This window comes from Rhodothermales bacterium (assembly GCA_041391505.1).
Classification (GTDB): domain Bacteria; phylum Bacteroidota; class Rhodothermia; order Rhodothermales; family JAHQVL01; genus JAWKNW01.
Genome location: JAWKNW010000037.1, coordinates 1 through 41,830, shown reverse-complemented (window position 1 = coordinate 41,830; position 41,830 = coordinate 1). Strand labels below are relative to the sequence as shown.

General features: G+C 64.4%; 43 protein-coding genes. 19 read left to right on the top strand and 24 right to left on the bottom strand.

Going from position 1 to position 41,830, the window contains the following annotated elements; translation table 11 throughout:
• From R2834_22730 to R2834_22705, 6 genes are all read right to left on the bottom strand, one after another.
• Window positions 1-849 (bottom strand): hypothetical protein (locus R2834_22730; protein ID MEZ4703161.1); only part of this gene is annotated, 849 nt, incomplete at its 3' end.
• Between the two features lie 14 nt (window positions 850-863).
• Entirely contained in the window at window positions 864-2,288 is a 1,425-nt protein-coding gene (locus R2834_22725; protein ID MEZ4703160.1) for a hypothetical protein, read from the bottom strand.
• 26 nt (window positions 2,289-2,314) lie between these two features.
• Window positions 2,315-3,058 (bottom strand): hypothetical protein, encoded by a 744-nt coding sequence (locus tag R2834_22720; GenBank protein ID MEZ4703159.1) that lies wholly within the window; start codon window positions 3,056-3,058, stop codon window positions 2,315-2,317.
• A 117-nt stretch (window positions 3,059-3,175) separates the two neighbouring features.
• Complete coding sequence (locus R2834_22715) at window positions 3,176-4,831, bottom strand: sulfatase (protein MEZ4703158.1); 1,656 nt, start codon at window positions 4,829-4,831, stop codon at window positions 3,176-3,178.
• 655 nt (window positions 4,832-5,486) lie between these two features.
• Window positions 5,487-6,005, bottom strand: coding sequence for a GyrI-like domain-containing protein (locus R2834_22710; protein ID MEZ4703157.1), 519 nt, complete (start codon window positions 6,003-6,005; stop codon window positions 5,487-5,489).
• Between the two features lie 139 nt (window positions 6,006-6,144).
• Window positions 6,145-6,888 carry a hypothetical protein gene (locus tag R2834_22705; protein ID MEZ4703156.1) on the bottom strand — a complete coding sequence of 248 codons (744 nt, stop codon included), beginning with the start codon at window positions 6,886-6,888 and terminating at the stop codon, window positions 6,145-6,147.
• 109 nt (window positions 6,889-6,997) lie between these two features.
• Here R2834_22705 and R2834_22700 point away from each other — a divergent pair, with 109 nt between their 5' ends.
• Window positions 6,998-7,129: a hypothetical protein gene (locus R2834_22700; GenBank protein ID MEZ4703155.1), complete on the top strand. Its 132-nt coding sequence runs from the start codon at window positions 6,998-7,000 to the stop codon at window positions 7,127-7,129.
• Window positions 7,130-7,148: 19 nt separating this feature from the next.
• On the top strand, window positions 7,149-7,685 hold the full coding sequence (locus R2834_22695) for a hypothetical protein (protein MEZ4703154.1): 537 nt from the start codon (window positions 7,149-7,151) through the stop codon (window positions 7,683-7,685).
• A 46-nt stretch (window positions 7,686-7,731) separates the two neighbouring features.
• Here R2834_22695 and R2834_22690 read toward each other — a convergent pair whose 3' ends face one another.
• Window positions 7,732-9,096: a M28 family peptidase gene (locus R2834_22690; protein ID MEZ4703153.1), complete on the bottom strand. Its 1,365-nt coding sequence runs from the start codon at window positions 9,094-9,096 to the stop codon at window positions 7,732-7,734.
• Between the two features lie 105 nt (window positions 9,097-9,201).
• Here R2834_22690 and R2834_22685 point away from each other — a divergent pair, with 105 nt between their 5' ends.
• On the top strand, window positions 9,202-9,633 hold the full coding sequence (locus R2834_22685) for an SRPBCC domain-containing protein (GenBank protein ID MEZ4703152.1): 432 nt from the start codon (window positions 9,202-9,204) through the stop codon (window positions 9,631-9,633).
• On the opposite strand, the gene R2834_22680 is transcribed toward R2834_22685, so the two are convergent.
• Complete coding sequence (locus R2834_22680; protein ID MEZ4703151.1) at window positions 9,630-10,328, bottom strand: TMEM175 family protein; 699 nt, start codon at window positions 10,326-10,328, stop codon at window positions 9,630-9,632. The two genes, R2834_22685 and R2834_22680, sit on opposite strands and share 4 nt — an antisense overlap.
• Before the next feature lie 159 nt (window positions 10,329-10,487).
• Window positions 10,488-10,946, bottom strand: coding sequence for a hypothetical protein (locus R2834_22675; protein MEZ4703150.1), 459 nt, complete (start codon window positions 10,944-10,946; stop codon window positions 10,488-10,490).
• A 254-nt stretch (window positions 10,947-11,200) separates the two neighbouring features.
• On the opposite strand from R2834_22675, the gene R2834_22670 reads away from it, so the two are divergent.
• Entirely contained in the window at window positions 11,201-12,727 is a 1,527-nt protein-coding gene (locus tag R2834_22670; GenBank protein ID MEZ4703149.1) for a Gfo/Idh/MocA family oxidoreductase, read from the top strand.
• 40 nt (window positions 12,728-12,767) lie between these two features.
• On the opposite strand, the gene R2834_22665 is transcribed toward R2834_22670, so the two are convergent.
• The 5 genes from R2834_22665 to eat all read right to left on the bottom strand — a co-directional run bounded on the left by R2834_22665 (window position 12,768) and on the right by eat (window position 19,624).
• Window positions 12,768-14,135, bottom strand: a complete 1,368-nt coding sequence (locus R2834_22665) for a DUF6454 family protein (GenBank protein MEZ4703148.1) — start codon at window positions 14,133-14,135, stop codon at window positions 12,768-12,770.
• Between the two features lie 153 nt (window positions 14,136-14,288).
• Window positions 14,289-15,728, bottom strand: coding sequence for an aldehyde dehydrogenase family protein (locus tag R2834_22660; protein MEZ4703147.1), 1,440 nt, complete (start codon window positions 15,726-15,728; stop codon window positions 14,289-14,291).
• Window positions 15,729-15,794: 66 nt separating this feature from the next.
• Window positions 15,795-16,568 (bottom strand): glucose 1-dehydrogenase, encoded by a 774-nt coding sequence (locus R2834_22655; protein ID MEZ4703146.1) that lies wholly within the window; start codon window positions 16,566-16,568, stop codon window positions 15,795-15,797.
• Window positions 16,569-16,657: 89 nt separating this feature from the next.
• The gene (locus R2834_22650) at window positions 16,658-18,037 is read right to left on the bottom strand and encodes a glutamine synthetase family protein (GenBank protein ID MEZ4703145.1); all 1,380 of its coding nucleotides are present in this window, start codon (window positions 18,035-18,037) and stop codon (window positions 16,658-16,660) included.
• A gap of 114 nt (window positions 18,038-18,151) precedes the next feature.
• Window positions 18,152-19,624 (bottom strand): ethanolamine permease, encoded by a 1,473-nt coding sequence (eat, locus tag R2834_22645; GenBank protein MEZ4703144.1) that lies wholly within the window; start codon window positions 19,622-19,624, stop codon window positions 18,152-18,154.
• Window positions 19,625-20,014: 390 nt separating this feature from the next.
• Here eat and R2834_22640 point away from each other — a divergent pair, with 390 nt between their 5' ends.
• From R2834_22640 to R2834_22630, 3 genes are read left to right on the top strand one after another with little or no spacing between them, the layout of a single operon-like run.
• The gene (locus R2834_22640) at window positions 20,015-21,478 is read left to right on the top strand and encodes a PAS domain S-box protein (GenBank protein ID MEZ4703143.1); all 1,464 of its coding nucleotides are present in this window, start codon (window positions 20,015-20,017) and stop codon (window positions 21,476-21,478) included.
• Entirely contained in the window at window positions 21,462-21,998 is a 537-nt protein-coding gene (locus R2834_22635; protein ID MEZ4703142.1) for an ATP-binding protein, read from the top strand. The genes R2834_22640 and R2834_22635 overlap by 17 nt, the downstream gene beginning before the upstream one ends.
• 6 nt (window positions 21,999-22,004) lie before the next feature.
• A complete protein-coding gene (locus R2834_22630; GenBank protein MEZ4703141.1) occupies window positions 22,005-23,117 on the top strand; it encodes a response regulator in 1,113 nt (370 codons plus the stop codon).
• A gap of 4 nt (window positions 23,118-23,121) precedes the next feature.
• Here the strand turns inward: R2834_22630 and R2834_22625 are convergent, their stop codons facing one another.
• The 4 genes from R2834_22625 to R2834_22610 form a co-directional block, all read right to left on the bottom strand.
• The gene (locus R2834_22625; protein ID MEZ4703140.1) at window positions 23,122-24,072 is read right to left on the bottom strand and encodes a sulfotransferase; all 951 of its coding nucleotides are present in this window, start codon (window positions 24,070-24,072) and stop codon (window positions 23,122-23,124) included.
• A gap of 112 nt (window positions 24,073-24,184) precedes the next feature.
• Window positions 24,185-24,832, bottom strand: coding sequence for a porin family protein (locus tag R2834_22620; GenBank protein MEZ4703139.1), 648 nt, complete (start codon window positions 24,830-24,832; stop codon window positions 24,185-24,187).
• Between the two features lie 277 nt (window positions 24,833-25,109).
• Window positions 25,110-25,328 (bottom strand): hypothetical protein, encoded by a 219-nt coding sequence (locus R2834_22615; protein ID MEZ4703138.1) that lies wholly within the window; start codon window positions 25,326-25,328, stop codon window positions 25,110-25,112.
• 28 nt (window positions 25,329-25,356) lie between these two features.
• Window positions 25,357-25,686 (bottom strand): hypothetical protein, encoded by a 330-nt coding sequence (locus tag R2834_22610; protein MEZ4703137.1) that lies wholly within the window; start codon window positions 25,684-25,686, stop codon window positions 25,357-25,359.
• Window positions 25,687-26,134: 448 nt separating this feature from the next.
• On the opposite strand from R2834_22610, the gene R2834_22605 reads away from it, so the two are divergent.
• The 6 genes from R2834_22605 (at window position 26,135) to R2834_22580 (ending at window position 30,312) form a co-directional block, all read left to right on the top strand.
• Window positions 26,135-27,592 (top strand): T9SS type A sorting domain-containing protein, encoded by a 1,458-nt coding sequence (locus R2834_22605; GenBank protein ID MEZ4703136.1) that lies wholly within the window; start codon window positions 26,135-26,137, stop codon window positions 27,590-27,592.
• Window positions 27,593-27,850: 258 nt separating this feature from the next.
• Complete coding sequence (locus R2834_22600; protein MEZ4703135.1) at window positions 27,851-28,819, top strand: response regulator; 969 nt, start codon at window positions 27,851-27,853, stop codon at window positions 28,817-28,819.
• 46 nt (window positions 28,820-28,865) lie between these two features.
• Window positions 28,866-29,183, top strand: a complete 318-nt coding sequence (locus R2834_22595) for a hypothetical protein (protein MEZ4703134.1) — start codon at window positions 28,866-28,868, stop codon at window positions 29,181-29,183.
• A 361-nt stretch (window positions 29,184-29,544) separates the two neighbouring features.
• Window positions 29,545-29,907 carry a neutral zinc metallopeptidase gene (locus tag R2834_22590; GenBank protein ID MEZ4703133.1) on the top strand — a complete coding sequence of 121 codons (363 nt, stop codon included), beginning with the start codon at window positions 29,545-29,547 and terminating at the stop codon, window positions 29,905-29,907.
• Window positions 29,904-30,071, top strand: coding sequence for a neutral zinc metallopeptidase (locus R2834_22585; protein MEZ4703132.1), 168 nt, complete (start codon window positions 29,904-29,906; stop codon window positions 30,069-30,071). The genes R2834_22590 and R2834_22585 overlap by 4 nt, the downstream gene beginning before the upstream one ends.
• Window positions 30,061-30,312, top strand: a complete 252-nt coding sequence (locus R2834_22580; GenBank protein MEZ4703131.1) for a neutral zinc metallopeptidase — start codon at window positions 30,061-30,063, stop codon at window positions 30,310-30,312. The genes R2834_22585 and R2834_22580 overlap by 11 nt, the downstream gene beginning before the upstream one ends.
• A gap of 59 nt (window positions 30,313-30,371) precedes the next feature.
• Here R2834_22580 and R2834_22575 read toward each other — a convergent pair whose 3' ends face one another.
• The 3 genes from R2834_22575 to R2834_22565 all read right to left on the bottom strand — a co-directional run bounded on the left by R2834_22575 (window position 30,372) and on the right by R2834_22565 (window position 32,267).
• On the bottom strand, window positions 30,372-30,770 hold the full coding sequence (locus R2834_22575; protein ID MEZ4703130.1) for a hypothetical protein: 399 nt from the start codon (window positions 30,768-30,770) through the stop codon (window positions 30,372-30,374).
• Window positions 30,771-30,938: 168 nt separating this feature from the next.
• Window positions 30,939-31,415, bottom strand: a complete 477-nt coding sequence (locus tag R2834_22570; GenBank protein MEZ4703129.1) for a hypothetical protein — start codon at window positions 31,413-31,415, stop codon at window positions 30,939-30,941.
• Between the two features lie 96 nt (window positions 31,416-31,511).
• Window positions 31,512-32,267 (bottom strand): hypothetical protein, encoded by a 756-nt coding sequence (locus tag R2834_22565; protein MEZ4703128.1) that lies wholly within the window; start codon window positions 32,265-32,267, stop codon window positions 31,512-31,514.
• A gap of 579 nt (window positions 32,268-32,846) precedes the next feature.
• On the opposite strand from R2834_22565, the gene R2834_22560 reads away from it, so the two are divergent.
• Both R2834_22560 and R2834_22555 read left to right on the top strand, forming a co-directional pair.
• Window positions 32,847-33,845, top strand: a complete 999-nt coding sequence (locus R2834_22560) for a ThuA domain-containing protein (GenBank protein ID MEZ4703127.1) — start codon at window positions 32,847-32,849, stop codon at window positions 33,843-33,845.
• A 124-nt stretch (window positions 33,846-33,969) separates the two neighbouring features.
• Window positions 33,970-35,925, top strand: a complete 1,956-nt coding sequence (locus R2834_22555) for a leucine-rich repeat domain-containing protein (protein ID MEZ4703126.1) — start codon at window positions 33,970-33,972, stop codon at window positions 35,923-35,925.
• 4 nt (window positions 35,926-35,929) lie between these two features.
• Here R2834_22555 and R2834_22550 read toward each other — a convergent pair whose 3' ends face one another.
• Complete coding sequence (locus R2834_22550; protein MEZ4703125.1) at window positions 35,930-37,216, bottom strand: hypothetical protein; 1,287 nt, start codon at window positions 37,214-37,216, stop codon at window positions 35,930-35,932.
• Between the two features lie 474 nt (window positions 37,217-37,690).
• On the opposite strand from R2834_22550, the gene R2834_22545 reads away from it, so the two are divergent.
• The 3 genes from R2834_22545 (at window position 37,691) to R2834_22535 (ending at window position 39,179) form a co-directional block, all read left to right on the top strand.
• Window positions 37,691-38,449 carry a T9SS type A sorting domain-containing protein gene (locus tag R2834_22545; protein ID MEZ4703124.1) on the top strand — a complete coding sequence of 253 codons (759 nt, stop codon included), beginning with the start codon at window positions 37,691-37,693 and terminating at the stop codon, window positions 38,447-38,449.
• Window positions 38,450-38,538: 89 nt separating this feature from the next.
• Window positions 38,539-38,928: a hypothetical protein gene (locus tag R2834_22540; protein ID MEZ4703123.1), complete on the top strand. Its 390-nt coding sequence runs from the start codon at window positions 38,539-38,541 to the stop codon at window positions 38,926-38,928.
• 62 nt (window positions 38,929-38,990) lie between these two features.
• A complete protein-coding gene (locus tag R2834_22535; GenBank protein ID MEZ4703122.1) occupies window positions 38,991-39,179 on the top strand; it encodes a hypothetical protein in 189 nt (62 codons plus the stop codon).
• A gap of 82 nt (window positions 39,180-39,261) precedes the next feature.
• On the opposite strand, the gene R2834_22530 is transcribed toward R2834_22535, so the two are convergent.
• Together R2834_22530 and R2834_22525 are read right to left on the bottom strand one after the other, a co-directional pair.
• Window positions 39,262-40,554 (bottom strand): dicarboxylate/amino acid:cation symporter, encoded by a 1,293-nt coding sequence (locus R2834_22530; protein ID MEZ4703121.1) that lies wholly within the window; start codon window positions 40,552-40,554, stop codon window positions 39,262-39,264.
• Between the two features lie 80 nt (window positions 40,555-40,634).
• Window positions 40,635-41,438: a DUF92 domain-containing protein gene (locus R2834_22525; protein MEZ4703120.1), complete on the bottom strand. Its 804-nt coding sequence runs from the start codon at window positions 41,436-41,438 to the stop codon at window positions 40,635-40,637.
• Between the two features lie 73 nt (window positions 41,439-41,511).
• Here R2834_22525 and R2834_22520 point away from each other — a divergent pair.
• The coding region (locus tag R2834_22520) for an Ig-like domain-containing protein (GenBank protein MEZ4703119.1) at window positions 41,512-41,830 on the top strand (319 nt) is incomplete at its 3' end.

Below are 41,830 nucleotides of genomic sequence, written 5' to 3'. Positions count from 1 at the left end.
CCACCCCAGTTCCATCCGCCAGGCGCCGTCCGCCTCGACGGCCGGAACGTACGCCCCCGGCACCGCGCTATGCTCGGTGATCAGCCGGTCCGTTTCGTCGTGGCGGCGGACCTGGATGCGCAACGCGGGATCGATATTGCGTTCGCCTTCGATGAACGTGCGTCCCTGGAGCCGAAACTGCGGCGTCCCCCCGGCGACGACAAAGGGGAAGGAGGCCGGCTCGTCATCCCAGCGGGTGTAGGCGCCCGGCACCGCGCCGGCGGAGGAGACCAGCAGGAGGTCGCGCACGGCTTCTTCGTGCGGCATGTCGTGATCGCGGGTCCAGCTGTCGGCGTATTCGCGGTGGGTAAAAAAGAGGCCTCCCTCGATAAGCTCCGCCGTATCGAACGAACGGGCTCCGTTCCGGACAAAGGGGGCGAGGTCGAGGCGGACGGGCTCGCTCGACGTGTTGCGCAGCGCGAGATCCCACACGGCCTCGCGCGACGTGCGAACGAGAAACGTGGCGTCGACACGCACCGCCTCCGTCGACCAGTAGCTGTAGGCGACGAGGTCGGGATACGTTTCAGCGATAATCGCCCCGCCGGCAAGGTCCCGCAACAGATACCGTTCTTGTCCATCCACCCGGAGATAGAGCCCGAGGTCGCCGGCGGTGTCCGTCGTAAAGTCCAGCCCCCGATCGGGTCGATAAAAAAGCCAGGCATACCCTTCGTCCAGCAGGAACGATGACCGGTCCCTGTGGGCCGCATACGTGGCGTAGACCGGATCGCCGGCGCCGGCGTCCAGCGGCTCGAAGGCAGGGCGCGTACAGCCGGCGAGCGCGACGATCGACAGAGCGAGCAGACGTGGCATGGGCAGGGGATCGGTCACTTCGGCGCGCGGGCCACGAGGGCGGCGTACCGCCGGTCGGCGCGCAGGGGTTCGAGCAGCGGTTCGGTGTCGATGCGCTCCCGGGTGACCTGCTGGCCGTCGATGGCGCACGTGAGGGCGTCGATGGCGTCATCGGCCCGGCCCAGCTGCGCCTCGGAGAGGGCGAGCCAGAAACAGGCGCCCCCGTCCGGACGCATCGCGCGGGCGACCCGGAGGAGACCGGCAGCGCGCTCGAAATCGCCGGCCGCCATGTAGTCGCGCGGTTCGTAGAAGGCTACCGAGCCGTACGTCGTGGCCAGCATGCGCCGGGCGCCGGCGGCGAGATCGGGGTGGCGCGCGTCTTCGGCTTCTTCCTGGAGCCGCGGGATCTGCAGCCGCGCGAGGGCGAGACGGGTACGCGGCAGCCGCGTCGCCGTGCGGTATTCATCCAGAAACTGGATCACGACGTTGCTGTACGCCCAGATGCGCTGGGTGATGGAGGCATCCATGTCGATCGCGGCGCGAGCCGCCGGGTCGCTCTCGAGCGCGGCGATCCGGTCGCGAACGAACGAGATATCGCCGCGTCCTTCAAAGTCGGCGGCGACTTCGCGATAGCGCCGGATCGCCTCGACGTAGCGCCCTGCTTCGTCGAGCCGGCGGGCCTCGGCGATGTGCGCTACCCGGAGCGAATCGATCCAGGGCGCGTCGTAGCGCGCCATGCCGGTGCGCATCGCCTGGTACTGCATCCAGGTCATCGCTTCGTCGGCGAGCGCGGCGGGCAGCCAGGCATGATCTCCCGGGAAGGTGACGAAGCGATGCGGCACGCGCGTCGTATCGAGCGCGCGGTCGCGCAGCCGGGCGGCGTCGTAGTTGAAGTCGCCCAGCGCGGCGGCATTAAAATACGCCGGCGGCCGCGTCATCCCCAGCGCGTCGCCGACCGAGGCGCTCGTGACGGGCAGCCCGTCGCCCGAGTTGACGATGCCGGCGAGATGACCATCCAGAAACGACGCCGCGAACCACGCATAATGGGCCGTGCCGGAAAACCCGGCGATGTAAAAGCGCCGCGTGTCCACGGAGAACCGGATCTGTGCGTCTTGCACCATGGCATTGAGCGCCCTGCCATTGACGGCCCAGGCCGAGTCCGCATCGCTCAGCGTCTGATGGGAGCTGAGGAGCACGTAGCCATAACGCTCGGCCGATGCCCGAAACCGCTCGATCGGGACGAGCGCGCGTCCCCGGGGATCCATCAGAAAGAGGATGGGGAAAACCCGATCCGTCCGGTAGCCGGCAGGCAGGTAGACGGCGTAGCGCTGGGTTGTATCCGATGCGGCGCGGACCTGCTCAACCGGTTCGCCCAGCGGCAGATAGAGCGTATCCGCCGGCTGCGCCCGCGCGGCGAGGCAGCAAACGAGGGAAAGGACGGTGAGGAGCGTGGTGCGCATGCGTGTGCGAGGAAAGAGCCGACGGCCTAGAGACCGCGGACGAGAATCGTCCCGTTGACGACATCCAGGGCGATCTGAATCCCGCCGCCGCCGAGGCGTCCGGTCATCGAGCGCGTCGTGCCCTCGAAATCGTCCAACTGGAGGTTGGTCAGGCCGATCGACCCATTGACGACGTGGGCCTCGAAATCCGCCGACGTGGAGGCGGGGATGCCGAGCAGGATCTGCCCGTTCACCACGCTGAGATCCAGCGGACGCGCCGGCTTGACGGACGTTTCAACGTCGAGCGTGCCATTGACGAGCGACATCGCCACCTCGCCCTGGAGGCCGCTCGCCTGCACGTCGCCGTTCACATGCTCGAACGTGAGCGCCATCGCCGCCGGCATCACGATCCGGTAGTCGACCGTATAGTCGCGTCCCCCGCTGCGATCCGGCTGATCGGTGGCGAGCGTCGCCTGGTCGTTGAGCTGGCGCAGACTGACGGTGAGGTCGTGCAGGTGTCGCTCGGCGTCTTCCTGGCTGTCCGACCCGACGCGGCGCTCCCCGGTTGCGACGATCGAGTCGGCCGTGGCGGAGCCCACGATGGTGATCTCGCCATTGATCGCCGCGACGCGCAGGGCGGCAATGCCGTCGGCGCTCAGGGTGAGCCGGAAGGGCTCCGCGGCGATGAAGTCGGTATTGCCGACCGGGTCGACGCCGGCAAAATCACATCCGCCCGTTAGCAGCAACAGGACTGCAATGAGCGCGCGTCCTCCGTTTCGCATCCGTGTCATGATACCGCCTCATGGGTTCGTTTGGCAGACAGATCATTCCGTCGTACGCAACGCCGGCGGCGGAGATACGGTTACCCTGTAGGGCGAAGGATGAACGTGGTGCGGGAGATGCCGGCATCAGTCGCCGGCGATCTCCACCTGTTCGCTGGGCTTGTACCCGATCCGGTGTGCGAGGGCCACCACGTGGTGTCCTTCCGGCACGACAATGGGTTTCACATACACGTCCCAGCGCTTGCCGGGGGCCTCGTCGGCCGCGAGCAGCTGGTACCCGATGTTGGCGCCTTCGGTCGCGCTGCGGAGCGTCAGCTGCGTGCCGGCCCACTGTCCTGCCGGCGCCGCCGTCTCGGGCTGCACGCCGCCCGGCCAGATCGACTCCACGAAATCAATCTCGGGCACGAGCCCGAGGTCGTGGATTTCGCTCATCCACCGGTCGCACTCGGCCCGGAGTTCGGCCAGCTTGTCGGCATAAGCCGGGTCGCCGGCGAGGTTATGCAGTTCGAACGGGTCCGTCTCCGTGTCGAAGAGTTCTTCCGGGTCCTTCGTGGTCCTGAACCACTGGGCCTGGTATTCGTTCAGCTCGCCGGCGTCGCGCATGCGGAGCAGCTCCTTCATGATCCCCATCTGCTCGCGGTAGGCGACCGGCAGGTAGTAGGGTTTCTCCGGCTGGAAATTGCGCAGGTATTTGAACCGGTGATCCCGCACGGCGCGGATCATGTCGTACTGTTCGTCGAACCGGTCCGCCGCGCCATGGACATACGTGCGCGGCGGCTCGGTGGCATACGGTCCCTCGAACGCCTGGCCGTCCTCGTAGGACGGCGGTTCGATGCCGGCCATCGACAGCAGCGTCGGCTTGAAGTCGATAAAGCTGATGAGCCGGTCGTCCACCTCGCCGGCGCGCCACTGGTTCGGGTAGCGAATGATCAGGGGCAGGCGCATGCCGGAATCGTAGAGCAGGCGCTTCTGGCGCGGCAGCGGGCCGCCGTGATCCGCATACCAGACGACGATGGTGCTGTCCAGCAGGCCGTCCGCCTCGAGCTGTTTCAGGACTTCGCCCACCTGGAAGTCCATCGTTTTGATGTTGGAATACACCTGACGGATGTCGCGCAGCCCCGCCTCGGTCGACGGCAGATAGGGCGGTACCGGAACGTCGAGGTCGGCATCCACCCAGAGGGAGTCGCGCTGTCGCGCCCAGACCTGCGATTCGTGGGTGACCCCGAAATTGAAGATGGCGAAAAACGGCTGCCCGGGCTTGCGGTCGCGCCAGTGCGCCCGGTTGCTGCTCTCGTCCCAGGCCGTAACCGGAGCTTTGAACTGATAGTCCTCCTTGGCATTGTTGGTCGTGTAGTACCCGGCTTCCCGCAGGTACTGGCTGTGCATTTTCACCTCCGCCGGCGGGACCGCCTCATAGGGAATCAGCCCGGGCGGGAACCACCGTGGATCCCCACCGGTGCGCATGTGCATCGCGCCGATGTGATTCTGGTACATGCCCGTCGCGATGGCGGCGCGGCTGGGCGCGCATACCCCCGACGGGGAGAATACGTGGGTATAGCGAACACCCTCCGCGGCGAGCCGGCTCAGCGTGGGAGTGACGACCGTCGAGTCTCCGAAGGGGGGGATGATCGGACTGAGGTCTTCGGCCACCAGCCACAGAATATTGGGACGAAACGCGAGCTGCTGTACGGGATGCGTGGCGGCTGACTCGGGGGTATGCGTGGCGCAACCGGCGGAAAAAACCAGCGCCGCGAGCAGCACCATACGGAATGATCGAAGCATGAAAGAGACGGGTGGATCACATGTAGGGGCGACGAACAGACCGCACGTTACGCAATACGGCCCGATTCCGCAACGTCGACTCCGTTTTCCGAACGCCCGCCGCGGCAGGACCCCACAAAAAAAGCCCGGGGGACCACCCGGGCTTCTTGTTCGCGAAGGTCTCAGCACTTCCTCAGGCAAAGGATGACGCGCAAGGCGCTGTCAGATTTCTTTTATGCTCGGAAGGGGCTCCTGTGCGAACACAATAAGTATATTCGATTGTTAAGATCATGTAAAGACGCCAGGGGCGTTTTGTCCGTCTCGTTACAGGAAGTTCATGGAGATCGGCCTGAATCGCACAAAAAAAGGCTCGACCTCGGCAAGCGAGATCGAGCCTCCAAAAGCTGTCCGGGAGCCCGGTTAGCTGTCGCTAGCAGGCCGCACCAGAGGCTCCCTTCTGCATGTCAGACATAGGATCACCTCCGTATAGCAGGGCACAGAAAAACGCGTCCATTGCCGCCCCGTTATGCAACCGACGCCGCGGGAATGTACCTGTGGTACGCAGCGGGTTACGACGCCGGCGATGGCGGGTTCCTTCAACCTGCACCGATCCTTTTCAGGCGTCCGATCGGGCTCGGACGCCACGCGGGGGAGGCTTCAACCGGAGACTCCCGGGCTACAACTTCGCGTGATCCATGGGGATGTAGATCTGGGTGATCAGCTCCTCCTGCGGCGTGGTCTGCGGATCGTTGAGGTATTCTTCCCATACGGGCATGTAGCGCGCCCATGCGCCCTGGGACTCGAGCAGGCCGGCGCCGGCCATCCAGGAGGAGATGGCCTCATAGGTTTTGCGGAGGTCTCTGTACGACCCTTTGTGCGTGAAGCGCAGGGCCTTGCCGCCGGGTAGCCGGTCGACCTTGATGTCGCGTTCGCCCTCCAGCGGCCCGTCGGGCGCGGCCACCGGGAAGGCCACGACGAACTGGGTCTCGCGCTGATCGAACGATTTGTACAAGGCGCGAGGCGGCCCGAGGTGCGTGAGGCGATTCTCTTCGACGTACGCGGTGAGCGCGCCGAAGGCTGCGCCCATCGTACGGGTCAGCACCGAGGGTGCGGTCGGACTGTGGCTCGGAAGCTGGGCGGCCATCACGGGCGGGACTTCGACTTCCTGCGGTTCGAGTTGAGGCATGGCGTTCATGGTCGTTCGGCGTTTGTGATCGAGTGGCACCTTTCTCGAATCACGTCGATCCGGCCCTTGCATGCTACCCGGCCGATTCCGCGCACCCCTGTGCGTGAAAACCGTACACGATGTGTCCCTCGCCCCACGAGCCAGCGCATCAGGCCGGCCGCGCCCGGTGCGTGCCCATCCAGGCCAGCCCCCCCAGACACACCGCGACAAACCCCCACGCGGCATAGACAAGCAGCGGCACGGCGGCATACCGTATCGCGATGCCGGCCAGTGCCCACGCCACGACGAGGGGAAATACGAACGCCGAGCGGCGGACCAGCATCGCCAGCGCCAGCGCCGTGGCGACGGCCATCATGATGACGCTCCAGAACGCGCCGCCGTCCCATCCGAGATAGCGGAGCAGCTGCGACGTATTGGCGATGGTGGCGACGGACACCCAGGCCAGATACACCTGAAACGGCAGGGCGACCAGCCACCGGGCGATCGGGCCTTCGGCCTGGCCGGAGACGTTGATCTCGATCCAGAGCAGCGACAGCAAGAGGCCGAGCATCACCACCCACGCGAGCACGAACTGGCCGTACGAAAATGCCACCAGCCAGGCCATGTTCAGCGCGCCGTTGATCAGCCAGCTCGTCCCCACGCGGCCGACGGAAGGATCGGAGCGGCCGGCGGGCGTGGCCTGATACACGACAAACCCTGTCAGCAGCAGATAAATCAGACCCCAGATGGAAAACACATAACCTGCCGGCAAAAAATACGTCGGATAGTCGACCGCGATATCGCCGATCGACCGGCCGCTCAACGCGCCCGAGCCGGCCATGCCGTTGACCACCAGCACGAGGACCAGCATCAACCCGTTCAGTATCGCACGCCCTGTTGTCTGTCTACGCATCCTTTTTTCGTCTTGAACTCGTGACGCCTCCTTCTAAAACCCGCCATCTTTTTATGGCGGCCGATGTCAGCCCGTTTGTATACTTATCTTACCGAAACGCCCCATCGCCATGCAACTGTTTATCCGTGTACTGAAAGGCTGCTGCCTCCTCATGGTGCTGTTCGCCATCTTCCTGATCATCATCATGCCTAACTTTTTCCGGTTGCTGGCCGAAGTCATCCTCGAACTGAACAGCCGCTGATTCCATCCCCTAGCTACGTATGAGCGTCGTCGCCTGCAGAATCCTTGAAAGTGGAGGGTACGAAATTGCCTCCGATTCCATCTCCGTCCGCGGTTTCACCCAGACCAAAAGCGACAACTCCAAATTCTCCAAGCTCTTCGAGGAGAACGGGCTCGTGATCGGCGGCGTGGGGTCGGCCAAGGAGATCGCCCTCATGCAGCTCTATTGCCGCACGCACAAGCCGTCCGCGGCCGACGAGTCGGCTTTTCTCGAATTCATCTCGGAGTTTGTCTCGTGGAAAAAGGACAAAACCAACGAGAACGGGATCGATAACGTCTACCTGATGGGCTTCAACGGCAAGGTATTTCACATCGAGGGCTGGCTTATCGAAGAGATCACCACCTACGAGGCGATCGGCGCCGGCATGAGCTTCGCTCTCGCCGCCCTCTTCCTCGGTAAAACCCCGAAAGAGGCCGTCGAGGTCGCCATCGAGCTTTCGATCTATTGCGAAGGCCCGATCAACGTGATCAGCAAACCCGGTCCGGACAACGGCAAAAAAAAGAAGGCCGCAAAGTAGACGCTCGATCGCGCAGCGGAGCGGGCTTTGCCCGCATCCCGCCTCCTCACGGCCGGATCAACCCGGAGGGATAGACCACCACGCTCTCATGCCCGTTGCGGCCGACGGCGGCGACGCCGAACAGGTAGTTGTCGATGACGACGTTTTCGAGGGTGAAGGTGGTGGCCGGCTCGACAAAGCGGCTGTACTGCCACTGGGGCGCCGTGGTGTCGCGCCAGTAGATGCGGTAGCCGGCGAGGTCGGGGTCGTCGACGGCGCTCCACGCCAGGGTGGTCGAGGGCTGGACGACCCCGCCGATGCGCACGTCGGCCGGCTGCGGCGGCGCCCAGGCCAGCGAGGCCAGCGCCAGCGCATTGACTGCCGTGAGCCGGGCCGCGTACTCGAAATCGACGCCCTCGATGACATCGCCATATGCGATGCCGTCCTCGACGCGGATGTCCTGATGCTGGCGCGTGTAGTTCTCGTTGGTCTCCATGATGCGTACGCCGGCGAACCCTTCGTCGTTGAACGGCCGGTGATGACCGCCGCGACCGAACCGGTCCAGGCGATAGATCAGTTTCGGCTCCATCTCGGGCAGATAGATGCGCGTCGTCCGCTCGATGTATCGGGCGAGCTGGCGCGAGGGGCCGTCCACTTCGCCGCCGTACACCCGGCGCAGCTGCCGCTCCCGCTCGGTCTCGGTGACCGGCGTCGGTTCGGAGAAGATGCGGAAGGACCGGTTGTCGATCACCCCGTTGAGGCCGGCGATATTGCCGATCATGTCGTTGTTGAGCACGCCGACGATGTCCCATCCCTCCGCCCTGGCCTTCCGGGCGAGGCCCTGCCCTCCGTAGAGGCCCTGCTCCTCGCCGGACAGCCCGACATAGACGATGCTGGTGGGGAAGGTGTAGCGGCTCAGCAACCGGGCGGCCTCCAGCACGCCGGCCATCCCCGACGCATTATCGTTGGCGCCGGGCGCGTCCGTCACGGCGTCGGTCGCATCCGACGCCCGGGAGTCGATGTCGCCCGACATGATCACGTAGCGGTCGGGGTACCGCGCGCCGCGTTGTATCGCGACGACGTTCACGACCCAGGTGTCCTGGGGAATCCGGCTGTTGCCTTCCGCCGGCACGAGGTTGCGCTGGTACGTCACCTCCAGGCATCCGCCGCACGCCGCGGCGATGGCGTCGAATTCCGCCTTGACCCACCGGCGCGCCGCCCCGATGCCGCGGGTGTCCGAGAGCGTGTCGGAGAGGGTGTTGCGGGTACCAAAACCGGCGAGCCGGCGTATATCCTGCTCGATGCGTTGCGCGGAAGCCGCCTGTGCGATATCGTACATGCGCGGGTCCTCCCGCAGCGGCGGGACGGTTTGCGCCGCCGCCGGGGCGGCGAACAGGAGCAGGAGGAGCAGGCGCATCCGTGTGTTTTGCATGTCGGTGGGATGGGGTTGGCGGTGATGGCGGAAGATACGCAAGACCGCCGTGAAATGAGGCACGCTATGCAGCCCTCTCTCTCCTGCGAAACAGAACGATGTGCCATGCCTGACATCCTGCACGATCTGACCATTCTGTCGGATTCCGACCGGGTCTTCGACGCCATCTCGACGCCCCTGGGGCTGGACAGCTGGTGGACCCTCGACGCCGCCGGCACGCCGGCACCGGGCGCGAGGTACCAGTTCGGCTTCGGGCCGAACTACGCATGGGAAGGCGTCGTCCGCATCTACGAGCCCGGCCTCGCGATCGCCTGGGAGATGACCCGGGCCGATGCCGACTGGCTCGGCACCGTCGTCGGCTTCACCCTGATACCGGGCAGCGGCGACACCCGGGTGGCGTTTTACCATCGCAACTGGCGCGAGGCCAACGCGCACTTCCGGACGTCCTCCTACTGCTGGGGGCTCTACCTGCGTCTCCTGCGCCGGTATGTCGAGGATGGCGAGATCGTCCCTTATGGACAGCGCAACGACGTCTAGTCGCCGGCCGTCCCGCGCTCTTCCTGCAGCATCGATTCATCGAACGAAGATGCGCGCGCGTGCCAGTAGCACAGCGGTCCGAGCAGCATGTACACAAACCCGGGAAGGCCGATCTGAATGCCCACCCCACTGAGGGCCACGCCCATCGATAACACGCCCACGCCGGCCAGAATCGCGTAGTGCCTACTGTAAAAAAGCGCCTCCTGACGCCGGCCTTCGGAGAACCCCGGTAATTCGTCGCCCTTGCGGTAGACGTGGAGGTACATGCAGGCCACGCTCAGAAAGATCGCGACGAACCCGGCACTGTAGAGCAGGAAGAGTGTGGCTAGCTCGTCAAAACTGGAAATCCCGGGACGCCCCTCCCCCATTCCGAAGAGCATCGCGATCAGATCCGCCATGAACTTCAGCGGATACACATAAAAAAGGACGACGAAGAGCAGGCATGCGTTCAGCAGCGTCGTGACCTTGTCGCTGATCGCAAAGCGCCGGAAAAAAGCGTTGTGGACGCTCCAGATGAAAACCAGCGCGGCGAAGCTGATGCCGAAGGCGACAAATCCCTTCAGCTCGGAGACGAGCTCCGGAAACGTGGTGGGCACTTCCAGCGAGACCACGAGCAGGGTCGCCGAGAACGCGAACACGCCGTCGCTGAACGCTTCCAGCCTCGACACCTCCTGCCGGCTTCGAAAAAGGTTCATGGGCACCGAACACGTTTGCGGTTTCGAATCGACGGGATGGCCCGGGCCGTCTCCGAACGACGATACGGGTTATCCCAGAGGATGCTGAGCCCCGGCACGACGCCGCATCCCGAATTCATTCAGGATACGACGCGGTCGGAAAGCGGCGTCAGACCGCGCTTAATCTCGCACTCGCGTCAAATAAATGCCATCCTTTCGCTCGAGCCGGCCCTGATCCTGGTAGGCGAAGGCCACCAGCCGGCGCCCCTCCCGCAGCCATACGGTATCTTCGCTATCGAGCATACCCGTGTCGCCGAGCTGCAACTGACCGTCGTCGTTGATCGCCCAGGTGCTGTAGTCGATGTCGGGCTCGTCTTCATCGAAGGCCGTGGTGACGACCTTGAGCTCGCCATCCTTCCGAAACTCGAAGCGGATGTCGATTTCGGCGAGGAAACCGTCCACGGCGTTGAGCAGCATGCGTTCGCCGGCGCTTTCCCCTTCGCCTTTCAGATCGAACACGAGGCGCCAGGTGCCGTCCAGATCGCTGGGGCGGACGGACGATTGCGCCCATGCCGGCCCGGCCAGCAGCGTGGCGGCGAGGACCAGCAGGAGCATGCGGACGTGCAGGAATCGAATCATGTTGTTTTAGCAGGAATGGTCGTGATGCGGAGCGATGGTACCGTCTAGCGAAAAGCCCGGCTCGATGTTTCATTCGGGATCGCAGCGCCGGGAGCGGCCGGTCGCGGCCTCGCCGGCCGGCGGTGACGCGATTTTTTTGACTAAAAAAGCCCTTCCGGGATGCATAACTGGTGATGAAATGCTACACTGGCCTATCGATCGGTAGAGGCAGAACGTCCCGCCCCATCCCCAGTGCCCAGCTACGGAGGTATATCATGCAACCCGAACGAACCCTCAACCGCCGCCAGTTCATCACGGCAGCCACGGCGGCCTCGGCGGCCTTTTCCATCGTGCCCTCCTACGTGCGCGGAGCGCCGAACCGCATCGCGCCAAGCGACAAGATCAACGTCGCGCTCGTCGGATCCGGCACCCAGGCGTTCAGCATGCTGATGAGCACCTGGCTGAAGAACGACAACCTCCAGTTTGTCGCCCTCGCCGACCCGAACAAGGATTCGGACGACTACCGGGACTGGAGCCAGAACGGCCTGCGCGACCGCGTGCGGAAGTTTCTCGACGAGCCGCGGTGGGGATCGGAGAAAGGGGTGCGCGCGGGCCGCGAGGCCGGCCGCGAGATCATCGACACGTACTACAAGAAGGTGCGCGGCATGAACGACTTCAAAGGCGTTCGCACCTACGAGGATTTCCGCGAGCTGCTCGACAAGGAAGACGGCATCGACGCGGTCATCTGCATGACGCCCGAGCACCTCCACGCCACGGTCACCATCGCCGCGATGAACCACGGCAAACACGCCATCACCCACAAGACGCTGTCGAACGCCCTGCACGAGGTGCGTCTGGCCGCCGACACGGCGCGGCGCACCGGGCTTGTCACCCACCAGATGGCCTATCAGAACGACGCCGACTGGTACAACCTCAAACGCTGGCTGGATGCCGGCGTGATCGGCAAGGTCAAGGAAGTCCACAACTGGACCAACAGACCGGTGTGGCCCCAGGGGTGGATGGATTATCTACCCGAACAAAAAATCCCGAAAGGGCTCAACTGGGCGCTCTGGCAGGGGCCCGTCCCCGACCGCCCCTACAACCTGAATTACACCCACGCCCTCTTCCGCGGCTGGTGGGATTACGGCAGCGGATGCCTGGGCGACATGGGCAACTACAGCCTGTGGCGGATCTACCGGATGCTCAACCCGGGTCCACCCATCACCGTCGAGGGGCATTCGAGTTCGGGCGCGGTGATCGTCGGCAACCAGAGCCAGTGGCGCCGATCCGAAGTGGCGTTCCCGAACGGAGGCACGGTCCACTTCCGGCACCAGGATCTGGACGTGTACTGGTACGAGGGCGGCATCACGCCGCGGATGCCCGAAGAGATGTACGACGCCGGCATGGAGTTCACCCGGGAAGGGATGATGCTCGTCGGCGAATACGGCAAGATCCTGGGCGACTACCATTGCCGGAAGTTCACGCTGCTCCCCGAGAGCCGCATGAAGGCGATGGCCGGCGTCTTCCCGCAGGAAGAGATGGAGGTGCTCGACGGGACGGAAGAATGGGTGGCGGCGATACGCGAAGGGCGTGAATCGGCCGGCAGCTTCCAGAACGTGCAGCAGCTTGCCGAGTCGACCTGCCTGGGCAACATCGCGCTCCGCATGAGCCGGCGTATTCAGTGGGACCCCGCCCGGATGGAAATCACCAACATCCCCGAAGCCAACAAGCTGCTGCGTCGCGAATACCGACCCGGATGGGAATTGGCCGCGCCGGATGCCAGCGCGTCGATGGGCGGCTGAGACCGGAGCGGGAGTGCGGATGGACGCTGAACGGGTACGTCTACCGGTCGCCCCCGCGGGCCCGGTAGACGTAGATCGTTCCCTGCCCATCCTCCGGCAGGGCGATGAGTTGCACGCCCCCACCGTCCGCATCGATCTGCACCGGGTTCTGCGTCGCCGGCGTCCCCGATGCGGTGTATAATGCCAGGGGCACCGTATGGAGCGGCCGCCCCGTCCGCAGGTCGACGTGCTCGATGCCGCCCAGCTTGACCGGTCCGGAGGGGCCCGCCAGGGTGTTCACCCCGCCGCACAGCGCCGTGCCGGCGCCGGCGAACTGGCAATCCTGATAGTCGATGTAGTGCCCGTGATGGGTCCGCCCGACGCCGGCGCCGGCGTCGATGCGCCCATTTTCGATCGGCCACGCGTAGATCCGGCGCGACCCCCAGCTGACGGCGTAGAGCGTATCCGATTCGGTATCCACCACGACGCCCCCGAGATGATCGGGATAGCGAAAGACCTCCTCGGGCCGCAGCGTGACCGGATCGACGCGATAGACGATGCTCGAGGACGCCGGACGGTATTCGGCGACCGGCACCCAGAGGTGACGCCCGTCGTAGTCGATGCCGCCCGGATGATACACCGTCCCTTCCCCTACCCGGACGCTGTCGATCGGCGCTCCGCCCGGCGAGAGGCGATAGATCCAGCCTGACCCCTCGCCGGGGGTCCGGTCGAACCCGTCCGCCGGCGGATCGAGGCGCGCCGGGCGCTGCGTTACCCGCACCGTCGACAGAAACAGCGCGCCGTCCGCCCGGGCGAATCCTTGTGGATGGCCGGCATCGAAGGAGAGCGGTTGCTGCGCATCGAGCGTCCACGCGGTGCCGGCGCCGAGGCCATCGAGCAGCCCTGCGCCGGCAGGCGTAGCCGGGCGCCCGGCCTGTCCTACCGTCGAGGCAAACAGCATCTGCGCGGCGAAATACAGCGGAATCCCCCAGAGCTTGTTTTCGGTGCTCGGCTCCACGAACTGCTGGCGGGCGACGGCGATGTCCGACACCGCAAAAAACACCGCGGCAACGGCGAACACGGGCGCGCCATGCATCCAGGAAACGGCCAGCGCGGCGGACACCATCACGAGGATCGTCAGCAGGTAGAGCTGCACGGGGATGCGCATCCCGGCCGGCACGTGCGGTCCCAGCCAGCCCAGCCAGATCAGCGCGTGGGTTGGAAAGCCAAGCAGCGCATAGGTCCACAGAAAGACGACGGTGTCCTGCCCGTACAGGCGGAGCGCGGCGATGAAACACAGATGCGCCACCAGAAACGCCCCGAGGCCGGCCAGGAAAAACGCCCGCCGGCGATCGAACAGCAGCGCCCCATCGCCGATCCAGGACAGCCCGAGCGCGAGGAGTATCAGCCGGCCGTAGGTCGATTCCAGCCCGCCGCCGGCCAGTGCGTACCCGATGTACGCCGAGGCCGCGACCAGCTTCCATACGCGGATGCCGGCGACGCGCTGGCCGAACTCCGCCCGAAGCAGGAGCGCGACGGCCGCAACGGCGAGTGCTATGAATCCAATGGCCGTCAGGACCGCTCAGTCGTTGGCGATGAAGATCGATTTGTATTCACTGTAGTGCTCCAGCGCGGCCATGCCCTGCTCGCGCCCTAGACCGCTTTGTTTGACCCCGCCGAAGGGCATCTCGATGTGCACGCTCGAACTGCTGTTGATCGAAAGCATGCCCGTCTCCAGCGCCCGCGCGACGCGCAGCGCGCGCCCGACGTCGCGTGTCCACAGCGACCCCGAGAGCCCGTACTGGCTGTCGTTCGCGATGCGCACCGCCTCCTCCTCCGTATCGAAGGGCATGATGCCGACGACCGGACCGAAGATTTCTTCCTGCATGATGCGCATGCCCGCTTCCACCTTGACGAAGACGGCCGGCGTGAGGTAAAAGCCATCCTGAAACGGGATTTCGCCGCCGCAGAGTTGCTCGGCCCCCTCGAAGAGGCCGGCTTCCATGTAGCCCACGACACGCTCGCGCTGCGCGGCCGAGATCAGCGGCCCCAGCTCCGTCGCCGGGTCGTCCGTCGGGCCGACGTTCAGCGCGCGGGTGCGCTCCACGAAGCGCTCCACGAACCGGTCGAACACCGGGCGCTCGACGAGGATGCGGCTCCGGGCACAGCAATCCTGCCCGGTGTTGTCGTACACGGCGTAGACGGACGACGGGATGCACGCATCGAGGTCGGCGTCGGCGAAGACGATGCTGGCCGACTTGCCGCCCATTTCGAGCGACACGCGTTTCGTGCCCTGCGCCGCCCGCTGCATCACGTGCTCGCCCACCCGCGTCGATCCCGTGAACGACACCTTGCGCACCAGCGGATGGCTGACGAGCGCGTCGCCGGCCACCGGTCCCTGCCCGGGCAGCACCTGGAGCACGCCTTCCGGGAATCCCGCCTCCAGCGCCAGGTCGGCCAGCAGCAGCGCGCTCAACGGCGTCGCCTCCGCCGGCTTGACGATCACCGTGTTGCCCATCGCCAGCGCCGGCGCAATCTTCCAGCCGGCGATGATGAGCGGGAAATTCCACGGCACGATGGCGACGCAGACACCGAGCGGCTCGCGAAACGTCATCCCGGTGCCGTTCGCCGCCACCGGGACCGTCTGCCCGAACACCTTGTTCACCGCGCCAGCGTAATACTCAAACGTGTTGGCCACCGCGCCCATCTCGCCCCGCGCCGCCGCGATCGGCTTGCCGGCGCTGAGGCTTTCGGCCTGCGCCAGCGTCTCCGTGCGTTCCCGGATCAGCACGGAAAGCCGCATCAGCAACCGGCCGCGGTCGCGGGACGACATGCGTCGCCAGCCCGGGTGCATGAACGCGGCGTGCGCCTGCTTGACCGCGACATCGACGTCCGCCGGCGATGCCTCCGCCACGTCGGCCACCGCCTTGCCCGTGGCCGGGTTCATGACCGTGCGGGTCAAGCCGTCTACCGAAGCCTGCCGGCCCGCGCCGATCGCGAGTCCCTCAAAAGAAGAAGCCATACACTACATGCTGGGGTTGATGGATGCGGGATGCGGGATGCGGGATCGAACGTCCCGCCGTCCCCTTCACTCCGGCGTCACATAGGCCGCCGTGATGCCGCCGTCGACGGTAAAGGCGGTGCCGGTGACGTACGACGACTCGCCGGAAGCCAGATACAGGGCGGCCTGGGCCATTTCGCCGGCTTCGCCGAAGCGGCCCATGGGGATATGCACGAGCCGGCGCTGCTTCTTCTCCTCCGTGTTGAGGAATTTCATGAGCAGTTCGGTGCGGAGCGGACCCGGGCAGAGCGCATTGACGCGGATGCGTTCACGCGCATGAATCACCGCCAGTTCGCGCGTCATCGAAAGGACGGCGCCCTTGCTGGCCGTGTAGGCGATCTGCGGCGTGGCGGCCCCGAGCAGGGCCACAAAGGAGGCCGTATTGATGATCGAGCCCCCGCCGGCACGCCGCAACGCGGGGATCCCGTATTTGCAGCCCAGAAAAACGCTCTTGACGTTGACGTTCATCGTCAGGTCCCAGATCGCCTCCTCGGTGGATACCGCGTCGTCGTCCTGGCTGTGCATGATGCCGGCGTTGTTGAAGAGCACGGTCAGCTTGCCAAACGCCTTCTCCGCCGCGGCCACCATGGCCTCGCAATCCGCTGCGCGGGACACGTCCGCGCGCATAAACTTCGCCTCGCCGCCGGCGGCCTCGACCAGACGCACCGTTTCGTGCCCCGGTTCTTCATTGATATCGACGGCCAGCACACGAGCGCCCTCGCGGGCAAACAACAGCGCCGTCTCGCGGCCGATGCCGCTCCCGGCGCCCGTTATCAGGGCAACATTGTCTTTGAGACGCATGGGAAATTAAAAATGGGAAATTGGAAAGTGAATGGGAGTGCCGCAAACCTGCAACCTGCAAACCTGCAACCTGCAACCTGCAAACCTGCTCAAATCCGTTCAAAGTAACGCTTCCGCTCCCAGTCGGTCACGGCTTTGTCGTACATATCCTGCTCTACCGTAAAAAAGTGGGTGTAGTGATCGACCACGGCGTCGCCGAGCGCCTGCCGGCCGAAGGGGCTGTTCGCGAAGGAAGCCGTTGCTTCGCGGAGGGTTTTCGGGAGGGCCTGGATGTGGCCGGCATGGTAGATGTCGCCGTCGAACATGGGCGGCGGTTCGATCTGGTTGGCGATGCCGTCCAGCCCCGACGCCAGCGCCGCGGTATAGGCGAGATACGGGTTGCAATCGGCCCCCGGGATGCGGCACTCGATGCGCAGGCTCTTGCCGCGCCCGACGACGCGGAAACCGGCGGTGCGGTTGTCGTGGCTCCATGCGAGCCGGGTGGGCGCCCAGGAGCCGGACTGATAGCGTTTATAGGAGTTTACCGTCGGGGCATAAAAGGCCATCAGTTCGGGCACGTGCGCCATCCATCCCCCGAGAAACCAGCGAAACACCGGCGAGCAGGAGACGGGGCCGAGTCGTTCATCGCCGTCGAAGGCGTTGGCGCCGTCATCCCACAGGCTCAGGTGAATATGGCAGCTCGATCCGGCCTGGTCGGCGGCGGGTTTGGCCATGAAGGTGACGCTGAACCCGAGCGCATCCGCCACTTCCTTGAGGCATTGTTTGAAGATCACATGCCGGTCCGACATGGTGAGGATCTCGGCGTAGCGCACGTTGATCTCGTGCTGCCCGAGCCCCCATTCGCCTTTCGAGTTCTCGACCGGTATGCCGGACTGTTTCAGATGCCGGCGCGCGGCCGCCGTGAACACCTCCTCGCGGGCCCCCTGCAGGGCGTGGTAGTCCTCGATGTACCAGCCCATCGGGGTCAGGCCGGCATAGCCCAGCTCGTGCGCCTCGCGATAGGAGTTTTCGAAGATGTAATATTCGAGTTCCGAGCCGGCCATGGCCGTGAAGCCCCGCTCGGCGATGCGGTCCATTTGCCGGCGCAGCATCGACCGCGGAGCCACGTCGACGAGCGCGTGCGACGCCTCGTTGTGCACGTCGCATACGACCATCGCCGTCCGATCCAGCCAGGTGGCCACGCGCAGGGTGGACAGGTCCGGCACCAGATGAAAATCACCATACCCGCGTTCCCAGTTGGAATAGGCATAACCGGGAACGGGCTCCATCTCCATATCGACGGTCAGGAGGTAATCGCACGCGTGGGTGCCATGGGCGAGACCGTCTTCGATGAAGAAGTCCGCATCGAACCGTTTACCCATGAACCGGCCGTAGTGGTCGGTGAAAACCAGCAAGACGGTGTCGATTTCACCGGCTTCAACGAGCGTCTGGAGCGAATCGGGCGTCAACATCCCGGGAAGGGTAGACATGGGGTAGATGGCTTTATGGGACAAACAGTTTACCGGTGCGGATGTCGTCAGACACGTTCGCGCGGCCTGCACGGCCGGGCCGAGGGTCACGTCAACGCGCACAGCGCCTCGCGTTCACTTGTGGGCCAGCTCATCCTGCGCCTCGGCCATGAGGGCCACTTCCTCTTCAGGGGCCTGCGCCACGAGGCGGTGACGGCTGTAGACGAGGAAATAGATGATGGCGATACCGAGGAAGATGGCGGTGCCCCACACGCCCGGCCGATAGTCCGGCACCGCCAGGCAGGCGGCGAGGGCGACCAGCGCCAGCACGACGCCGACCACGGCGCCCCCGATGCCCAGCGGGCTCACATAAGGACGGGGGAGGTCGGGGTTCACGATCTTGAGCTTGATGTAGCTCACCATCACCAGCGCGTACGAAATGACGGCGCCGAAGACGGCCATGTTCAGCAGGGCGGCGCCGACCGCCCCGCCCTCCTGCAGATGGATGACCACCGCGCCGGCGAGCCCGATCACGCCCCCCAGGATCAGCGCCACATGAGGCGTCTTGTTTTTGCTGGTCACCGAGATCCAGCGGGGGAAGTAGCCGGCACGCGAGAGCGCAAAAAGCACCCGGCCGTACGCATAGATGATCGTATGGAAGCTGGCGACGAGGCCGGTCAGGGCGATCACCGTCAGCAGCGTCGTGGTGGCGCCGCCCCCGAACACGGCGCGGAAGCCCTCCTCGAGCGGCGCTTCCGACGCGCCGATCGCCGCCGCCCCACCGCCCACGCCGCTGTTCAGCACCAGCGTAAAGAGAGAAAGCACGAGCAGCGTGAGGATGCCCAGGATGAGCGCGCGCGGCATGACATTGACCACGTCGTGCGTCTCCTCCGCCGCAAGCGGCAGCTGCTCGATGGCGAGGTAAAACCAGATCGCAAACGGCAGCGCGGCGAACACGCCCCCCCAGCCGTGCGGCAACCCGTCCGCGGTGTGGCCCGGACTGGGCTCGATGTTGAACAGCAGCTGCCAGTCGAACGCCCCCGTGAACAGCGTGCTCGCATAAAACAGCAGCAACACCGCGATGGCGAGCATCGTGATCACCAGGCCCACCTTCAGGGTCAGCCCGACGCCGCGGATGTTGATCAGGACAAAAACGAGGTACGAAATAAACCACCAGGCGTACGGTGGAATGCCCGGAATGAGGGTGTTCATGTACCCGCCGATCCCCACCACGATCACCGCCGGCGTGATCACGTATTCGATGGTGTCGGTCACGCCGCACACAAAGCCGCCGAACGGCCCGAGCGCGCTGCGGGTGAAGGAGTAAAATCCGCCCGCGTGCGGCAGCGCGGCGGACAACTCGGCGATGCTGTAGACCATGCAGACGTACATGATCGCCATCAGCACCGTCGCGATCGCCAGCCCCCAGAAGCCGCCCGACACCAGGCCGTAGTTCCAGCCGAAGTAGTCGCCCGAAATAACGGCCCCGACGCCCATGGCCCACAACAGCCCGACGCCGGCGTGCTTTTCCAGCCGCCGGTTTTCGAGATAGGATGCATCAACCTGCTGATACTGAACGAGGCGTGATCGCGGTGTGGGTTTGGTCATGCCGGCACAGGTACAAACGATGAACGTAGCATTTTTTGGGTGGCCAGAATATAGCGGATAGCACCGGAATAAGACCACCACCCGGCCCCCCATCTTTTACGCCGCCCCGGGGCTCGATCGCGGAGCGCCTGCGCCCTCACGCATCGATCATCCACTGGGCGATGCGCCCGGATACGCAATCAGCGATCAAACATACCGCGTACACCGGTATTCCTTCACCGCCCTCCTGCATCCCGCATCCTGCATCCTGCGTCCCTCATCCCTTCACCCCCCATCCCGCATCCCTTCCTCCACGCCCCCCATTAATTCGCCCGCCTTTCGGCCGATACTCGCGACATCCAGACTCTCACCGCGCCGCGATCCCTTTCTCTTCGAGCCATCCCCGCTGGTATGTCCAACGTTTTCCCGGTTCCTTCGAACGAGCATGAACGCCTGCTGGCGCTCGATCGTTATGCCATCCTGGATACCGAACCGGAGGCGGAATACAACCGCATCGTCGAGCTGGTGCGCACCGTGTTCGACGTTCCGATCGCCCTGATCTCCATCGTCGGCGCCGAAACCCAGCAGTTCAAGGCCCGATGCGGACTGGGCGTCCGAGGTACAGGGCGCGACATCGCATTTTGCGCGCACGCCATCCTGGAGGCCGAGCCGACGATCATCGAGGATGCGTCGGCGGATCCCCGGTTTATGGACAACCCGTTGGTGACGGGCGAGCCGTTCATCCGGTTCTACGCCGGCATGCCGCTGATCTCGCCCGAAGGGTACGCGCTCGGAACGCTCTGCGTCTGCGACAGCCGGCCACGGACGCTGACGCCGGCGCAGGTCGAGACGCTCCGGGAATTCGCCGAACTGGTCAACCACGAGCTGGCCCGGCGGCGGGATCGCGTCCAGCACGGCGACAAGGTGCACGCCCTCTACGAAGATCCGAGGGTCATCCTGGACGGCATGTCGGATGCATTTTTTGTGCTCGACCGGGATTTCCGGTTTCGCCACGTCAACGCCCAGGCCGAGAAACTGCTCAAGCTCGACCGCGGCGCGCTCGAAGGGAAATCGATCTGGAGCACCTTCCCCGAACTCATCCAGAGCGTCCTGCACGACAAACTGGTCAAGGCGCACGCGGAACACCTCGACCTTGAGTTCGAACAGTTTTTCGAGACCTGGCACGTCTGGCTCCGCGTGCGCATCCTGAGCGTCGAGAACGAGCTGTCGGTGTTTCTCTCGGAGATCACCAACCAGGTCAAGAAATCCCAGGCGCTGCGCGACAGCGAGGCGCTGAAATCGGCCATCCTCGATGCGGCGTTCGACTGCATCATCACGATCGACGAGGAGGCGCGGATCATCGAGTTCAATACGGCGGCGGAGCGCACGTTCGGCTTTTCCCGGCATGAGGTGCTCGGCCGCGTGCTGACCGACCTCATCATCCCGCATCATTTCAGGGACGCGCACACCCGGGGCATGGAGCATTACATGCGCACCGGCGAAGGGCCCGTGCTCGGCCGGCGCATCGAAATCTCCGCGCTCCGGCACGATAACACGGAATTTCCGGTGGAACTGGCCATTTCGCCGATCCTCCTCGAGAACAACCGCCGGCTCTTCACCGCGTATCTGCGCGATATCACCCAGCGCAAGGAGGCCGAACAGGCGCTGCGCGAGGCGCTGGACAAGGAGCGCAAGCTCGGCGAGATGAAATCGCGCTTCGTCGCCCAGGCGTCGCACGAATTCCGCACCCCCCTCTCGATGATCCGCTCCTCGGCGCAATTGATCAAGCGGGTCTACCAGAACGAGCCGGAAAAAACGATCAAGTACCTCCGGCCGGATCGAGAATGGGGTCACCAACATGATCCAGCTCCTTGAAGATCTCCTTGCTGAGCGAATCGCAGTCGACGGACTGGCCGATCAGGCTGGAGCCCGTCCGGCCGACACCTTCATCGAAAACATCGTCGAAGAGGTATCGCTCGCGTACGACCACCTCCAGATCACCACACGCGGCAACATCGACGGCCAGGAATTCATGATCGACAGGAAGCTGTTCCGGCTGATCATGAACAACCTGATCAACAATGCCCTGAAATACTCCTCGCACCCGGAACGCCCGATAGACATCCATTCCCGTGTGGAAAAAGACGTCCTCACCGTGTGCATCGCCGACCAGGGCATCGGGGTGCCGGAGCATGAGATCACGCACCTGTTCGAAGCCTTCCACCGGGCCGGCAATGTCGGCACGCGGCAGGGTACGGGGCTTGGACTGGCCATCGTCAAGGGGGCGATCGACCGCCTCGCCGGCACGATCAACGTAGCCTCGATGGAAAATCAGGGCACTACGTTCACGTTTACCATCCCGCTCGCGACCGCTGCGAACGAGGTAGCCTGTTAGCCGATTATGAGCGTTATCCTGATTGTAGAAGACGAGCTCCACCTGCGCGAAAACCTGGGTGACCTGCTGGAACTGGAAGGCTACACCATTCTTTCGGCGGAAAACGGCCAGCAGGGATTGGACCTCGCCCTGGCGCACCGGCCCGATCTGATCATCAGCGACGTCATGATGCCGCTCATGTCCGGCCACGATATGCTGGCGGCCATCCGCGCCGAGGAGGCGCTGGCGACGACCCCGTTCATTTTTCTGACCGCGCTCTCGGAGAAGCACGATTTCCGGTCGGGGATGAACCTGGGGGCGGACGACTACCTGACCAAGCCGTTCAACGAGGACGAGCTGCTCTCGGCCGTCGAGGCGCGGCTGGAGAAGCGCGCCCTTGAATTGCAGAAGCGGGAGGAGGCGATCGATTCGCTCCGCGGCCGGCTGCAAAAGGTACTTCCCCACGAACTCCGTACGCCGCTCGTGGCCATCCTCGGGTACGCCCAGTTGCTGCGCGACGAATGGCGCGACCTCGCGGACGAGGAGATCGACGAGATGCTGACCGACATCTACCATTCCGGCGAACGGCTCAAGACCTGTTCGGAGAACTACGCGCTCTACGCCCAGCTCCAGATGGTCAACGGAGACCCCGATACCCGACGCGCCTTCCGCGACGGGTCGTCGACCATGGTCGAAGGCACCCTCTCCCAGCTCGGTCTGGCCCACGCGCTGACCCAGCTACGCAACGACGACCTCGTGGTCGATGTCGAGGAAGCGGAAGTGGCCATATCCCAGCAATACCTGTTCAAGCTCATCGACGAGATCCTCAGCAACGCGTTCAAGTTCTCGCAACCCGGCTCGCCCGTGCGGCTTACCGGACGCGTCGTCAAGGGGCAGTACTGGATCACGATCCAGGACGCCGGCAAGGGCATGTCGCACGAGCAGTTGAACCTGCTGGGGGCGTTTATGCAATTCGGGCGCGAGCAAAACGAGCAGCAGGGTCTGGGCCTCGGCCTCACGATCGCGCAGATGCTGGCGTCGATTTACGACGGCAGCATCGCCTACGAAAGCGCCCCGGGGGCAGGCACGACGGCCATGATCCGTTTGCCGCTGGTCGCCCACGCGCTGTCGCCGGCCTGACGCGTCAGAACATCGTTTTCCAGTGCCCCAGATCCCGCCCGATCAACGCGCCGAGGCGGTCGATTTCCGGGATAAACTGGCGCTGCAACTGCGACAGAAACGGGGTGTCGACCGGTAAGGCGACGGGATTCCGGGCGACGCGCCCGAGCACGCCGGACAACACCCGATCGACGCGAAACGGCAGCACCCGCTGAATCGGACGCGCCCACGCGGCATGCTGCCTCGCCCAGTTCATCATGCGGTGGCGCATGATCTGCGCTTCGCTCAACACGACCTGCTCGTTGTGCACCTCGTACGCCGGCTCGAAGGATGGGTCGATACCGAGGAAGCGCGCGATATCCTGAAAGGTGCCGGAGGGGTCGAGGGAGAGATCCTCCAGCAGACAGATCTTGACCGCATCCTCCCCGAATGCATCGATGAACCGTTCGATCTGGGGCGTAAAGGTCGCGATCCGGGTATACTGGAGACAGGCCGGATAGCCCGACGCCGGCGGCAGGCGATGGCCCGCGAGGCGCTCCGGCTCCGCCTGGACGGCGTCCCGGAAATCCAGGATATTCTCGTGCCCCCACCGCACGCAGTCCCGATGCCAGGAGAGCATCATGCGCACGGGCTGCCGCACCATGATGATGAGCCGCGCATCGGGCGCGAAGGCCTTGATGCGCTCGGCCGCCTGTTCGGAATAGAGATACAGCGCCGACGATTCACCGATGCGCGTGGCGCCCTGCGCGTCCGCGAAGAGGGCGAGATAGTCTTCTTCGCTGTTCACCCCCAGCCCATCCCGCGCAATCAGCTCGCGGCAAAAGAAATAGGGCTCCTTCGATCGCCAGTACTGCCGGCTGTCGTGCGCCATGTACACCTCCCCATGCTGACGAAGGTATTCGTACAGCGAGGTCGTGCCGCATTTCGGCGCGCCGACGATAAAGAAGTTGGGCCGGTTACGGGTGATGGTCGTCATCCCTGCGTGCGATGGACGGATCCGAACGGTGGGGGCTCGGATCGCGGGAAGAGCGGCCCTGGCGGAACCGCCGCTCTTCCCGCGGCCAGATACCGATCGCACCAGATCGCATTTAGAAACCGATTCCGAGACTCAGGAGCCACATATTGGGTCGCTGCCCGCCATCGGTCGATATCGTTACGTCGTTGATCTCGTAGGTGCGATCGACCAGATCCGAAAGACCAAAACTGTACCGAATTTGCGGGTACAGCGTAATTCCGAATCCCGGCACGTTCACTTCGAGGCCCAGGCCGAGGCCGGCATTGACGACCAGATTGCTGAGCTGGTCCTCGAGTTCGGGCGGCGCATCCTGTGCGGACGTGAGGATACGCACTTCCGGGCCGGCAAGGAAATACGGTTTGACCGGACCGGCGCCGAGCGAAAACCGCAGGTCGACGGGGACGCTGACATAGACCATGTTGAAGTCGTCCTTTTCAAGAAAACCGGCGCCCTGGAAGAGCGGACCGGCATCCAGATAGTAGACCGCTGGCCGGACGCCGAGCGCGCCGAAGCCGATATCGACGAACGCCCCGATGTGGTAGCCGGTGGTGTTGTCGAAGTTGACAAGCGCGTCGCCGGCGGAGATGTCGTTAAGCGCCGCGAAATTACCGCCGCCCAGAATGCCGAGTCGCACCTGTGCGCTCGCGGGCGAGGAAAAGAGAAAGAGGCTGAAGACGAGCAGCGCCGACGCCTTCAAGGAGCCGTTTGAATGACTGAGCATAGAGCCGTACCTCGGGGGATATGCCGGCGCATGACAGGGCGAGGATCGCATACCCGATTAGGGTGCCTGTCGCTGAGCGCGCCGATACGTGGGAAAAAGCACAACGCTTACAAGCGATGTGCCACACGGTTTCCTACACGCAGGGTCTGGCCAGCCCCTAATCGCATACGGCGTAAAAAGAAGTGCCCCGTACCGCCGGGATCGCCGCATTCATGGCGCCGGGCGAACGGCGGTCTACCTCATCCAAAATCCCCGCCCCGAGCGCGCCTTCGCGGCCTCAGCGCCCCGTGCTTCGCTGGGCGCAGGCGAGATCCATCGTCCGGGTGTCCAGGAAGACGGGCGCCTTTTCCAGCATCATCATCACGGCGATAAACTCTTCGGTCGAGTCGATCGGCAATTCGGCATGCTGTCCATTCGAGAAGACAGCATGGATCATCCCTGTATTGTGGACGGGATTCCACTCCGCGCTGTATTCGACGACTTCCAGTTTCGCCATGTCGGTTCTCGGAGGATGGTGGGAAAAATCAGGGCATATTAAATACACATCGCCACATCATCCCGTCGTCGATCGGCGTGACGAGGACGGAAATCAGGAACGTGATCGGCAGCTGGAGGACGAGCGCGATGGCGGTGCGGCCCACGGCGTTGTGGATGCCGAACCGGTCGCACAGGCTCATAACGAAGAAGATCGGCAGGGTGAGCACGCCGGCTATCGGGGGCACGATGCCCAGAATATAGGGGAAGCGCATGATCCCCATCTTGCAATCGCTCAGGGGTCCTCCCCCGTAGAGGGCAAGAAACCAGATGACGACCAGCGTGAGCAGCGTGCTGGTGATGATCGGGGATATTTTCATCAGAATGGATGCGAGGCGAGATAACGCGTTCGACCGACCGTGGATACGTCGATCGGGATGGGTTCGAGCCCGGCGGGTGGGCGCCGGCGCCATCGAGGCGTCGACCGGCCTGATCGCGAACGCAACCGGGGCGGCCACTGCCGATAGCAGGCGCTAAAATACGCATCCGATTGGTATAGCCAAATACAGGCTCGAAAAAGGACGCGCCAGGCCCACTCCCCGGCAAAGCGGGCGCTTATTCGTTCCTCCACGGCGATCCAAAAGCGCCATCCGATCAATCGCTCGTTTCCGGGTCGATCCAGCGCATCGGAGGATCCAGAATCCATCGAAGACACCGCCCCGATGCGCCGGTTTTCGTATCGGGCGGGCCGGCGCTTTTTGTTATTTACGTCATCCCACCACCACCCTCCCATTGGCGGGTCTCCCGCCCCTCAACGGTATCAAACCCATGCGTATTGCGTTTTCCAACCGGACCGCCTGCGCCGCGCGTAACCGCTTTATCCATCTCCTGCCTGCCGCGATCGTTCTCTTTATGAGCCTCACCGCCGGCCGGGCGATGGGCCAGGTGCAAACCATAACCTTCGAGAACCTCACCCGGGGCCAGGTCGTCGATTCCGTACGGGCCGACGGCGGCTTCGGACCGGTGTTGGTTTTCGGCTCCAATCTGACCAACACGCCCGACGCCAACGCCGCCGTCCTATTCGACTCGAACTGCACGGGCGGATGCACCGGCAGCGACCCCGACCTCGGCAGCCCGAACGCGAAGTATGGCGGCCCCGGCCAGGGCTTTGAAGGTGGCCGCGCGCCCTACGCCAACAGCACGGCGCTCGGCAACGTCCTCATCGTGCATGAGTACCCGCGCGAGATCGAGCCGATCGCTGAAGGGCTCGCCGGCGTGATCGACCCCGACGACGAAGGCGGCGCCTCCACGATCACCTTCACCTTCCCCGCCCCCGTCACCCTCCATTCGTTCACGATCATCGATCGCGAGAGCAACGAGCTGGAGAATGTGGAACTGTACGACGGACAGGGCGCGCTCGTGGGCGTCTTCACGACCCCCGTCACCGGCAATAACGGCGTCGCCGTCGTCCTCACGGGTGCGGCCGGCATCGGGACGGCCAATGTCGTGCGCGTCGTCATGACCCATCAGGGCTCGGGCGGCCTCGACAACATCGTATTCACCCCGCCGGCGCCTGCCCTTGGCGGATGCACCTTTACCATGGCCTACTGGAAGAAGCATCCCGACGAATGGCCATTCCGCCAGCTCACGCTCGGTGGCATCACGTACGGCAAACGCACGATGCTCGACCTGATGGTCAAGAACCCCCGCGGCGACAAGTCGATCATCCTCGCCGAGCAGCTCATCGCCGCGCACCTGAACATCGCGACGGGCGCCGACGGATCGCTCGTGGCGGACGCCATGGCCTCGGCCGACGCGTGGCTGGCCTCGCACGGCACCATCGGCAACAACCAGCGCCGCTGGGATGGCGGCGAGGGCTTCAAGGACGACCTGGAAGCCTTCAACACCGGCCTGATGGGGCCGTCGGCCTGCGCTGTCGAACGCAAGCACAAACAGGAACGGCCGCAGGGCGAGGCCGCTCCCTCCGCGACGGCAGACGCCCCCGCCATCGCGGCCCTGCCGGCAACCTTCTCGGTCGACGGCAACTATCCGAACCCCTTCAACCCGACCACGACGATCCGCTTCTCCCTGCCCGAGACCGCCCGCGTTCGCCTGAGCGTCTACGACATGCTCGGCCGTGAAGTGCGCGTCCTGGTCGATGGCACCCTCGAAGCCGGCCAGCATACCGCCGCGTTCGAAGGCGCCGACCTGCCCAGCGGTTCGTACCTGTACCGGCTCGACACGCCGGCGGGATCGTTCACCAACCTCATGACCTTCCTCAAATAACACCACGTCTTGACGCGCCGAATTCCCGCATTCGGTGATCGAGAACGGGGGAGCGCGGTTCGCCGCCTCCCCCTTTTTTTGTCCCTCCGCAACCCACCTCGCGCTATAGGTGCCGCCGGTTGCAGGCGATACTCACCGGGTACATGCGCCCCTTTCCGCTGGCCCAGCCGAGAACACGTCGATGCCCTGCGCTCCCGCCGGAGCCACGCCATCGCCCAAACGCCCGATGATCGGACACGAAATCGGAGGTGACCTCTCGTGATCTTTAACCCCGACGCTTTTTCGGTGCTGTTCGTCGACGACGAACAGAACCTCCTCGACGCGATCTCACGGCACTTCCGGCGTCAATACAACGTGTTCACGGCCAACAGCGGCGCGGAAGCCCTGGCGCTCTTCCAGTCCCGGGGACCGTTTCCGATCGTGATTTCGGATATGAAGATGCCGCAGATGAACGGCGTCGAACTGCTGCGGACGATCCGGATCAAGTCGCCCGACACGATCCGCATCCTGCTGACCGGCCAGGCCGGCCTCAGCGACGCGATCAGCGCGATCAACGAAGGCAACATTTTTCGTTTCCTCAACAAGCCCTGCTCCCTCGGCACTCTCGGCCAGACGCTCGAAGCCGCGCGCAAGCAATACGAACTGGTCACGAATCAGCGCATCCTGCTCGAAGAAACCCTCCAGGGCAGCATCAGGATGCTCGTCGACATCCTGTCGCTGACCAACCCGACCGCCTTCGGCAAGGCGGTCCGCGCCCGGCAGGAAATCCAGGAGCTGCTCGGCCTCGTGGATCTCGAAGGGGCAGACAAATGGCCCATCGAGATGGCCGCGATGCTCTCGCAGATCGGCTCGGTATCGTTGACGCCCGAGTTGATGGAAAAGGTGTACAAGGGCGCCGTGTTGACGGCCGAGGAGGCGGCGCTGGTGGACAAGATGCCCGAGGTGGCGGAGTCGCTGCTGGCGCACATCCCGCGCATCGAGGAAGTCCGGGCCATTTTGCGGTATCAGAACAAAGGCTACGACGGCCGGGGGTACCCGACGGAAGACATGGCGGGCGACCGGCTTCCGGTCGGCTCGCGCATGCTGAAGATCGTGCACGACTTCGACCGGATCTATTCGCAGGAAGGATTTCTGGAGCCGGCGATCAAGGTCCTGCTAAAAACAAGACCTCCTACGACCTGCAGATTCTGGCGGCGTTCATCCAGAACAAGCGGAATCATGCGGTAGAGCCAGGAGGAGGTGAAGGATCGAGGCCCGGTATGTCCAGATCGGGATGATCTTCGCGACCGACGTCGTCTCGACGGCCGGCCACCTGCTCGTCGCACGCGGTCAGGAGGTGACGCCGAGTCTGCGCGAGCGCATCCAGCTTCTGGCCGAAAACGGAGCGATCAACAAGGAAATTACCATGATCATTCCGCCTCCACCCCCGCCGCCCGAGCCCGAGCCGGAACCCGAAGCCCCCGCCGAGGAGGCCGGCAACGAGGGCGACGACACGCTCCATCCGCCCGAAGCGCATGCCGGCGACGGGAGCCAGTCTGCTGACGACACCCTGCCCATCCTTCGCGCCAGCGAGCTGCCGGCTGAGACATGAACGTAGTGGGCAATCGCATTCCCGCCGCCGTGGCCGTGAGAAGCGTAGGGGGAGTTTGCGTGCATGGGGGCATTTTTTACCGCAACACCTCCCATACCCCCATTCTCCCATACCGGGAGATGCTCCCGTTTGAAGAGCATGCGATTGCTCTGGACATGAACGGGGCGAGGTAGCTCCTTTCCGTGCGTCGTGCGTATATTCCTCCTCTCACGACCCACGCTTTTTCCCACAGTTTTTCCGGAGGAGGAATCCACCATGCGTTGGAAAGAAGGCCGACGTAGCACGAATGTCGAAGACCGCCGCGGCGGCGGCGGGGTATCGATGGGACGCGGGGTCAAGATGGGTGGCGTGACCGGCCATCGTGGCCCTGCTCGTAAGTCTGCTGCTCGGGCAGGACCCCACGGTGTTGCTGCAACAGATCGCCGAAGGCAACGCCGAGTCGTCGACCCAGCAAGCGACGCCGGGCGCCCAGGACGAAGTAGCCGATTTCACGACCGTGGTGCTCGGCTACACGGAGGATGTGTGGAGTGCGATTTTCAGCGCCTCCGGCAGCCGTTACCCGGCGCCCCGGCTGGTGATGTACGACGCGCAATCGGTATGCGGGTACAGCACCGCCGCGACGGCCGTTTTATTGCCTGGGCGACCAGAAGGTCTATCTGGATCTGAGCTTCCTGCGCAACTGCAGCGCCTGGCGCGCCGGGGGATTTCGCCTTCGCCTACGTGATCGCCCATGAAGTGGGCCATCACATCCAGAACGTGACCGGCATCGAGCGGCAGGTGCGCCAGGCCCAGAGCCGCGCCAGCGAGGCCGAGGTCAACGCGCTGTCCGTTCGGATGGAGCTACAGGCCGATTGCTACGCCGGCGTTCAAGTCAGCCGTGCGCAGTAAGAGGTGGAATATTCTGGAGGAAGGCGATCCAGAGGAAGGCCTCAGCGCCGCGGCGGCTGTCGGCGACGACCGCCTCCAGCGCATGGCCGGCCAGCGCGTGCAGCCCGAATCGTTCACGCACGGCTCCTCCGAACAGCGTCAGCAGTGGTTCACCACCGGTCTGCGCACGGGCAGCGCCGAGGCGGCGACACGTTTAGATAAGTCGGAAAACGGAAATCGGAGATCGGAAATCGCACATTGAGCGCTTGACCCAATGTGCGATTTCCGATCTCCGATTTTTCAATTCCCAGGCCGTCTTGCTCAGTTCTGCCGCATCTGCTGCAGCGGGCTGGGCTCCTGCTTGTAGCCGGCCGGGACCTGGAATTTCGAGGGGTCGACGGCGCCCTCACCGATATCCGTGTACTCCTCGCGCATCGACAGGAGCGTTTGCTGCTCGGCCGGCTTCTGGGCCTCGGCGTTGTTGTTGCCGCCGACCGGAATGCCGCGCGACTTGAGCGCGCCCTTGGCGATCTTGCCCAGCGCGGCGCCTTTCTTCTTCTCCACTTTCGTGCGCCCGAGAAGCAGATCGACGTCGAGATCCATCTCTTCTGGAACGACGACAATGTACGTCGTGCTGCGCAGCGGTGTGCCGTTGAGCTTCTTCATTTCTTCGGCCGTCTTTTCGAACGCCGGCCCGATACGCTGGTCCTGCTGTAACACCTGACCGATCGAGGCCAGCGGGCTGTCGCATCGGTGAACGCCGTCTGCATCTCCTCGGCATATCGCCGCGAGAACGCCTGTGCGGTTTCGGTGCCCTCGACGCCGGGGCCTACCCATGCGTCGGTTACCGCGAAGAACCGACCGCTGGCCGTCTCCGTGTTGCCATCCTCATCGGTTGCCTCGGCCGTGTAGCTCAACTCTCGATCTGGATGAGTTTGTATCGACTTTGTACCCCTTGATGTTGTCCGACTCGCCGAGGTCGTTCACCACGACATCGAAGGTGTAATCGACCTTCGTATCGCCCTGCTGTTCGGCTTGCGCCTGGGCCTGGCCTTCCATGTCCGCCTCGGAGCTCGCCGGGAACATCTGACCATCTCGTCGAACGTCATCTCGTAATAGGGATTTCCGGCGATGATCGATCGAAATCATCTTGCGCTCCTTCAGGTCCATGATCGTCGCGGCGCCGCCCGTGACGGTGGCGCTCTGCTCGCGGGTGATGTAGGTGAGTTTCGTGATCGGCTTGCGCCCGAACACATGCGCTCCGATGGTGCCGAAGGCGCCGATCTTGGAAGGTATTCGTGGTGTAGTGACCATCTGCGCGCGCGCGACCGGCGTCCGGCGAGTGGCGAACAGCGTGACCAGCACGAGGGTGAAGATCGTAGGGTTGCTCTGTGTATCAACATGGCTTTCTGCGCTTAGCTTTAGGCAGTGTCTAAAAACGTTCGGGCATATCTGCGCGTTTCAGTTCTCCTGAACCGACACCTGACATCGTACCGGGCGCCTCGGGGTTTTCAAAAATGAGCGGGCTGGAGGCCGATCGAAGGTGCGGCTGGTCAGCCTGTCGGTCAGGCGGCCGTTGCGGTAGTGGGGCAGCACGACCGCGCCGGTAGGCGCCGTCCGCATAAATGGCCTGCCGACACCGTACCGACCAGCTCGTCGGTGTCGACCGCGGAAAACACGACATTTTCGTTCAACGGCCTGGCCGGTGGTCAGCGGCCGGCTCAGCGGGACGACCGCCTCCTGGAGCGACAGGTGGAGTTCATCGATAAACGCGGTCGTTTCGAGTTCCGGCTTGCGCCGCTCCTCCACGCTCCGCGCCACGTTCGCCTTGACGATCTCCTTCACCTCGTTCACCCGGTTCCGCATCACCGCCCAGGGCGTCCGGTCGGATTCGAACGCGACGGCCACAAAACCGATCACCTCATCCGCCTGCACGGCGTCGAACCGGAGTTGTCCCATGCCGGTCGGGATATTGGCCTGTTGCCCGGTGCGCAATCCGCCGCCCCAATCGCTGTTGTCATAGTCGTTCAAGTCAATCTGGGTCGATCCGGTGCGGCCGAACCGGCTCCGGAATCCGAACATCACAAAATAAGGCTCATCGCCGTCGCTCAGCGGGATGCCCAGCAGGGACTTGTCCTCCTGAGCGTCGACGACACGTATTCTGGTCATTACAAGATGCCAGTTCTGCGCACGGGTGAGCGTGCCGCCTCCCGGCATGGTAAGGCCTCCCGAGCAACCGGTAAACAGGAGGATAAGGGTTATGACCAGGAAGCTACCTGTACCGGATATACACCGTTGGATCATCTCCGCTCTCACTTGCTGATTCCCGACAGTCCCCTGCTAGCGCTTCGGAACGAGCCAGTATGCTGATGGGTGGGTACGCGTTCGAGGAACAGGATCGATGCCTCGCTCTGCGCCTGTCCCTGCAATCCGCGCGGGAACGGGCGTTTGAGCCGCTACGTGGTGGAATATACTAAACACGGAGAAGAACCACAGGGGGAGGGCCCGCTTTGCAAACGACACAGGCCGGCCCGATGTGCACCCCTGGACCGAACCTGTGGAGAAGAAGTGTGGGCGGAGGGTCTACCCCACCAATGAATGGCCCTCCGCCCCAAGAGAGACAGGAATACGTCAAGGGTACGGAGGCGGAAGGGACGCCGGTATGGGGAAAGTCCCCATTTTCGACCCCAGCGAGGACATCGACACAATTCCTCGTCCATGCTGGCGCAATACCGGAGGGATTTCGTATCCTTGTCGTTTCCCACACGGCAGCCCACCACCACACCCCGTGCAGCCATGCGTTTCATCCTACCCGTAGCGATACCCGTGCTCACGATCCTGCTCGTCATGATCGATCTGCGCCCGGAAACCCCCGACGCCGAACGGCCGGCCAACGCGATCCCCCACATCGTCTTCGTTACGGGCGACGAAGAGTATCGCTCGGAAGAATCGATGCCGATGCTCGCGCGGATCCTCGAGCGCAACTACGGCTTCAAGACCACCGTGTGTTTCGCCACCAACGCGGAAGGCAACGTCGACCCCAACGTGCTGGACAACATCGCGGGCCTCGAGGCGCTCGATACGGCGGACATGATGGTGGTATTCACCCGCTTCCGCGCCCTGCCCGACGACCAGCTCAAGCGGATTGTCGCCTTCGCGGAGTCGGGTAAACCGATGGCCGGCTTCCGTACCGCCACCCACGCCTTTCAGTACAAGGACGACCCATCCAAGGCCGTCTTCAACGAGACGTGGCCGGCGACAGTATTCGGGCAGCACTGGATCACGCACCACGGGCATTTCGAGGACGGCGGCAAGCCGCTGACCGATGTCCAGCTCATCCCCTGGAAAAAGGGAAACCCCATTCTCAGGGGCGTTGCGCCGTTCCAGGCCTATTCGTGGCTGTATCACGTGGACGGGGGCGCCTACGAATTGCAGGGCGACAGCAAGCCGCTCCTGACGGGCACCGCCCTGCGCTCGAATCATCAGGAAAACAACCGCCTCGACGAGTTTCCGCTGACGAACCCGGTGGCCTGGACGAAGACGTACACGGGGACCTCGGGCCACGCCGCCCGCGTGTTTTTTACCACCCTGGGGCATCCGTACGACTTCAAGGAGACGTCGATGCGCCGGCTCGCGGTGCAGGGCATCCTCTGGGCGCTCGGCGAAGAAGAACGCATTCCTGAAGACGGCGCCGATGTACGCATCGAAGGTGTGTACGAACCGAACAACTCGGGTTTCGGGGACCAGTTCAAACCCAATCTCAAGCCGGAAGCGTTCCTCAATCCGGCCGGCTGAAACAAAGCGCCCTTCCTTCCTGTCGGTATCTTTGCGCTGACCGCGGCTGGTCAACGCAGGCGGGTCCGGTGTATCCTTCACAAACCCTGCTCCGTCCATCCTTTCCAGCCAGCAACGACCGAAGATGACCGCTTTTTACCGAGGGGTCCTGGCCGCGTCATTCGTGTGCGTGCTCCTGGGCGCGCCCCTGAATGAGGCGCGCGCGCAGCGGCCCATCGATTGCATGCTGGTGACGCAGGTGCCGGTCTCGGAATGCCAGGCGCTGTTCGAGATCTTTTTCAGCCTCAACGGCACCGAGTGGGTCACCAACTCGGGATGGCTGCTCGCCGGCAACGTGTGTGAGTGGCAGGGGGTCGACTGCAACGAGCAGGAATGGCCGCGCAACGTGACGGGGATCGTCATCCACGACAACGACCTGAGCGGTTCGATCCCGGAGTCGATCGCCCTGCTTCCCGAATTGCGCGTCCTGGTCCTGAACAACACGGTGGGCGGCGGTTATTTCAATCGGATCGGCGGCACCTTACCGTCGGCCCTCGGCACGCTCGAACACCTGGAAGTGCTGGATCTCAGCCGCAACAGCGTGGGCGGCACCATCCCCGGCGAATACGGAAACCTGCGCAATCTGCGCGTCCTGAACCTCGGCGAGAACCAGTTCGAGGGACCCATCCCCGCGCGTCTCTACGAGGCCACGGCGCTGGAGGAACTCAATCTCTCCGACAACCGCCTTTCCGGAAGCGTCTCGCCCGCCATCGCCGGCCTGACCCGGCTCAAGCACCTCGACCTGTCGAAAAACGCGTTCGCCGGCGAGCTTCCGGACGTATGGGACGCGCTCCCCGACCTGCAAAGCATGCAGATCGGGGAAAACCGGTTCTCCGGCAACCTGCCCCGATCGCTCGTCACGCATCCCTCCCTCTTTTTCTTCAAGGCCTCGGGCAATGCGTTCGAGGGCGCGCTCGCGCCCGACGCCGCCCGCCGGCTCGCGCAACTGAACGTCTGCGAGATCGACAACAACACGGGCGGACTCTGCCTGCCCGACACGCCCCTGTACGAGGGCGGCGCCGTCTGCAACCTGCCGGCGCGAACCGACTGCTCGTTTTGCGCGAACTCCACCGATGTCTCTCGCGATGAGTGCACGGCGCTGGAGCGGCTTTTTTACGGGACGGATGGACCTTCCTGGACCGATCGAAGCGGGTGGTTCAGCACGCCGGACGCCTGCGCCTGGTTCGGGATCGGGTGCGATGAGAACCGGATCGTCCAGCTCGTCCTCCCGGAAAACAACCTCAAGGGCGGCCTGCCGGCGGCCGTGGCCGAACTCCCGGCGCTCGCTTCGCTCGACCTGACCGGCAATCAGCTCATCGGGGCGGTTCCGCTGGCGCTCGCGACGCGCGCCGCGAATGGCCTCTCGTGCGCGCTCGAGGGCAACGCCCCGGGGTTCTGCGTCCCCGACACCGATGCCTACCGGTCGCTCGGCGTCGAACCGGTGTGCGGGTTGCCGCTCGTGACGACCTGCTCGGCGCTCACCAGCGCCCGCCTACTCTCGATCGACGCCCGGGTCGAGGAGGATGAGATCGTGGTGACCTGGGAGGCCTCGGCCGGCTTCCCCGGGCTGCGTTACATCGTCGAGGAACGGGCGCAAGGCTCGTTCGTGCCGCGTGGAAGCGTCGACGCACGGGCAGACCAGGCGGCGAGCCAGACCTACGAATTTCGCTTCGCGGCGCAGACCGGCGGCGTGGTGACGATCCGCCTGCGCCAGCGCGATCCGGACGGGACGGAGTCGCTCAGCGACGAGATCAACCTGCTCGTCGAAATCGACCAGGCCATCATTCTCCTCCCGCCCTACCCGAACCCCGTGAGCGCCCGCGCTGAGTCGGCCGTGGGCGTACGTCAGACCGAGCGCGTCCGGGTGGCGCTCTACGATCTCCTCGGCCGGCGCGCGGCCGTGCTGCTGGATGACGTGCTGGACGCCGGCGCCGTGCGGTACCTCACGATCAACGCCGGCGGACTGGCCGACGGGACCTACGTCCTCCGCGCCGAGAGCCCATCCTCCACGGTATCCCGCATCGTCACCCTGCGCCGCTGACCCGTCACCGCCTGAAGTGATCGTCGGCGAAATCCATGAACACGTTCCAGTCCGCCAGCCCCACACCATGCCCGCCGGGACGGATGTGGTAGCCGAGGTCGCCGTGTATCAACCGGTTGACGCCGGGCATCCGCGGGCTGGCTAATCCATCGGTGCCGAGGAGGCGATAAACCGGGTCGATCTCGACGAGCGACAGGAATTCGCCGGCGGGATCCGCCCAGGTATCTCCTTCGGCGCTCGCCACGAGCAAGGGTCGCGGAGCGATCAGCGCAAGCAGGCTATGCTGATCGACGGGCATGGCGTCCTCGCGGTCGTTGTAGGTCCGGAAGCGCTCATTAAACCAGTGCGGAAAGGCCGTATTGATCGCCTGCACCGTCTCGCCCAGCCGACGCCGGCTGATGGCCGCGCCGCCGCAACCCGACTGGTTGGATATCACGAGCGCGACCCGTTCGTCGGTCGCGCCGGCGAGCAGGGCCGCCTTTCCGTTGCGCGAGTGCCCCATCACGGCGATGCGCGCGGGGTCGACCAGCGGCTCCTGCGCGAGATAGTCTACCGCGCGTTGCATCCCCCACGCCCAGGCGGCGAGGGTGCCCCAGGACGTTTCCGTGCGCCCGGTCGTCCCGTTGAGCGGGATGTGTGGATGGATGCCGTCCGTGAAGTCGTCCCGGTCGGGATCGACGTCGCCATGATAAAAGGTGGCTATCGCATATCCGCGCGCGACGGCTTCGCGGAAAGGCCACCGGTCGGCGCTGGTGCCGCGCGATGCTTCGGTGGCCTGGTTGTCGATCACGCCTTCGCCGCGCTCCGGAATCCAGTGGGGCGAGATCGGGATCGTGGGGTCGTCCGTCGTGGTGTGGTTGCCGAGGAAGTTCAGCCCGAGGATGACGGGCGCCGGCGCGCCGTTGGGCGCGATGAGCAGCAGCTCGATCGGCGGCGTCCCGGCCGGCCCGTAGTCGAGCCGCACCAGCTTCTTCGTCGCGGCACCGTCGAAATACCCGGTATCCTCCTGGATCACGCGCGCGCGGACGTTGGCCGGCGGCGACGGCATGAAGCCATATTCGTTTTCGAGGACGAGGCGGAGCAACTCGCGCCGGCGCGTTCCGGTCCACTGCTCCGGCGTCCGGACCGGAACGCCTTCATCCGTGGTGAGGAGCGGCGGCAGGGTGGCGCGGTAGGCCACGCGTTCTGGGTCCAGTTCGGGAAGCCGTTCGCTCCCGGTGGTGCCGGCGCCGGCACAGCCGGCCAGCCCAGCGCCCAGCGCGAGCAGTGCGATGCGGAAGAAAGTCGCCATCGTTTTTCCGGAATGAGGGCGCGGAGCGCCGGGGGAATTTCGCCAGGACGCACGGATGCGCCGGCAGACGGAGCGATGCCGCGGGGTTCGCGGTGCACACCGGGCATCGGGGGGAATATACACGGATTTCGGCGGGAAACCTTCGGCGCGGCGCGTTCGTTAGGCCCTTACGTACGGGAGTCATGCTCTATCACTTCGTACGCATGATTAAGCAGTCTGGCGACCATCATCGTCAGGCTGCTGCCTTTTCCGGGCTGCCCCTCCTTTCTCCGCCCCGCGATCAGGGAACGATCGTTGCTCCGCTGCTCACGCAGGTTTCCTACAGTTTCTCCACAGCTCATCGCCATTCCTGTGACAATCCGCGCATTTTCCGGTCGTACTCTTACCTATTACGGATATCCGCACGCGCTGGCCCCGACCGTTCGCGTGATTCATGCCGGCCGGCGCGCTCGCGATTTTTCCTCCTCTCCTACCATGAAGTCACTTTTCTTTTTCTTTCTGAGTCTGTTCGTCTTCCTGTCGATCGACGCCTCGGCGCAAACGATTTCCGTCGCGCTGCCCGACACCGTCACCCAGGAGACGACGATCGATCTGCCCGTCGTGCTGGGCGATGCGACCGGGCTCAACGTCGTGGCCTTCAACATGGTCGTCTCGTTCGACTCGACGATCATCGCGATCGACAGCGTCACGACGGCCGGCTTCATGGCCGACGGCATGATCCTGACGACCAATTTCGGGACGCGGGATCGGGTGGTGGTCGCCGGCGCCGGCGCGGCGTTCCTCAGTGGCGGTGGCGTGCTGCTCGAACTCCATGCCCGGTTCGTCGGAGCCGGCCAGACCGATCTCCGGTTCGAGCGGTTCACCTTCAACGAGGGGTCGCCGCAGGCCGAGGTTACGAGCGGCAAGGTGAGCAACGTAGGCCGGGTGGCCAATGAAGACGAGGCCGTCCTCCCCGCCGGCTTCCTGGCGCACGGCAATTACCCCAACCCGTTCTCTTCCACGACGACCGTCCGGTTCGATCTGCCGGCAACGGCCCCCGTGACGATCGACGTGTACGATGTACTCGGACGGCGCGTCGCCGCGACGGCGACCGCACTCGTGCCTGCCGGAAAAAATCGGGAAGTACCCCTTACCGGCCTGCAGCTGCCCGCCGGCATGTATATCTATCGCCTGCGCGCCGAACTTCCGTCCGGCGAACGCGCGATCAGTAGATTGATGACCATTATTCGATAGGATCGAACGCCGCCCGACCGGAGAACCTAACACGTTTCCGAACGGTTCACCGGCTGGCGCATCCCCCAACCGATTGGTAGCCTTTCACCATGGAATTACAGATTCGCGATCATGACGAGCCCTACGGCCGTCCGCTCGCGCAGATCCTGACCGATCTGCGCAAACCCATCCCGGCGCACATCATACAGAACCGACAGGTCGGCGGCCGGCGGGTCAAATACCTGAATCTCAACGACACCATCGCCATCCTGGATCAGTTCGCACCCGGCTGGGAAGGCGCCGTCACCAACATCTACGCCGCGGCAAACCGCATCCACGTGAGCTACCGGCTCACGATCCACGCGGAAGAAGGGAAGTTCTCCAGAGAGGCCACCGGGAGTGAGCCAATGGATGCGATGCAGGGCGATCCTGTATCCAACGCGGAGAGCAACGCGTTCCGAAACGCCGCGGCGAAGTTCGGACTGGCGCTCTACCTTTAGGGCATCACACCCGGAGGCGCCGCATCACCCTGGCTGCTATCGATCCATCGATGCCAGGGACCATGAAGACATGCATTGACTGCGCCAGCACGGAAACGACCATCCTGAGTTTGAGGAAGGACGCCACGATCGTATCGATCGAACGCGTCTGCACCACCCACCTCCTCCGCCGCATCGAGTGGATGAACCGCCAGTATCCAGATATGTCCTACGAGGCGCGAATCCGCGCCGACCTGGCGAAGAAGGGGTAAAGGAGGTTCAAGGTTTGAGGTTCAAGGTTTATGGACGGGCTTTACCCCATTCCTTAAACCTTGAACCTCAAACCTTGAACCCTTAGCCCGGTATTTCCAGCTGGCCTTCGCTGGATGCCACGACGGTCGCGACGACCGCGTCGCCGGTGATATTGGTGACCGTACGGAGCATGTCCAGAATTCGGTCGACCCCCAGAATCAGGGCGATGCCGGCGCTCGGGATGCCGACCGACTCGAGGATGATGACGAGCATCACGATGCCGGCGCTCGGCACGGCCGCCGTCCCGATGCTCGCGAGCAGCGCGGTGAATACGATGGTCATCTGCGCCGCGAGGTCGAGCCCCAGCCCGAGGGTTTGCGCGATAAAAACGGCCGCGATGGCCTGATAGAGCCCCGTCCCGTCCATGTTGATCGTGGCTCCAAGCGGCAGCACGAACGACGACACTTCCTCCGAGACGCCGAGGTTCTTTTCGGCGCATTCCATGGTTACCGGCAGCGTGGCCCCGCTCGACGAGGTCGAAAACGCCACCAGCTGCGCCGGCGCGATTCCTCTGAAGAACTGGGATATCCGCATTTTGGTGAACAGGCGCAGCAGGAGCGTATACGTCCCGAACATCTGCAGCGCCAGACCGAGCACTACCGCGATGCAGTAGTACCCGAGCGCGGCGAGGAGTTCGACGATATCCCCGAGCCCTCCCCGGGCAATCCCCGTGATCGTATCCGCAAGCAACGCAAAAACGCCCAGCGGCGCCATGTACATGATGACGTCGACCAGCTTGATGACCAGTTCGTTCAGGCTCTCGAAGAGGCTCAGCAGCGGCGCGCTCTTTTCGCGTGGGATCATCAGCAGGCCGATTCCGAAGAAGATCGCCACGAACACGACCTGCAACATATTCCGGTTATTCGCCGCCGATTCGAAGAAATTGCTCGGGACGATGTCGACGATCGGCTGGAGGGGTCCGCGGTTGCGGGCGGCTTCGGCCTGCTCCTGCCGCGCCGAGACATCCTGCTGGTACGTCGCCTGGAGCTGGTCGCGCAGTTCCGCCGGCACGGTGTGCCCCGGCTTCAGCACATTCACGATGGCAAGGCCGATGAGCAGCGCGACAAGCGTGGTGCCCATGTAGATGGCGATCGTCTTGCCCCCGATGCGCGACAGGCGCTGCAGGTTCGCCAGCGACGCGACGCCGGTGACGAGCGACGCCAGCACCAGCGGCATCGCGATAAACTGCAGCAGCCGGAGGAAGATCGTCCCGAACGGCGCGATCCAGCGGCTCGTGAAGGCATTCCAGCCCGCCGCCGCCGCCACGATCCCGAACACGAGGCCTAGCACCAGCCCGATGATGATCTGCCAGTGCAACTTCTTATACCAGGGCATACACGATGGTCGATTTGTTGGTGTGGGAGGCGCCAATATAGCGGACTACGATCGAAAATACCCGCCCACACACAGAATCGTCAGCTCCCGCCCCAGGCCAAGCCCAGCCCCGCGCCGACCGCCGCCCCTACCGCCGTGGCCGCGACATTGACGACGTCGTTCGTCACCCAGTCCCAGCCCCGCACCCGCTCGCTCGCCGCCGCGGGCCGCTCGGTCGTATTGCCCCGCTGATCGCGATACAGCGCCTGCGCCGTGGCGCCGAGCAGGCTATCGGCGAACGCCCCCGCCACGCCGCCCATGCCCACGGCGGCCACACCCAGGACCGGGAGCAGCCCCAGCATCCCGCCGGCGGCGCCCATCCAGATCGCGCCGGCGCACGCCCCCAGGCTGCCGCCCCAGGTCACGCCGCCCGACGTGCCCGCGGGCACCCGCCGACCCGTGGTGATGAGCCGGGGCTCGGCGCGCGCCAGGCCGCCCAGTTCCGTGGCCCAGGTGTCGGCGGCGGCGGCGGAAAAGGCGCCGACGAATCCCCAGAGGAAGGCCGTCTCCGGCGAGACCGCGTAGAGCCCGAGCATGAGCCACGCCACCCCGCCGTTGGCGAGCACCTGGCCGGCATCCCGCCGGCTCCCCTTCTCCACCCGCGCTTCCGCATCCGCCTTACGCGCACGCCCGACCCGGGAAAGGAGGCTCGTCGGGATAAAAAAAGCCATCGCCAGCCAGAACCATGCGGCGCCGCCAAACGCGAGCAGACAGAGACCGAACGCCGTGGCCGTCAGGGCGCCCGACCGGGTCAGCAGATGCAGCCGGTACGCCAGGTACCCGCCGGCCGCGGCCGCCGGCAGGACGAGGATGGGATGCGGCAGCGCGAGAGAAAGGTCAGCCATTGCTTTGGTTAAAAAACACTATATTAAGCCCCCGGTTTATCGCCCGTCCTAACGCACGCAGCACCTGTTTTTTATGCGTTTCGCCACCATCGCTCTTGTCTTCGCCTGCGCCGCCCCCGCCTTCGGCCAGTCCAATCCCCCCGATTCGACGCGCATCGTCGCCGTAGAGGATGCGTTCGCCGTCTTCTCGGACAGCAGCCTGACGGTCGCCGGCAGCGGCCTGCTCTCCAACGACGAGATCGTCGGGGTGGATTCCGTCGTGGCGGTGCTGGTCGACCCGCCGGCGCATGGCGCCGTGCTTCTCGCGCCTTCCGGCGCCTTCACCTACACGCCCGCGACCGGGTTCAGCGGCGACGATACGTTCAGCTATCACATCCAGACGGTGCCCCGCC

What these genes read in the sequence shown, in the direction of transcription:
- R2834_22555 (MEZ4703126.1), top strand. Translation starts at nt 33,970, where the DNA reads ATGACCGCTTTTTACCGAGGGGTCCTGGCCGCGTCATTCGTGTGCGTG.
- R2834_22615 (MEZ4703138.1), bottom strand. Translation starts at nt 25,328, where the DNA reads ATGGCGAAACTGGAAGTCGTCGAATACAGCGCGGAGTGGAATCCCGTC.
- R2834_22625 (MEZ4703140.1), bottom strand. Translation starts at nt 24,072, where the DNA reads ATGACGACCATCACCCGTAACCGGCCCAACTTCTTTATCGTCGGCGCG.
- R2834_22640 (MEZ4703143.1), top strand. Translation starts at nt 20,015, where the DNA reads ATGTCCAACGTTTTCCCGGTTCCTTCGAACGAGCATGAACGCCTGCTG.
- R2834_22720 (MEZ4703159.1), bottom strand. Translation starts at nt 3,058, where the DNA reads ATGACACGGATGCGAAACGGAGGACGCGCGCTCATTGCAGTCCTGTTG.
- R2834_22565 (MEZ4703128.1), bottom strand. Translation starts at nt 32,267, where the DNA reads ATGCCGGGAGGCGGCACGCTCACCCGTGCGCAGAACTGGCATCTTGTA.
- R2834_22610 (MEZ4703137.1), bottom strand. Translation starts at nt 25,686, where the DNA reads ATGAAAATATCCCCGATCATCACCAGCACGCTGCTCACGCTGGTCGTC.
- R2834_22670 (MEZ4703149.1), top strand. Translation starts at nt 11,201, where the DNA reads ATGCAACCCGAACGAACCCTCAACCGCCGCCAGTTCATCACGGCAGCC.
- R2834_22705 (MEZ4703156.1), bottom strand. Translation starts at nt 6,888, where the DNA reads ATGCGTAGACAGACAACAGGGCGTGCGATACTGAACGGGTTGATGCTG.
- R2834_22650 (MEZ4703145.1), bottom strand. Translation starts at nt 18,037, where the DNA reads ATGTCTACCCTTCCCGGGATGTTGACGCCCGATTCGCTCCAGACGCTC.
- R2834_22550 (MEZ4703125.1), bottom strand. Translation starts at nt 37,216, where the DNA reads ATGGCGACTTTCTTCCGCATCGCACTGCTCGCGCTGGGCGCTGGGCTG.
- R2834_22630 (MEZ4703141.1), top strand. Translation starts at nt 22,005, where the DNA reads ATGAGCGTTATCCTGATTGTAGAAGACGAGCTCCACCTGCGCGAAAAC.
- R2834_22560 (MEZ4703127.1), top strand. Translation starts at nt 32,847, where the DNA reads ATGCGTTTCATCCTACCCGTAGCGATACCCGTGCTCACGATCCTGCTC.
- R2834_22660 (MEZ4703147.1), bottom strand. Translation starts at nt 15,728, where the DNA reads ATGGCTTCTTCTTTTGAGGGACTCGCGATCGGCGCGGGCCGGCAGGCT.
- R2834_22685 (MEZ4703152.1), top strand. Translation starts at nt 9,202, where the DNA reads ATGCCTGACATCCTGCACGATCTGACCATTCTGTCGGATTCCGACCGG.
- R2834_22535 (MEZ4703122.1), top strand. Translation starts at nt 38,991, where the DNA reads ATGAAGACATGCATTGACTGCGCCAGCACGGAAACGACCATCCTGAGT.
- R2834_22605 (MEZ4703136.1), top strand. Translation starts at nt 26,135, where the DNA reads ATGCGTATTGCGTTTTCCAACCGGACCGCCTGCGCCGCGCGTAACCGC.
- R2834_22715 (MEZ4703158.1), bottom strand. Translation starts at nt 4,831, where the DNA reads ATGCTTCGATCATTCCGTATGGTGCTGCTCGCGGCGCTGGTTTTTTCC.
- R2834_22675 (MEZ4703150.1), bottom strand. Translation starts at nt 10,946, where the DNA reads ATGATTCGATTCCTGCACGTCCGCATGCTCCTGCTGGTCCTCGCCGCC.
- R2834_22545 (MEZ4703124.1), top strand. Translation starts at nt 37,691, where the DNA reads ATGAAGTCACTTTTCTTTTTCTTTCTGAGTCTGTTCGTCTTCCTGTCG.
- R2834_22525 (MEZ4703120.1), bottom strand. Translation starts at nt 41,438, where the DNA reads ATGGCTGACCTTTCTCTCGCGCTGCCGCATCCCATCCTCGTCCTGCCG.
- R2834_22620 (MEZ4703139.1), bottom strand. Translation starts at nt 24,832, where the DNA reads ATGCTCAGTCATTCAAACGGCTCCTTGAAGGCGTCGGCGCTGCTCGTC.
- R2834_22635 (MEZ4703142.1), top strand. Translation starts at nt 21,462, where the DNA reads ATGATCCAGCTCCTTGAAGATCTCCTTGCTGAGCGAATCGCAGTCGAC.
- R2834_22710 (MEZ4703157.1), bottom strand. Translation starts at nt 6,005, where the DNA reads ATGAACGCCATGCCTCAACTCGAACCGCAGGAAGTCGAAGTCCCGCCC.
- R2834_22695 (MEZ4703154.1), top strand. Translation starts at nt 7,149, where the DNA reads ATGAGCGTCGTCGCCTGCAGAATCCTTGAAAGTGGAGGGTACGAAATT.
- R2834_22700 (MEZ4703155.1), top strand. Translation starts at nt 6,998, where the DNA reads ATGCAACTGTTTATCCGTGTACTGAAAGGCTGCTGCCTCCTCATGGTG.
- R2834_22540 (MEZ4703123.1), top strand. Translation starts at nt 38,539, where the DNA reads ATGGAATTACAGATTCGCGATCATGACGAGCCCTACGGCCGTCCGCTC.
- R2834_22680 (MEZ4703151.1), bottom strand. Translation starts at nt 10,328, where the DNA reads ATGAACCTTTTTCGAAGCCGGCAGGAGGTGTCGAGGCTGGAAGCGTTC.
- eat (MEZ4703144.1), bottom strand. Translation starts at nt 19,624, where the DNA reads ATGACCAAACCCACACCGCGATCACGCCTCGTTCAGTATCAGCAGGTT.
- R2834_22595 (MEZ4703134.1), top strand. Translation starts at nt 28,866, where the DNA reads ATGATCTTCGCGACCGACGTCGTCTCGACGGCCGGCCACCTGCTCGTC.
- R2834_22530 (MEZ4703121.1), bottom strand. Translation starts at nt 40,554, where the DNA reads ATGCCCTGGTATAAGAAGTTGCACTGGCAGATCATCATCGGGCTGGTG.
- R2834_22690 (MEZ4703153.1), bottom strand. Translation starts at nt 9,096, where the DNA reads ATGCAAAACACACGGATGCGCCTGCTCCTCCTGCTCCTGTTCGCCGCC.
- R2834_22655 (MEZ4703146.1), bottom strand. Translation starts at nt 16,568, where the DNA reads ATGCGTCTCAAAGACAATGTTGCCCTGATAACGGGCGCCGGGAGCGGC.
- R2834_22725 (MEZ4703160.1), bottom strand. Translation starts at nt 2,288, where the DNA reads ATGCGCACCACGCTCCTCACCGTCCTTTCCCTCGTTTGCTGCCTCGCC.